The organism is Acinetobacter sp. TYF_19 (assembly GCF_043105125.1).
Taxonomy (GTDB): Bacteria; Pseudomonadota; Gammaproteobacteria; order Pseudomonadales; family Moraxellaceae; genus Acinetobacter; species Acinetobacter johnsonii.
Genome location: NZ_JBICLH010000019.1, coordinates 115,097 through 172,767 on the forward strand (window position 1 = coordinate 115,097; position 57,671 = coordinate 172,767).

The 57,671-nt window shown below is 41.5% G+C and carries 49 protein-coding genes and 1 pseudogene (2 of these 50 running past the window's edge); 36 read left to right on the forward strand and 14 right to left on the reverse strand.

Features of this window, described 5'->3' with window-relative positions; translation table 11 throughout:
• On the reverse strand, positions 1-426 hold the start of the coding sequence (locus tag ACF8FD_RS02515) for a TonB-dependent receptor domain-containing protein (RefSeq protein ID WP_392453083.1). It extends 1,851 nt beyond the left edge of the window; only the first 426 of its 2,277 coding nucleotides appear in the window; it begins with the start codon at positions 424-426; its stop codon lies off the left edge, out of view.
• Positions 427-698: 272 nt separating this feature from the next.
• Here ACF8FD_RS02515 and tig point away from each other — a divergent pair, with 272 nt between their 5' ends.
• From tig to ACF8FD_RS02535, 4 genes are all read left to right on the forward strand, one after another.
• Positions 699-2,030, forward strand: coding sequence for a trigger factor (tig, locus tag ACF8FD_RS02520; RefSeq protein WP_004979052.1), 1,332 nt, complete (start codon positions 699-701; stop codon positions 2,028-2,030).
• A gap of 192 nt (positions 2,031-2,222) precedes the next feature.
• The gene (clpP, locus tag ACF8FD_RS02525) at positions 2,223-2,828 is read left to right on the forward strand and encodes an ATP-dependent Clp endopeptidase proteolytic subunit ClpP (RefSeq protein WP_004692427.1); all 606 of its coding nucleotides are present in this window, start codon (positions 2,223-2,225) and stop codon (positions 2,826-2,828) included.
• A gap of 28 nt (positions 2,829-2,856) precedes the next feature.
• Complete coding sequence (clpX, locus tag ACF8FD_RS02530; RefSeq protein WP_279743389.1) at positions 2,857-4,167, forward strand: ATP-dependent protease ATP-binding subunit ClpX; 1,311 nt, start codon at positions 2,857-2,859, stop codon at positions 4,165-4,167.
• Between the two features lie 158 nt (positions 4,168-4,325).
• Positions 4,326-5,042 carry a DUF2846 domain-containing protein gene (locus tag ACF8FD_RS02535; RefSeq protein ID WP_104222100.1) on the forward strand — a complete coding sequence of 239 codons (717 nt, stop codon included), beginning with the start codon at positions 4,326-4,328 and terminating at the stop codon, positions 5,040-5,042.
• Positions 5,043-5,047: 5 nt separating this feature from the next.
• Here the strand turns inward: ACF8FD_RS02535 and ACF8FD_RS02540 are convergent, their stop codons facing one another.
• Together ACF8FD_RS02540 and ACF8FD_RS02545 are read right to left on the reverse strand one after the other, a co-directional pair.
• Positions 5,048-5,596 carry a DUF2059 domain-containing protein gene (locus ACF8FD_RS02540; protein WP_125273927.1) on the reverse strand — a complete coding sequence of 183 codons (549 nt, stop codon included), beginning with the start codon at positions 5,594-5,596 and terminating at the stop codon, positions 5,048-5,050.
• A 102-nt stretch (positions 5,597-5,698) separates the two neighbouring features.
• Positions 5,699-7,225 (reverse strand): fumarate hydratase, encoded by a 1,527-nt coding sequence (locus ACF8FD_RS02545; protein WP_201702438.1) that lies wholly within the window; start codon positions 7,223-7,225, stop codon positions 5,699-5,701.
• A gap of 617 nt (positions 7,226-7,842) precedes the next feature.
• Here ACF8FD_RS02545 and ACF8FD_RS02550 point away from each other — a divergent pair.
• Positions 7,843-8,148 carry a hypothetical protein gene (locus ACF8FD_RS02550; protein WP_227518499.1) on the forward strand — a complete coding sequence of 102 codons (306 nt, stop codon included), beginning with the start codon at positions 7,843-7,845 and terminating at the stop codon, positions 8,146-8,148.
• Between the two features lie 22 nt (positions 8,149-8,170).
• On the opposite strand, the gene ACF8FD_RS02555 is transcribed toward ACF8FD_RS02550, so the two are convergent.
• On the reverse strand, positions 8,171-9,040 hold the full coding sequence (locus ACF8FD_RS02555) for an AraC family transcriptional regulator (protein ID WP_078425281.1): 870 nt from the start codon (positions 9,038-9,040) through the stop codon (positions 8,171-8,173).
• A 179-nt stretch (positions 9,041-9,219) separates the two neighbouring features.
• On the opposite strand from ACF8FD_RS02555, the gene ACF8FD_RS02560 reads away from it, so the two are divergent.
• Positions 9,220-10,125, forward strand: coding sequence for a DMT family transporter (locus tag ACF8FD_RS02560; protein ID WP_279665010.1), 906 nt, complete (start codon positions 9,220-9,222; stop codon positions 10,123-10,125).
• A gap of 109 nt (positions 10,126-10,234) precedes the next feature.
• Positions 10,235-10,744: a DinB family protein gene (locus tag ACF8FD_RS02565; protein WP_058868915.1), complete on the forward strand. Its 510-nt coding sequence runs from the start codon at positions 10,235-10,237 to the stop codon at positions 10,742-10,744.
• A 55-nt stretch (positions 10,745-10,799) separates the two neighbouring features.
• Here the strand turns inward: ACF8FD_RS02565 and ACF8FD_RS02570 are convergent, their stop codons facing one another.
• Positions 10,800-11,810 carry a hypothetical protein gene (locus tag ACF8FD_RS02570; protein ID WP_392453087.1) on the reverse strand — a complete coding sequence of 337 codons (1,011 nt, stop codon included), beginning with the start codon at positions 11,808-11,810 and terminating at the stop codon, positions 10,800-10,802.
• Positions 11,811-12,286: 476 nt separating this feature from the next.
• Between ACF8FD_RS02570 and ACF8FD_RS02575 the strand changes: the two genes are divergently transcribed.
• A complete protein-coding gene (locus tag ACF8FD_RS02575) occupies positions 12,287-12,784 on the forward strand; it encodes a hypothetical protein (RefSeq protein ID WP_171455640.1) in 498 nt (165 codons plus the stop codon).
• A gap of 100 nt (positions 12,785-12,884) precedes the next feature.
• Complete coding sequence (locus ACF8FD_RS02580) at positions 12,885-13,127, forward strand: hypothetical protein (RefSeq protein ID WP_228199318.1); 243 nt, start codon at positions 12,885-12,887, stop codon at positions 13,125-13,127.
• 151 nt (positions 13,128-13,278) lie between these two features.
• Here ACF8FD_RS02580 and pta read toward each other — a convergent pair whose 3' ends face one another.
• From pta to ACF8FD_RS02595, 3 genes are all read right to left on the reverse strand, one after another.
• Positions 13,279-15,420 (reverse strand): phosphate acetyltransferase, encoded by a 2,142-nt coding sequence (gene pta / locus ACF8FD_RS02585; RefSeq protein ID WP_125273924.1) that lies wholly within the window; start codon positions 15,418-15,420, stop codon positions 13,279-13,281.
• A 55-nt stretch (positions 15,421-15,475) separates the two neighbouring features.
• Positions 15,476-16,693: an acetate/propionate family kinase gene (locus tag ACF8FD_RS02590; RefSeq protein WP_004692411.1), complete on the reverse strand. Its 1,218-nt coding sequence runs from the start codon at positions 16,691-16,693 to the stop codon at positions 15,476-15,478.
• Between the two features lie 606 nt (positions 16,694-17,299).
• Entirely contained in the window at positions 17,300-18,565 is a 1,266-nt protein-coding gene (locus tag ACF8FD_RS02595) for a glutamate-5-semialdehyde dehydrogenase (RefSeq protein ID WP_125273954.1), read from the reverse strand.
• Between the two features lie 306 nt (positions 18,566-18,871).
• On the opposite strand from ACF8FD_RS02595, the gene ACF8FD_RS02600 reads away from it, so the two are divergent.
• A complete protein-coding gene (locus ACF8FD_RS02600; protein ID WP_125273923.1) occupies positions 18,872-20,203 on the forward strand; it encodes an alpha/beta fold hydrolase in 1,332 nt (443 codons plus the stop codon).
• A gap of 58 nt (positions 20,204-20,261) precedes the next feature.
• Here the strand turns inward: ACF8FD_RS02600 and ACF8FD_RS02605 are convergent, their stop codons facing one another.
• Both ACF8FD_RS02605 and nagZ read right to left on the reverse strand, forming a co-directional pair.
• A complete protein-coding gene (locus tag ACF8FD_RS02605) occupies positions 20,262-21,137 on the reverse strand; it encodes a class I SAM-dependent methyltransferase (protein ID WP_125273922.1) in 876 nt (291 codons plus the stop codon).
• A gap of 158 nt (positions 21,138-21,295) precedes the next feature.
• Positions 21,296-22,312 (reverse strand): beta-N-acetylhexosaminidase, encoded by a 1,017-nt coding sequence (gene nagZ, locus ACF8FD_RS02610; RefSeq protein WP_392453089.1) that lies wholly within the window; start codon positions 22,310-22,312, stop codon positions 21,296-21,298.
• Between the two features lie 241 nt (positions 22,313-22,553).
• Between nagZ and ACF8FD_RS02615 the strand changes: the two genes are divergently transcribed.
• The 10 genes from ACF8FD_RS02615 to ACF8FD_RS02660 all read left to right on the forward strand — a co-directional run bounded on the left by ACF8FD_RS02615 (position 22,554) and on the right by ACF8FD_RS02660 (position 37,130).
• Positions 22,554-24,749, forward strand: a complete 2,196-nt coding sequence (locus ACF8FD_RS02615) for a carboxy terminal-processing peptidase (protein WP_333655138.1) — start codon at positions 22,554-22,556, stop codon at positions 24,747-24,749.
• A gap of 263 nt (positions 24,750-25,012) precedes the next feature.
• Positions 25,013-27,091, forward strand: coding sequence for an EAL domain-containing protein (locus tag ACF8FD_RS02620; RefSeq protein WP_333655139.1), 2,079 nt, complete (start codon positions 25,013-25,015; stop codon positions 27,089-27,091).
• A gap of 168 nt (positions 27,092-27,259) precedes the next feature.
• Entirely contained in the window at positions 27,260-28,849 is a 1,590-nt protein-coding gene (locus ACF8FD_RS02625; RefSeq protein WP_125273919.1) for a peptide chain release factor 3, read from the forward strand.
• Positions 28,850-28,939: 90 nt separating this feature from the next.
• Entirely contained in the window at positions 28,940-29,758 is an 819-nt protein-coding gene (locus ACF8FD_RS02630; protein WP_392453090.1) for a hypothetical protein, read from the forward strand.
• A gap of 47 nt (positions 29,759-29,805) precedes the next feature.
• Complete coding sequence (locus tag ACF8FD_RS02635) at positions 29,806-30,756, forward strand: RsiV family protein (RefSeq protein ID WP_262470983.1); 951 nt, start codon at positions 29,806-29,808, stop codon at positions 30,754-30,756.
• A gap of 12 nt (positions 30,757-30,768) precedes the next feature.
• Entirely contained in the window at positions 30,769-31,584 is an 816-nt protein-coding gene (locus ACF8FD_RS02640) for a TatD family hydrolase (protein WP_392453102.1), read from the forward strand.
• A 127-nt stretch (positions 31,585-31,711) separates the two neighbouring features.
• Positions 31,712-34,465, forward strand: coding sequence for an aconitate hydratase AcnA (gene acnA / locus ACF8FD_RS02645; RefSeq protein ID WP_392453092.1), 2,754 nt, complete (start codon positions 31,712-31,714; stop codon positions 34,463-34,465).
• Positions 34,466-34,579: 114 nt separating this feature from the next.
• Complete coding sequence (locus ACF8FD_RS02650; RefSeq protein WP_010325913.1) at positions 34,580-35,347, forward strand: ThiF family adenylyltransferase; 768 nt, start codon at positions 34,580-34,582, stop codon at positions 35,345-35,347.
• Between the two features lie 99 nt (positions 35,348-35,446).
• On the forward strand, positions 35,447-36,556 hold the full coding sequence (locus ACF8FD_RS02655) for a DUF695 domain-containing protein (protein WP_392453094.1): 1,110 nt from the start codon (positions 35,447-35,449) through the stop codon (positions 36,554-36,556).
• A gap of 64 nt (positions 36,557-36,620) precedes the next feature.
• Positions 36,621-37,130 (forward strand): hypothetical protein, encoded by a 510-nt coding sequence (locus ACF8FD_RS02660; protein WP_392453095.1) that lies wholly within the window; start codon positions 36,621-36,623, stop codon positions 37,128-37,130.
• 62 nt (positions 37,131-37,192) lie between these two features.
• On the opposite strand, the gene dusA is transcribed toward ACF8FD_RS02660, so the two are convergent.
• Positions 37,193-38,215, reverse strand: coding sequence for a tRNA dihydrouridine(20/20a) synthase DusA (dusA, locus tag ACF8FD_RS02665; protein WP_058952347.1), 1,023 nt, complete (start codon positions 38,213-38,215; stop codon positions 37,193-37,195).
• 133 nt (positions 38,216-38,348) lie between these two features.
• Between dusA and xerC the strand changes: the two genes are divergently transcribed.
• Positions 38,349-39,497, forward strand: coding sequence for a tyrosine recombinase XerC (gene xerC / locus ACF8FD_RS02670; RefSeq protein WP_004692382.1), 1,149 nt, complete (start codon positions 38,349-38,351; stop codon positions 39,495-39,497).
• Here xerC and ACF8FD_RS02675 read toward each other — a convergent pair.
• Positions 39,481-39,753: a pyocin activator PrtN family protein gene (locus tag ACF8FD_RS02675; RefSeq protein WP_004777872.1), complete on the reverse strand. Its 273-nt coding sequence runs from the start codon at positions 39,751-39,753 to the stop codon at positions 39,481-39,483. The two genes, xerC and ACF8FD_RS02675, sit on opposite strands and share 17 nt — an antisense overlap.
• A gap of 185 nt (positions 39,754-39,938) precedes the next feature.
• Here ACF8FD_RS02675 and ACF8FD_RS02680 point away from each other — a divergent pair, with 185 nt between their 5' ends.
• Complete coding sequence (locus ACF8FD_RS02680) at positions 39,939-40,820, forward strand: hypothetical protein (protein WP_004777874.1); 882 nt, start codon at positions 39,939-39,941, stop codon at positions 40,818-40,820.
• A 94-nt stretch (positions 40,821-40,914) separates the two neighbouring features.
• Here the strand turns inward: ACF8FD_RS02680 and ACF8FD_RS02685 are convergent, their stop codons facing one another.
• Positions 40,915-41,859: a hypothetical protein gene (locus ACF8FD_RS02685; protein WP_005403685.1), complete on the reverse strand. Its 945-nt coding sequence runs from the start codon at positions 41,857-41,859 to the stop codon at positions 40,915-40,917.
• Between the two features lie 175 nt (positions 41,860-42,034).
• Here ACF8FD_RS02685 and ACF8FD_RS02690 point away from each other — a divergent pair, with 175 nt between their 5' ends.
• The 10 genes from ACF8FD_RS02690 (at position 42,035) to ACF8FD_RS02735 (ending at position 51,951) form a co-directional block, all read left to right on the forward strand.
• Positions 42,035-43,840, forward strand: a complete 1,806-nt coding sequence (locus ACF8FD_RS02690; RefSeq protein ID WP_039908906.1) for a hypothetical protein — start codon at positions 42,035-42,037, stop codon at positions 43,838-43,840.
• 463 nt (positions 43,841-44,303) lie between these two features.
• The gene (locus ACF8FD_RS02695; RefSeq protein ID WP_039908907.1) at positions 44,304-45,305 is read left to right on the forward strand and encodes an inovirus-type Gp2 protein; all 1,002 of its coding nucleotides are present in this window, start codon (positions 44,304-44,306) and stop codon (positions 45,303-45,305) included.
• Positions 45,306-45,347: 42 nt separating this feature from the next.
• Positions 45,348-46,310 carry a hypothetical protein gene (locus ACF8FD_RS02700; protein WP_005403688.1) on the forward strand — a complete coding sequence of 321 codons (963 nt, stop codon included), beginning with the start codon at positions 45,348-45,350 and terminating at the stop codon, positions 46,308-46,310.
• 614 nt (positions 46,311-46,924) lie between these two features.
• A complete protein-coding gene (locus ACF8FD_RS02705; protein ID WP_002126044.1) occupies positions 46,925-47,185 on the forward strand; it encodes a hypothetical protein in 261 nt (86 codons plus the stop codon).
• Between the two features lie 17 nt (positions 47,186-47,202).
• The gene (locus ACF8FD_RS02710) at positions 47,203-47,784 is read left to right on the forward strand and encodes a hypothetical protein (RefSeq protein WP_004692370.1); all 582 of its coding nucleotides are present in this window, start codon (positions 47,203-47,205) and stop codon (positions 47,782-47,784) included.
• A gap of 11 nt (positions 47,785-47,795) precedes the next feature.
• Positions 47,796-48,176: a hypothetical protein gene (locus ACF8FD_RS02715; protein WP_004692368.1), complete on the forward strand. Its 381-nt coding sequence runs from the start codon at positions 47,796-47,798 to the stop codon at positions 48,174-48,176.
• 114 nt (positions 48,177-48,290) lie between these two features.
• Positions 48,291-48,590 (forward strand): hypothetical protein, encoded by a 300-nt coding sequence (locus ACF8FD_RS02720; RefSeq protein WP_004692366.1) that lies wholly within the window; start codon positions 48,291-48,293, stop codon positions 48,588-48,590.
• Between the two features lie 88 nt (positions 48,591-48,678).
• The gene (locus ACF8FD_RS02725; RefSeq protein WP_004692365.1) at positions 48,679-49,716 is read left to right on the forward strand and encodes a DUF932 domain-containing protein; all 1,038 of its coding nucleotides are present in this window, start codon (positions 48,679-48,681) and stop codon (positions 49,714-49,716) included.
• An 84-nt stretch (positions 49,717-49,800) separates the two neighbouring features.
• Positions 49,801-50,874, forward strand: a complete 1,074-nt coding sequence (locus ACF8FD_RS02730; protein ID WP_005403691.1) for a YqaJ viral recombinase family protein — start codon at positions 49,801-49,803, stop codon at positions 50,872-50,874.
• Between the two features lie 141 nt (positions 50,875-51,015).
• A complete protein-coding gene (locus ACF8FD_RS02735) occupies positions 51,016-51,951 on the forward strand; it encodes a hypothetical protein (RefSeq protein WP_004692362.1) in 936 nt (311 codons plus the stop codon).
• A gap of 47 nt (positions 51,952-51,998) precedes the next feature.
• Here the strand turns inward: ACF8FD_RS02735 and ACF8FD_RS02740 are convergent.
• Positions 51,999-52,721 (reverse strand): annotated as a pseudogene (locus ACF8FD_RS02740) (undecaprenyl-diphosphate phosphatase).
• A 313-nt stretch (positions 52,722-53,034) separates the two neighbouring features.
• On the opposite strand from ACF8FD_RS02740, the gene kdpA reads away from it, so the two are divergent.
• From kdpA to ACF8FD_RS02760, 4 genes are all read left to right on the forward strand, one after another.
• Positions 53,035-54,759, forward strand: coding sequence for a potassium-transporting ATPase subunit KdpA (kdpA, locus tag ACF8FD_RS02745; protein WP_039908909.1), 1,725 nt, complete (start codon positions 53,035-53,037; stop codon positions 54,757-54,759).
• Between the two features lie 11 nt (positions 54,760-54,770).
• Positions 54,771-56,813, forward strand: a complete 2,043-nt coding sequence (gene kdpB, locus ACF8FD_RS02750) for a potassium-transporting ATPase subunit KdpB (RefSeq protein ID WP_005403695.1) — start codon at positions 54,771-54,773, stop codon at positions 56,811-56,813.
• 19 nt (positions 56,814-56,832) lie between these two features.
• The gene (kdpC, locus tag ACF8FD_RS02755) at positions 56,833-57,435 is read left to right on the forward strand and encodes a potassium-transporting ATPase subunit KdpC (RefSeq protein WP_392453097.1); all 603 of its coding nucleotides are present in this window, start codon (positions 56,833-56,835) and stop codon (positions 57,433-57,435) included.
• A 205-nt stretch (positions 57,436-57,640) separates the two neighbouring features.
• Positions 57,641-57,671, forward strand: the beginning of a protein-coding gene (locus ACF8FD_RS02760) for a sensor histidine kinase KdpD (protein WP_005403696.1). The gene runs 2,618 nt beyond the window's last position; only the first 31 of its 2,649 coding nucleotides appear in the window; it begins with the start codon at positions 57,641-57,643; its stop codon lies off the right edge, out of view.

Sequence of the window (57,671 nt, forward strand, 5' to 3'; positions counted from 1 at the left end):
TCGCTCAATAGCTGAAATTGGTGGAATAAAATTATTATTAGATTCGCTAAAACCATTCGGTGTAATGTTTCCTACACTATTTTGGCGCTTACCATCGATTAAAATTAAAGTGTATTCAGGTGGCATACCACGCATACGAATATTGAGTGTTCCTGTCTTACCTGCAGTAGGGCTAACATCTACACCTTCTACACCACGTAAAGCATCTGCTAATGAGTTCACGCGTTTGGATTTGAGATCTTCTTGATTTAATACAGTAATAGACGCAGGTGCATTTTTAATATCTTGTTCAAAACCCGCAGCTGAAACCACAATGGTGGAAAGCTGATGGGTAGATGAATCTTCAGTTGTTGTTTCTGCGAAAACAGGAGTGGTGATTGCCCCAAGCAATGCCAATGAAAGAGGGGCTAGATTAAACTTACTCATAACTAGAGTTTCAATGATGGACGAGAAAAAAATTGAAAAAAACGATCAAAGTTGACGCAAATATTAATGGTAATATTTATCATTTGCAACAAAAGCCATAAAAAATATAATACTTTGCACTTAATCAGTAGCGATTTAAAAATATTCAAAATAAAAAACGATAAATGAAGAAAAAAATATGTGGTTTCAATCGGGTATTTTGTATATCGTTCAATGTTGTCATATAATGTGGCACTTTTTAAAATTGTTCTTACCAAAAGATTGAGGAAGCCATGCAAGTAACTTCTGAAGCGGTTTCGGGTGTTACCCGTCGTTTAAATGTATCTGTACCGACGAGCCGTGTTAACGAGCAGTTCGAAGCTCGCTTAAAACGCACTGCTAAAACTGTGAAGATCAACGGCTTCCGTCCAGGTAAAGTGCCAGTAAATGTTGTTCGTCGTGAATATGGCGCGGGTATCTACCAAGAAGTCGTAAGCGACATTATTCGTGACACAGTATTTGAAGCGATCCAACAAGAAAAAATCAATGCTGTTGGCATGCCAAACATTGAAAAATCTGAATTAAAAGACGACGCGCTTGTATACGAAGCGACTGTTGAAGTTTATCCAGAAGTTAACGTCAAATTTGATGGTTTAGAAGTTGAACGTAAAGCATCTGAAGTAAACGACAAAGATGTTGATCAAATGATCGAAAACCTTCAGAAGCAACGTGCTTCTTGGGCTGAAACAAAAGGCATGGCTAAAAAAGACATGCAAGTCACTTTCGACTTTGAAGGTTCAGTAGACGGTGAAAAGTTTGAAGGCGGTTCTGCAGAAGACTTTAAACTTGTTTTAGGTTCAGGTCGTATGATCCCTGGCTTCGAAGACGGTATCGTTGGTATGAAGAAAGGCGAAGAGAAAGTTATCGATGTAACTTTCCCTGAAGACTACCAAGCTGAAAACCTTGCTGGTAAATCAGCTCAATTCAAAATCACTGTGAAGCTTGTTGAAAAACAAAAACTTCCAGAAGTTGACGCTGAATTCCTTAAAATCTTCGGTCTAACTGAAGAAGAAGGCATTGAGAAGTTAAAAGCTGACGTTCGTAAAAACATGGAACGTGAAGTGAAAAATGGTTTGCGTAATCAAGTGAAAGGTGCAGCTTTTGATGCGCTTGTAGCTGCAAACGAAGTTGAACTTCCTGCGTCTATGGTTGCTCAAGAAGTTGACCGTCAACGTCAACAAATGATCCAACAGTTCACTCAGCAGTTTGGTGCTCAAGGTGCGAAAGCATTTGACTCAAGCATGCTTCCAGATGAATTGTTCAAAGAACAAGCTGAAAAATCTGTAAAATTAGGCGTACTGGTAAGCAAAGTTTTAGCTGATGCTAAAATTGAGGTAGATCAAGCACGTGTTGATGCTTACATCGAAGACATGGCTTCTTCTTATGAAGATCCAGCTGAAGTGATCGAATACTTCAAAAATGACAAACAACAACGTTCGCAAATCGAAGCTGTTGTGTTAGAAGACCAAGTGGTTGATCACATCTTAGCGTCTGCTAAAGTAACGGATACTGCTGTAAGCTACGAAGACTTATTGAAAGAGCAACAAGCTCGTCAACAAGGCTAAGTTTAGCTAAAGTAAAAAAGGCGCTTTGAGCGCCTTTTTTATTGTGATCTAGGTTTGTAAAAGGCCTTGCGTTCACAAAGCTTATGCAAAAAATATCTGTTATTTACTTGGGAATATTTTGCATTTTCAGCAATTATCCCTCATATTGTGACTATGAGTTGAGTAACAAAAAATTTAGGAATAAGTAAACGTATGTATATTCCAACTATCGATAATGCCTTAGTTCCAATGGTTGTAGAACAGTCATCTCGCGGTGAACGTTCATTTGACATTTATTCACGTCTTTTGCGTGAACGCGTCATTTTTATGACTGGTGAAGTTGAAGATAACATGGCGAATTTGATTGTCGCGCAAATGTTGTTTTTAGAAGCGGAAAATCCAGATAAAGATATTCATCTTTACATTAACTCACCAGGTGGTTCGGTGACTGCGGGTATGGCGATTTACGATACCATGCAATTTATTAAACCAGATGTTGTGACTTACTGTATGGGGCAAGCAGCATCAATGGGTGCTTTCTTGTTGAATGCAGGTGCGAAAGGTAAACGTTATTGCCTTGAAAATGCACGTGTCATGATCCACCAACCGTTAGGTGGTTTCCGTGGTCAGGCATCTGATATTGAAATTCATGCACGTGAAATTCTGTTTATTAAAGAACGTTTAAACCGTTTAATGGCAGAGCACAGTGGTCAAGACTATGAAACTGTGGCACGTGATACTGACCGTGATAACTTTATGACAGCGCAAGCTGCAAAAGAATATGGTCTCGTGGACGAAGTGTTATCTAAACGTCCATAAGTTTTAAAAGTTTAGAATTGGAGTGAATATGTCCGAACATCCTCAAGGACAAAAGCATTGTTCATTTTGCGGTAAAACGCAGTCTGAAGTTGGGAAACTGATAGCAGGCGAGGACGCGTACATCTGTAATGAATGTGTGGACGTATGCTTAGACTTGGTGCAAACCAGTCAACAAGTTGAGTCGGGTGACTGGGCTGCAAAACCCTTGCCTAAACCGCACGAGATTCGTGCGGCACTAGATCAATATGTCATTGGTCAAGATGTGGCAAAGAAAACCTTGTCAGTTGCTGTCTATAACCACTATAAACGTCTTAAAGCGACACATGGTGGACATAAACACGATGATGCTGTTGAAATTGCGAAAAGTAATATCTTATTAGTAGGACCAACAGGTTCGGGTAAAACCTTGCTTGCGCAAACCATGGCACGTCTTCTCGATGTTCCTTTTGCTATGGCTGATGCAACGACACTTACCGAAGCCGGCTATGTCGGTGAAGATGTTGAAAACATTGTACAAAAGCTTTTACAAAAAGCAGACTACGATGTAGAAAAAGCGCAAAAAGGTATTATCTATATCGATGAAATCGACAAGATTACCCGTAAGTCTGAAAACCCATCGATCACGCGTGATGTGTCGGGTGAAGGTGTACAACAAGCGTTACTGAAAATGATCGAAGGCACGGTTGCATCTATTCCACCTCAAGGTGGTCGTAAGCATCCGCAGCAAGAATTCATTCAAATTGATACTTCAAATATCTTGTTCATCTGTGGTGGGGCATTCTCGGGTCTTGAGAAAATCGTACAACAGCGCCAAGAAAAAGGTGGAATTGGCTTCACGGCTGAAGTGAAGAAGAAAGATGAAGGCAAGAAATTGTCTGATTTGTTCCGTCAAGTTGAAGCGACAGATTTGGTGAAATTTGGTCTGATTCCAGAGTTTATTGGTCGTTTACCTGTAATTGCGACTTTGGAAGAGTTAGATGAAGAAGCTTTGATGCAAATTCTGACTGAACCGAAGAATGCATTGACCCGTCAATATCAACATTTGTTTGATATGGAAAACGTTGATCTGGTTTTTGAAGACTCAGCATTACGTGCAGTGGCGAAAAAAGCCTTAGACCGCAATACGGGTGCACGTGGCTTACGTTCTATTTTGGAAAATACGCTGCTTGAAACCATGTACGATTTACCAAGTCGTACCGATGTTGGCACAGTTGTGGTGAATGAAGACGTGATTAACGGTGCGGCTGCACCATTATTTAAGCCAGAGCGTTTACCTAGAATCGAACAGAAAGATGCAGCTAAAGTTGATTTAAAAGTGATTAATTCAAAGTCCGCTTAAGTTGTTATTCATCTGAAACGTGTGAAAATCGAGTGTTTTCACACGTTTTTTTATATTCAAAAAAAAGAGGGAATGCTACTCTGCATCATAGGCTGGGATGCCTAGATTAAAACTAAAAATTCAGTATCAAAATAAAAAATACGTCGTGAGGAATAGTCATGCGTGCAATGACGATTACGCTTTTAAGCAGTTTAATTTTATTGGGTTGTCATGGAAAAGCGACAGTTGAACAACCTGAATTAACATCAACTCTCAGCCATGAGGTCGATTTTGAACATGACCCAGGCATGATTGAGCAGTATCGCATCGGGGTGTTTAGCGTAGGTGGGTGGGTCAATCAAAAATTAGGACAGCGTTTTCAGCGTGTCCAACCCCAGCATGAACAAGCGGCGATGGTTTATCTGTATCGTCCAGACTCAAAATGGAATCGACAAGAAATTGTGGCCTCGAGTTTATTTATCAATAAAGAACGCATTCCAAGCTTGCTGAACAATCATTATTATTGGGTCGAATTGCCCGCAGGGACTTATCGTTTATCCAGTAGTCGGCCTTTGGGCATTAACCATTTTCAAAAGCCGAAATATATCGATTTTAGCGTAGAAGCAGGGCAGTCTTATTTCATCAAGTATGATGAAGAGAACTTATCCACACGCCATGATGTTTCGGGGCCTTTGGCGGTCATACCTGAAAAAATTGCGATTCAAGAGATTGCATTTACCCAGTTAAAGTCCAACAGCTACAACTTTGTCGCGGAAGATCAACACACGGGTGAGTTACGAAAGAAAGCGCAAAAACTTAAACCTGCCAAATATGACCCAAGTGAAGAGGTTCAGCTGATGAAACCCTTTAAGCTGTGGAATCCTTTAACCTGGTAAGTGAGCTATTGTGCTTTTTTGGCTTGTTCAAATAAGGGTATCAGGGTCTTTTCAATTTGACGATTCATTTCCAGCTGAATAGCTGGATCTTGCATCATTTCAGCAGACATGGCGATGCTATTGCGCATGATTTCACTCATCATTTTGCTGCTTTTTTTATTGATAGACTGGCCTAGAGGTGTTTCAAGAAACTGAATGTTGGCCAACACTTCCTCTTCGGTAAAGGTCTGCATATATACATTTTTAAGCATTTGCATAAATTTCGGATCAGAAATCAATTTACTGCTAAACGATGCCGTGATTTCAGCGATTTGCTTGGCTGCTTTTTGTTGTTCATTATTGAGTGTAGATGTTTTAAAAATATTCTTAATGATTTCTTCGGCTTGCTGGTCATAAATGGGGCGCATTTCTTGCTGAGACTGTGCTAATGTGCCTTTAATATCGCCCAGTTTGAGCGCCTTCTCTACCGATGCTTCGGTCGCGGGTTTGGCAAAAGAAGCTGTGCTGAGGACACATAAGGTAATACTGCAAAGGATGTGATTTAATTTTTTCATTGTTGGTCTATATTTTTTGATTAAGTCTATAAAAGTAGGTAAAAAATACCCTTAACATGACCTTAGCATGTTAAGGGTATCCAAAAAAGTAAAACTTAAGTTTTAGCCCGCTGCTGCATCGACTACTGGAATTTTACCAATTTTCGCTTGCCAGATTTTTGGTGCTGTCGCGTGAATAGATGTGCCATTTACATCAACTGCGACCGATACAGGCATATCTTTCACTACAAATTTGTAAATCGCTTCCATACCTAAGTCAGCAAAAGCAACCACTTCAGCTTCACGAATTGCTTTAGACACAAGGTAAGCTGCGCCGCCCACTGCCATCAAGTAAGTCGCTTTATTGTCTTTGATTGCTTCAACCGCTGCAGGACCACGGTCCGCTTTACCGATCATGCCGAACATACCTGTTGCTTCAAGCACTTGACGTGTGAACTTGTCCATACGTGTTGCTGTTGTTGGGCCAGCAGGACCAACCACTTCATCACCGACTGGATCTACAGGCCCCACGTAGTAAATGAATTTACCTTTTAAGTCGACAGGAAGCTCTTCACCATTGTTTAACATGTCTACCATGCGTTTGTGTGCAGCATCACGACCCGTATAAATTGTACCGTTTAGAAGCAAAGTGTCGCCTGGTTGCCAAGCGTTCATTTCTTCTTGGGTAATGGTGTCGAGGTCAACGCGCTTAGAGGTTGATGAATCCCAAGTGACTGATGGATAGTCTTCAAGTTTTGGTGCTTGAATGTGTGCAACACCTGTACCATCAAGTTGGAAGTGTGCGTGACGAGTCGCTGCACAGTTTGGAATCATACCCACTGGTTTGCCCGCAGCGTGACATGGGTAATCTTTAATTTTAATATCTAGAACTGTGGTTAAGCCACCTAGGCCTTGCGCGCCAATACCCAGTGCGTTTACTTTTTCGAAGATTTCCATACGAAGTTCTTCGATTTTATTTTCAGGGCCACGACGAAGTAATTCGTCCATGTTGATTTCTTCCATGAGCGATTCTTTCGCAAGCATCATGGCTTTTTCAGCAGTACCACCAATACCAATACCCAACATACCTGGTGGACACCAGCCAGCACCCATAGTTGGAACAGTTTTAAGTACCCAATCCACGATTGAGTCAGATGGGTTTAACATAGCCAGTTTAGATTTGTTTTCTGAACCGCCACCTTTTGCCGCAACGGTAATATCCACTTTGTTGCCTGGAACAAGTTTGTGATAGATCACAGCAGGGGTGTTGTCTTTGGTGTTTTTACGACCAAATGCAGGATCAGCCAGAACTGATGCGCGCAGCACGTTTGAGTTTTCTAAGTAACCTTGACGTACGCCTTCGTTGATTGCATCGTCTAAGCTCATAGTTAAATCAAATTTAACATCCATGCCCACTTCAACGAATACGTTGACGATACCTGTATCTTGACAGATTGGGCGGTGACCCTCTGCGCACATACGCGAGTTAATTAAGATTTGTGCAATCGCATCTTTCGCCGCTTGGTTTTCCTCACGATCATAAGCACGGCTCATCGCTTGGATGAAGTCTTGTGGGTGATAGTAAGAAATGAACTGAAGCGCGTCTTTGACCGATGTGATCAAATCATCTTGCTTGATAATAGTGGTCATACAAATATCTCTTGAGCGGGCTGATAGCTAGCGGGCTAAATTATAAGACAAAATGCCGAGGTTGTGGATGTTTTGCGAAGCCTTTGGGCGAAAGTTTAATAGTTGAACAATATTGACGAGAAAATGAGGTTATAAACGGTGGTAAATATGACAAAAAAGCCTGAATTTAATGAAATATTTCATGTCTAAATTGGGATTATGAATATGATTTATTGTTTAAGATATTGAATATAATGTAAAAATAATAATATTTGAAATATGACAGCACTGTCATAAAGTTGTCATAAAACTTTCGCATAATGCATTCATCAAACAATAGGACATCGAACATGTTGACAGGTTTAGTGATGGCTGCGGGCTTTTGTGTATATATCGCAGCGACTTGGATGTACGGTCAAAAAGAAGATCAGGCTTAAGCTTTATCTTCTTTTTTTTGTTTTAAGCTATCTTCAAATCTTCAAATCTTCAAATCTTCAAATCTTCAAATCTTCAAATCTTCAAATCTTCAACTAGCTAAAAATTGTTTAACGCCTTAAGATTCCAGTTTCAAATCTTAAAAAAATACAATGAAATACTATTCCTCGACTTCAGCCTTGCTATTTATAGGATGCTTTTTCTTGTGGTCTATTTTCCTGTTTTATTTAATGGCTCAAAAGCATGCAGGCAATGTCATTGTCGAAGATATATTTAAATTTAATTTTTACTGCATGATGCTTGCAATGTCACCTTTGCTTTTGAAAAAAGCTCCGCCTAAAAACGATGTCGAGATGACGATTTTTGAAGAAAAGCAACATATGGAAATGCGCCATCAAGTCCTGAGCCAATCTGCTCAAAAGCGTCGGAAAGCTTATTTGATGAGTGCTTTTTTCGGTTTTTTAATGTCGAGTTTAATGATGAGCTTTATTTTGATGTTAGATAAATAAGCTGAATGTGAGTTTATCCGATCTAATTTTTCTCACTTTTTCGCATTTGGGATGGAGAGTAGCCAAAGTACTTTTTAAAGCGATGACTAAAATGGCTGCTGGAGCTAAATCCATACTGTTCCGAAATGTCCGTCATATTGGCAGATGTGTGCTGTAGAGCTTGGTGTGCCAGTTCAAGTCGACGTTGCATCACATATTGGTGTGGTGGCATGTGCATAGATTGCTTAAACATATGAGCAAAATGATATTCACTGAGCTGAGTTTGCTCGGCCAAATCCGACAGGGTCAAACTTTGCTGAATATGCTGATCAATCCATTCTAATAACTGTTTCAAAGTATACGGGGACAGCCCGCCTTTGACTTCAGGGACTTGCCACTCGGTATGGCTATAATTTTTAATTAGATGGTTGAGCAGAAGTGTCGTGGCAGTACTCATCTGCAAGTGATTTTCCCTGTTCTGCCAAGCCTCATTGAGTAAAAAGTGCCGATAGATCATGGCAATCTGTGGGTCGGCCACGAAACTTTGCGGATTTAAAATAATTTGGCTTGGCTCACGATCCCACACCTGTTCGGCGACACGTTGTAAATGTTGCTCGGTGTAGTACAGATGCACAAAAGTCAGTGGGTCGCGCAGATCCCATGTTGACTCAAAGTCCTGTGGCATCAAGCACATATGATCTGGCCCACCGCCATTATGCCAACCTTGAGCTGTCTTTTGATAACTGTGATATCCCCCTTGAATGTACATACTAAGGGTATGGTGGTTACTACAAACACTGACGCGGTCTTGGTTGTTTTGCCACATGGCCAACTGCATGCCCGAACCCAGTTCGACCGAGTCGAGGAGTTGAGCTTTATGTTGTTGTAATTGATCTAGAATCTGATATTTCATCATCTATACGCAGTGCCAAATGGAAGATTTAGTGTAGGACTTTGATTTCATTTTGTCATCTATATCCGAAAATCAGTAAAAAATCACAAGTTTATGATAGTGACCACAAGAAGGTGCAAGAAATGAGAAACCTAAACCAAGCACAATAGCGTGAGTGGTTTGAGTTTGGTTTAAAGAGTATGAATGCGCTGTTATATGCTTTGGTTGTGGTGATTTGGGGAACGACATGGATTGCGATAAGTCTGCAACAACAAAGTGGAATATCGACCAATGTAGCCGTGTTTTGGCGCTTCTTTATTTCGGCTCTGGTGTTGTTTACTTTTGTTGTGTTGTGCCGAAAACTGCAAAAGCTGGCTGTAAAAGACCATCTATTTTGTATGTTGCAAGCGTGCTGTATTTTTGGTTTTAACTTTGTTTGTTTCTATTATGCGGTTCAATATATCAGCAGCGGTTTGGAGGCTGTTATTTTTTCGATGGCGGTCATTTTTAATACCCTCAACGCTAAACTGTTCTTTGGACAACAGGTTTCTACCCGTTTTTATCCTGCGGCTTTGTTGGGTGGACTGGGGATCATCGCCTTGTTTTGGCATGATGTGATAGGGAGTACCTTAAATAATCATACGCTGATGGGGATTGGTCTTTGTGTGTTGGGAACCTATGGTTTTTCATTGGGCAATATGATCAGTGCGCGTCATCAGAAAAACGGATTGGATATTTTTACCACCAATGCTTATGGCATGTTGTATGGTTCAATCCTGATGGCGTTGATTGCTGGATTTAAACAAGACGAGTTTTTCCCCGCTATGGAATTCAGTGCGGTGAGTGCTTTATTGTATTTGGCTATTTTGGGTTCAGTGATTGGCTTTACCGCCTACTTCTATTTGGTTGGACGGATTGGGGCAGGCAAGGCTGCTTATAGTACCTTATTATTTCCGTTGGTGGCTTTGGTGATTTCGACTATCTGGGAAGGCTATCAATGGCATATCAATGCGGTCATTGGGGTGATTTTGATTTTATGTGGTAATGCAATTTTCTTTATTCAAGCGCCCAAGTTGAAATTCAGTCAAATGTTGAAGCGAAGCTGAGTGTGCGCAAGAAAATCAAAAGCGATTCTGCCTTAGAAATGAAAGATTTAGGTGTTTTTCATCCTTTGTATTATGCTCATTTTAGAGAGCTTCATGCAGGGCTTTATAAATGGATTTAAAAATGTTTAAATTATTCGCTCGTTACAACGTGTGGTCTACTCAAAAATTAAACCAAGTTTTAAAAAATGTCTCTGATGAAGATTTCAATGCTGAATGTGGACTTTTCTTCAAAAGTATTTCTGGAACGTTGAATCACTTGCTTGTTGGTGAGCATTATCTATGGTTTCCTCGGTTTTCATCGAAACCATCTCCTACATTGAAGTTAAATACCATCGTAGAAAGGGATAAAGATAAACTCATGTTTGAGTTAGAGAGCAGGGCTTACAACTGGATAGATTTTTTAAAACATGTTGATGTGGAAAAATTTGGACATGATTTACAGTACAAAACATCAGCCGGACAAGAAATGAGTCTGCCCTATGCTGCTACATTATTGCATGTGTTTAATCATGGAACGCATCACAGGGGGCAAGTGACAGCGGCTTTAACTTCAATGGGTTATCCATGCCCAGAGATTGACATGGTATATATGTTGATAGAAGAAAATCTGCCCGTTTAAGAGAGCTGCGGTTGGTTTTGTAAAATAATGGAATCGAGCTGATACGATGCCCCAATCATGATGCTGTATTGGCTTTAACCCGAAGCGCTTCCATCTCAATCTCAACCATTTTTTGAGAATTGGATCGTTTCTTTTGCAACTCCTCAAACTTTTGTTTATCTGGCGAGGTGGATAAGATAATTTCACCCATTTCAATTTGAAGATTATTGTCTTTTTTGAGCTTCTCACGGGCTGCGGCTACTTCTGAGCTTTTGAGAGACACCATATCGTAATTTTGATTCAGACTTTGAATGCGCTTGTTTGATTTTTCAATTGCAGTTTTTAGAGCACGCAGATCTTTTTTTTCCATCGCATGTTTTATCTCCCATATTGTGTTTTCTGCTTCTTGTTTAGCTGCACTTGATTGTGCCCCGAGCGCAATGAGGTCATGTTTGATGTCTGCTGCATTATCTTGACTCAGATGTGAGGTGGTCTGCGGTGCAGTACGAGCCGCGACATGGGGTTCGGTATTTGGTTTTGGTTGTTGTCGTGTGTTGTCTAATGCCCCTGAATTCAGTTGAGGGTACACCATCTGTTGTAAGGCTCTCATTTCACTGACAGAACTTTGTTGTATGACGCTGATTTGCGCTTCTAATCCGGTGATGCGATCCATCTGTGGTGGATTTTTAGTATCTTCTTGTGCAAGCTCAACACCAAGTAAATGGACTTGCTTAAATTTTTCACGTAACGCAGCGCCTTCTTGGCTTTTGAAGTTTGTTGCATCTAGTGCAGTATTAAACGCAAGAGAATGGGTTTTCAGTTGTTCTAGCAGGGCGGGGATGGTATCGACTTCTTTATTTTGACGAGCCGCTTTAAGTGCATCTTGTACGTTCAAAATGGCTTGAGAGTTTTTATTCGAAATCTGATCTAGGGCATCAAGATCCGCTTTAATGTCAGCTGGATTAGCTGTACTTAAGTTTTTATATGCTGTGGTTGAGTCTGACGGTGTTTGGTGCTGCTTAGATTCATTACATGCTGTCAGTGAAAATGTTGTCACTATTAGAATTGGAAGCAATTTTTTATTCATTATGAGACCAATGATTTATAATTTAATTATATCTCTTGAGGGCTTTGTTGCACAAAGATTTCATAACTATATGATTTTAAAAGTTTTGATTATTTTTTGATCCAAAATTAAATTTATTTAAATCAGATGCTTACATATTTATGCAACAAAGCCTCTCTTGAGTATATTGTTTAAGTGTCTGAAAAGTAAAATCTTACTGTTTTATCTGTGTTTGGGATATGCGTAAGTATGCATTAGTTGAGCATTAGGCAGACCACTCAATTAGCTTAAGTTTCTAGTATAACTGTGAGTATGATGTCATTGACCAAAGAGGCATGCGTGGTCATTTACAGGTCTATTTGCAACTTGTAGAATCACCCTAAAATCTGAAATAGGTCTCTAACGAAGATCTTAATTTAAAAAGAAAATTAATTTATTTTAGAAAAATTAATAAGTAAAAATGCAAGATCATTTTGCACCATTTGGGAGTGGGGAAAGTGAAATCAAATATCAATAAATTGTTCAGGTTTATTTTATGTCTATCCATTTCGATTTCAGTATCAATAGCTTTTATGTTTGTTATGCTGATCCCAGGGCTTGTTGGCTCTTATTTTAATTCAGAGTCACTTGAGCTTTTTCTAGGACTTCTGGTTGGTTTGGCTTTTTTTTGTTACCTAGCTCTCAATTTATATTGGATATTTAATGAAGAAGTCAGAGGCATGTTTCTGGTACATATCTCCAAAATCATATTTGCGTTATTGGTTGTTATAGGCACTATATTTACCGCAGGTATTGGATTACTTTTTACTTTTCCTGCGCTTGTATTCATTGGTTATCTTTTATATTGGCACTCCCAAAAATATAAGGAATATCAAGATAAAATTAAGAAAAATGAAGAAGATCAGGAAAAAATCAGAAAATATAATGAATATGAAAAACAAATTGAAGAATACGAAAGATATCAAGCGAGGCTTAAAGAAAAACTGGACCGATAGCAGGATAAAAGATGAGAAGGTCTCAAATCCTGTATTGATTGAGGTGATTACTGTAGCGATCGCAAAATTATAATTTAAGACAGTTCAAGAGAAGAAAATAATGGAGCTTTCATTTCTTTCAATAGTTGGTTGTTTATTGATAGTTGGTGGGTTATTACTTCCAATTTACACAGCAAATTTATTTCCTTTATCAAAAAAATCAAATGAGCAGTATCAAGAGATGATGAGGAAAGGTGACCGTGGATGGATTATTGATTTTAAGATCAGTCAATGGATAAGAAAAAACTGGATTTACATTCCAATTTTAGGTGTATTCCTCTTTTTTATTGGGTTGTTATTTTAAGTGAGGAAGTAGATTTTTAGCCTAATAGATTGATAAATAATTGTGAAGGTGTTTGGCTTTTTCTAAACGTTTATTTCGTTGAATAGAGCGCTATAGAATAAAAAAACCACCCAACTTTTCCGTTGGATGGTTTGGATCACATCAAGTTACTTTAAGCTGTTGCTTGTTGTTCTGCTTGAATTGCAGTGAGTGCAATCGTAAACACAATATCATCGACCAAAGCCCCGCGAGACAAGTCATTTACAGGTTTATTCAAACCTTGCAACATTGGTCCGACACTTACGACATTAGCAGAGCGTTGCACGGCTTTATAAGTGGTATTACCTGTGTTTAGGTCTGGGAAAATAAACACATTGGCACGACCTGCAACTTTAGAATCAGGTGCTTTCGAGCGTCCGACACTTTCAACCGATGCTGCATCGTACTGAAGCGGCCCATCAATCAACAGATCAGGACGGCGTTCTTTCGCTATACGTGTTGCCTCAGCGACTTTTTCAACTTCAGCTCCAGCACCAGAGGTACCCGTAGAGTATGAAATCATTGCAATACGTGGGTCTAAACCGAAGGCCTTTGCCGAGTCAGCCGATTGAATCGCAATTTCAGCGAGCTCTTCGGCATTTGGGTCTGGGTTAATCGCACAGTCGCCATAAACATAGACTTCATCGGGTAATAGCATAAAGAACACGGAAGAGACCAGTGAGTACTCAGGCGCTGTTTTAATCAGTTGGAAGGCTGGGCGTACAGTATTGGCTGTGGTGTGTACTGCGCCTGAAACCAAACCGTCGACTTGATCGAGTGCCAACATCATGGTGCCTAGAACGACAGTGTCTTGCAGCTGTTCACGCGCTTGCAGCTCGTTCAGTTTCCCTTTACGCAGTTCCACCATTTTTTCGACATAGTTTTCACGAATTAAATCTGGATCGATAATTTCTAAGTCATGTGGAAGCTCAATACCACGTGCTTTTGCCACTTCTACTACAGCTTCAGGTTTCGCCAATAAAATACAGTGTGCAATGCCACGAGATTGGCAAATAGCCGCCGCTTGAACTGTGCGTGGCTCATCGCCTTCAGGGAGGACAATGCGCTTCTTCGCAGCAATCGACTTTTGGACCAATTCATGGCGAAAAGCCGAAGGTGAGAGACGAGGTTGGTACGAGCCATTCAACATTGCCGTTAACCATTCTTCATTGATATGGCTCGACACAAAACGAGTGACTTGCTCAGCGCGTTCCGTATCATCGACAGGAATTTCATTGCTGAGATTGGCTAAGCTCTGTGCCGTGTCGAACGTGCTGAGCGCTGTATGTAAAATTGGTAAGCCTTGCTTAATCGCTGTTTGGCAGAACGCAAGCACTTGCTCGTTTGGCGTATGGTGTTCAGTCAGTACCAAACCTGCCAATGGAATACCGTTACTGCTGGCTAAGCTGGATGCCAAAAGCACATCGATACGATCTGATGCACTAATGATTAGCTCGCCTGCGACAAATTTATGCAGTTCATGTTCAATGTTCGATGCAATCAAACTGCTATGTAACACACGACGTTGGTTAGCATCGCCTTGATTGATCCATTCCGCCTGAATGTGTGAAGCCAAGTCCGACATACGCGGTACGCTGAGCGTGTTACTAAACGGAACCAAGCCAATCACAGGGAGTTTATCTGAACCGAGTTTTGGATGGGTCTTTTGGAGCTCAATAATAAATTTATTGGTATCGCTGATTAAACGCAGACTTGGGTCAAACGTCACTGGAATGTGTGCTGAGTCATCGGGCAAGCCTTTGGTGCGCATCAATAACACGCCCGCAGTTCGCTCTGAGCTGGCACCGCCAAAGTAGCGTAGCTGGCTATCGACTTTTTCAGCCGTCGCACTTGGTTTATTAATGTCTGCATTGCTGACAATAATAACTTTGGCATCGAGTGCTTGCGCAAGTTGTGCATTTAGCTCAGAGGCAAAAGAATCTCGGCTATTCGGGACTAAGCCTTCAACAATAATCAGGTCATGCTTACGCGCAATAGCGCGGTGCAAACGAACCGCATCCTCAAGCAACTCATCATTTTCACCTGCACTGAGTTGTTGCAAAATGGTGTGATAGCTAATTGGTTCAACGGTTTCATTTTTTGAAACATGGTGATAGAGCGCTGTGGTACGGTCTGCACCTGTGGTCAGTTCTTGAGAAAAAGGTTTTAAAAATCCAGCCTTAACCCCTTGGCATTCCAGCGCATAAACCAAACCCAGACAAGCGGATGTTAAGCCGACGCCTTCCCCAGTGGGCACAAGTAAAATCGTTTTCATATATTTATTCGTCATACAAGAATTTAAAACAGACTTGAGTGAATGTAACGACCGCTTAAGCGATCACTACATTGTCTTCAGACTTTTTTGCAGCAGTTTGAATCACCTCATCGGCCACGGATGCAGTTTCTTTGGCAATACGGCCTTCTTCATCGGTCGGCACAACCCAAATTTGTGGGCCTGTACCTGCATCAATACGACCTTCGGTACCACGTTTTAAACTGTCATTGGCTTCTTTATTCAAGTTAAAACCAAAGTGCGGTAGGAAAGCGACTGTTTTTTCACGAATATATGCCGAGTTCTCACCAATACCACCCGTGAAGAATAAGCCATCAAGACGTGGTAGACCACAGCTTAGTGCGGCCAATGATTTTGCGAGGCGATAGCAGAACACTTCAATGGCTAAAGTTGCATCTTCATTGCCTTGTTCTGAGGCTTCAATCAAAGTACGCATGTCATTCGAAAGATCAGACAACCCGAGTAAGCCCGATTGGCTATTCAACATTTTATCAATTTTATAAATGTCCCAGCCTAGGTTATTGGCAAGGAAACTATGTAAGCTTGGATCGACATCACCACTGCGTGTGCCCATTACGACACCTTCTAGTGGAGTTAAACCCATTGATGTATCTACACTTTGTCCATTCCAAATCGCACAAGTAGAGCTACCATTACCCAAGTGTGCGGTTAACCAACCTCCTTGTTTGAAGCTACCTGCCAGTTCTGAACCGCGTTCAGACACATAAGCATGGCTCGTACCGTGGAAGCCATAGCGACGTACATTATGCTCAGTGTATAAAAATTTTGGCACAGCATAGCGATAAGCATGTGCAGGCATAGTCTGGTGGAATGCTGTATCAAATACAGCCACTTGTGGTAGCTCTGGGAATAAACGCATCGTGGCGTCAATCCCAACCAAGTGCGCAGGGTTGTGTAATGGTGCAAGTGGTGTTGCTGCACGAATGCGTTCGACAATTTCTTCAGTTAAAAGCTCAGCTTTGGTCAATGTACCGCCGTGTACTACACGGTGACCAATGGCTTGAGGGTTATAATGTGAAAGGCGTTCTAAGATGGTTTCCAATGCTTTTTCATGATCGGCATGTGGAATAGACAATTCAAGGGGTTGACCACCCGCTGTAATGCCTTTGATACGAGCGTCAGCAGAACCTAAGTTCTCAGCTAAACCGAAAATACGATCTTCACGACGTTCAGAAACGAGCGCATATTTAATTGATGAAGATCCGCAGTTAATTACTAATACTGATGTAGACACGTTTTAATACCTGATTCTAATTGAATTATCCGTCCTAGAACTGATCTTCATGCAGTACGTTCTTATGCAATCTTGATCATTTTTTATGTTGTATCATGTGTATATTTTTAGTCCAAGATAGACTTTAGGTGATTAGACTTAAGCACTATCGACCATCTGATGAATAATAATTAAAATTTATCGGTTCATGATTTTCATTTATTCATGAAATGATGATGAATTATTCATCAACTTCAACGCTATAAAAATAACACGCTATCTGCTGAAAGCAGCTGAATATATTGTGGCGTTCCTGTTTATTTTTGATATGTCATTTTAGATCCACACACAATCACATACGCAATCAACGTGACCATCAAAAAAGCATGATTTCCTCTAGATTTTAAGGATTCGCATTGAAATGGTAATGATTGAGTTGGCAAACGCCTTTATGTGAAAAAAGGGATATCAAGTCAAAACAACAACCGATAGTGGATCAGAAAAATACGCGTGCATCTTATGATGATCATGCTTTTGTTTTGAGTGCTTGCAGAGGGGGTTCGGATATAAAAAATGTTCAGCCCTTTGGAAAGAGCTGAACATAGATATGCTAAATGTGTCTATTAATTATTGGCGAATTTGACCATCACCAAACACAATCCATTTTTGTGAAGTCAGGCCTTCTAAACCGACTGGACCACGAGCATGGATTTTATCCGTTGAGATGCCAATTTCTGCACCTAAGCCATATTCAAAACCATCGGCAAAACGGGTCGAGGCATTGATCATGACAGAACTCGAATCAACAGCAGCCAAGAACTCGCGAGCTAGAGAGTAGTTTTCTGTAATGATTGAATCGGTATGGTGTGAGCCGTATTTATTGATATGCTCAATCGCTTCTTCCATACCAGACACCACTTTCACTGCTAAAATTGGACCGAGGTATTCCGTGTACCAATCTTCTTCTGTCGCCGTTTTGACTGCTGTACCTAAAATGCGCTGAGTTTCAGCACAGCCGCGCAACTCCACTTGCTTTTCAGTGTAGAGCTCAGCGACACGCGGTAAAAACTCATCTGCGACTTTTTCATCGACCAGCAAAGTTTCCATTGCATTACATACGCCGTAACGATGAGTTTTTGCATTGAGCGCAATCGGTAGGGCTTTTTGTAGGTCAGCTTGTGCTTCAACATAAATGTGACAGTTCCCATCCAAGTGTTTAATCACAGGGACACGGGCTTCATTGCTGATACGTTCAATCAGGCCTTTGCCTCCACGTGGAACAATTACATCGACAAATTCGGTGAGTGTAATCAGTTGCCCCACGGCTGCGCGGTCTGCGGTGTTAATGACTTGAACCGCATGTTCAGGTAAACCCGCCAGTTTTAAACCGCGTTGGATGGCTTCAGCAATGGCTTTATTGGATTCGAGCGCTTCAGAACCACCACGTAAAATAATGGCATTACCCGATTTAAGTGCTAAAGATGCAGCTTCTAAGGTCACATTTGGGCGAGACTCATAAATCATGCCAACCACGCCTAAAGGAACGCGCATCTTACCGAGCTGGATTCCTGACGGACGATAGGCCATATCGGTGATTTCACCGACAGGATCTTTGAGGCTAATTACATCTTTTAAGCCTTGCAACATGCCTTTAAAGCGTGCGGGAGACAGTTCTAAGCGATCAAGTAAAGCACTGTCTAAGTTGTTGCTGTGCGCTTTGTTCATATCTGCTTGGTTCGCCGCTAAAATAGTGGGCTCACTGTTGACTAAAGCAGTATAAATAGCTGACAACGCATTGTTTTTAGTTTCGGTAGAGGCACGCGCCAAAATACGAGAAGCTTGACGTGCTTGCTGTCCTACCGTTTGCATATATTGTTCAATCGACTCTTGCATAGCGGTTTGATCACTTAGAAATTTCACAGAAGATAGTAACAGCCTAACACTCGACCGCATAGTCTCTACATAAAAAATCCAGCGTATAGGCAGACTTATACATATTTTGAAATTGTTTTTTATCTAAAACATGATGAGCGGTTACACAATCTGTTGCGTGTAAAACAGTGCTCTGTATAGAATGAATTTTAGGACATGAAGTCCTTGCATAATTATTACAACACTGAGCACCCTGTTGTCGTTGACAGGCGTGATCGTGCATTTCTTGCAAAACAAAAAGTACAGGCAAGAGTAGAGGGAAGGAACATGAATTCTATGATTCAAAGGGATGCCGAGCTAGATGACGCGAATTTACGCGTAGGTTTTTTTGATGTTTACCATCGTAACAGCTTTAAAGAACCTGCACGAACCACATGGATTGAGGGCTGGAAAGTCGAATACATGGCGATTGCTCGGCCAGAGTCATTCCATCGCACGCCTATCGTGATTATTGGTGGGGCATTTCAAAACTTTAATTCCTACAAATACTGCGTTGAGCAACTGCTCGATGCTGGTCCGATTGTCCTGATTGATCTGCCTTCAATGGGTGCCAATCAACAAATTCGTAATATCGATACGGGCTTGTCTGCAGGAACATTGGAACTGAGTGATCTTGCAAAAATGCTCGGTGTTTGGTTAGACATTGAAGGATTAGACAAAGTTTCAGTGATGGGCATGTCACTGGGCTCAGTGGTGGCGTCTTGTCTGGCCGATCAACGACCAGAACTGATTGACCGTATGATTTTAATGGGCGTGATGCAAAAGACCCGTAAAAGTTGGCGGATGTTGCTGGAAGAGTCGTTACATTTAATGCGTGAACAACGCATGGATGAATTTGGTCAGGCCGTGATTTTGTATTTGGTCAATCATGCCAAAATGGATAAAACCAGAATGTCACCCACAGCCAAGCGTTTGTTCTTCAGACAGATGGCGGAGTTTACCGCAACAGAACAAGAGCGCTATGAAATCAACTGTAATCGTTTGCTTCGCCTCACCGATGTGCCGATTCCACAGTGCAGAGTCTTGGTGGCCTGTGGCCAATATGACAGTTTTACCTTGCCACATGAAAATGCCAACTTTGCGTTGCAATGTCCTGACATGGAATATGCGCAAATTGCCAATGCAGACCATGTGCCACAGCTACAACGCCGTAAAGAAACCATGCACTTGTTTGCGACGTTTCTGAAGGACGAGTCCATTCAACACTTAGACGGGATTATCCCCTTTAGTCGAGCACAAATGTTGGAAATGGAGCGTCGTGGTGAAGAGCGAGTTCAGATTCAACAGCCCGAAACTTTCTTAAGCTATCGACATTCAGACTTGGTGATTGCGACAGAAGTGGTGGACTTGAACTACTTTGGGGTGCTTTTACGCTTTGAGTCAGACTTAGCTGCTGTGGCGGCTAAATATCCGCGTGATTTGGCTTTGCACTTGAGCGATGAAGAAGGCGAGTTTCAGATTGAATGTTTAATTTTTGCCGAAGATGGGCCTTATATTCGTGCCTTATTTAAACATGGCAGTTTTGAACTCGCGGAGCGACTGCTCCTCTTTGTGGGGCATCAGAAACAAGAACAGACGTTGCTCGAAGCCGTAAGTTAAGTGAAATTCAAAAATAAAAAAACAGCATTTCATCGCTGTTTTTTTATGGGGACTAAGTTTATTGCTCGGGTTGATTGGGCTTTTGCCATTGGCTATGTATCAACCAGACCAAGTCACCTAAGTGATCCTGCTGATCTAAGTTTGAAGTATCGGCCTGAGTACTATTGAAAGCTAAAGTGGGTTGGTGAACGGTAATAGTATGAAAGCCCGCTTGTTTGAAAAACTGAGTGGCTTCAGGCGGACTGACAAAGTGAAAGCCAAAGGCGCTACGAGACATCCATTTTAAAAGCTTGCTACTGCTCCAGATAAAGTTAGCCAGCTTATTTTTCACAGGTTCAGGGTAGAGGTCAGTCAGATAATATAACTGATCAAACTGCTGTCCGTATTGGATAATGCCTTGTAGCAGTTGAGCGAGCATGTCTTTGCTAAAGTAGTTGATCAAACCTTCACTCACCACCACCAAAGGGCGGTTTGGGTCAAACACCTCAAAGGCACGGGCAAAATCCGCGCTAAATAAGTCGGCGGAGAGAACCGCTGGGCTGGTCTGATCGATCTGTTTTAAGGCCTGAGTTTTCATTTTTGCCATGTCAGGTAAGTCGAGTTCACGATAGTCAATCTCAGGATACTGTTGGCGAAAGCTCCAGCCGCGTGGGGACAGGCCACTGGCAATTTCTAAAACTTGTAAGTTTGGATGCTGCTGGATTAGTGTGCTGAGGTGATTATCAATCATTTGATGACGCTGTTTTAAGGTCGTGCGCATACTGCCACCGACATATTTCTCAGCCCAGCTTTCGAGTGGATGCACCAGTTTGGCCAGTAACTTCCCTTTGCGGGTGGTAAACACAGGATGTGAGATGCCCATGCTATACCAAATATAGCCTGTATAGTGTGCAGTAAAAGAGATGTGGCGATGAGCCGATAAAGTATCTGTCATGGTATCCGTACCTGATATTTTGTTGTTTTAGCGTTGTTGTTTGGGCAATACAGAGCAAGCCTGTTGATTTATTTTGAGTTTATCATAATGAAAAAAGGACATTTTGTGATGTCCCTTTGTCCGAAATGTCGCGGTTGAAATGGTCAAAGATGAAGTGCTTAACTTAATCTAAATAGTTCCACTTGGTCGCGTACTTTGGCCCAATCTTCACCTAAATACAGCTTCGACTGAACGCTGATATTTGGAATCTGACCACGCATGCGTTCTAAGCGAGCTTGGTTTGGCAGCGCCAGTTGGCTGATCCCCTCCAAGGCTCCACATGCGGCTGCTCGGTCATTACATACCAGTCCCATGTCACAGCCTGCATGGAGTGCGGCTTGAATGCGTGCATCTGCACCGCCTGCAACACATGCGGCTTGCATGCTTAAATCATCTGAGAATAAGACCCCATCAAAGCCCAGTTGTTGACGTAGAACGGTTTGAATCCAATACGGTGAAAAACCTGCTGGGTTTGGATCGACTTGGTTATAAATTACATGGGCAGGCATGAGTGCATCCAACTGTGGCATCAGTTTGATAAAGGTCTGCATATCTTTGGCATAAATTTCATCATATGTGCGTGAGTCGATGGCTGCTGCGACATGCGAGTCTGCTTTGACTGAACCATGGCCGGGGAAATGTTTGCCTGTCGATGCCATGCCTGCGGCTTTCATCCCTTTTAGGAACGCACTGGCCAGCGGTACGATGTCTTGAATATTTTTGGCAAAGCCACGGTCACCAATCACATCACTGATGTCATTTAAATCGAGTACAGGGGCAAAGCTAAAGTCGATACCGACTGCAAGCACTTCTGTCGCCATCAACCAGCCAGATTGTTCTGCCAAGCTTAAGGCTTTTTCAGGTTCGCTTAAGAATAGCTCGCCAAACTTACCCATGGCTGGAAGTAGGCTAAAGCCCTGTTTTAAGCGTTGCACACGTCCACCTTCTTGATCGACAGCAATCAAAATATCAGGACGAATTCGGCGCATGTGGTCGGTTAGGGCGCGAACTTGTGCAGGAGACTCAATATTTCGTCCAAATAAAATCATGCCACCGACTTGCGGTGCTTGTAATAGTGCAATATCTTCTTGAGTAAGTTCTGTGCCTGCGATGTCGAGCATCAATGCGCCAATCATATTGGGTGTCCGTATTTGATTTTTTGGTCAGTGACTGTTTTGGCTCTGAAAGGTGAGCGAAACAGGTCGTCGAAAACAATACCCGAATTTTGCAATGATTTGCTACATTTTGTCAGCACAGATTATGATAAAACTACACGACATAAACAGATTAAGTTGTTTAAGATTTTGAATATTCTCAATTCATGTCGAAAAATGACATTGTAATTTTGGTCAAAAACCAAGGAACTAAGAATTATTTATGAAACTTCAAACCATTGCTTGTGCGGTTGCAATTGCAACGGGTGGATTCTTTTTCACCCATGCCATTAATGAAGCCATTGCAGCGACTGAAACTACCGCTGTAACCAAACAAGCTATTGTTCCGTCGCAGGAGCAGGCTTTGGTGTCTCGTCAACTGGCGACCTTGGTTGATCGTCAACATTATCTCAATCAACGTTTAGATGCGAAAACATCGGCGCGTATTCTCGATTTCTATCTGGATAGTTTAGATCCAGACCATTCGCTGTTTCTTGCCTCTGAAGTAGAGAGTTATAAGCGTAAATATGGCTCCAACTTAGGTGCGGCTTTAAAAGCAGGTGACTTAAGTGGGCCGTATGCGATTCATGCACAGTATCGTGATCGTTTGACCCAGTTTTATACCTATATGTTGGATGAGCTGAAAAAGCCGCAGAATTTAAAACAAGCCAATGTTTATATCGAAACGGATCGTGAAAAGGCACCGTATTTTGCCAATGAAGCGGCGCAGCGTCAGCATTGGAACAAAATGTTGGTTTCGCAGCTGATTAATTTGACTATCAGTAAAGAAGAAGAGTTGGCGAAGCAAAAAGCGCTTAAAGCCAATCCAGAATTGGCCAATGGACAAGATCTCACTAGCTCGGAAGATTTAACCCCAGTACAAACCTTAACCAAGCGTTATATGCGCCAGTTAGAACGTATTTCACGGGTGAAAAGTGATGATGTGTTAGACAAAACACTCAATGCAATGACGCTTACCTATGATCCGCACAGTAACTATTTCCCACCTGTCGATGCAATGGAATTGAACCGTCAGACGACTTTGCAGCTTGAAGGGATTGGGGTGTCGATTCGACCTGAACGGGGCAATGAAGACTACACCAAAATCGAAACCATTGTGGAAGGTGGTCCTGCGAGCAAGTCTGGACAGGTGAAGTCGGGTGACCGCATCATTGGTGTGGCGCAAGATGGCGAAAAAATGGTGGATGTGATCGGTTGGCCGAGCAATGAAATTGTGGGCTTAATCCGTGGTAAACGTGGTACCAAAGTTACCATACGGTTACTCGGTTCAGGTGCGCCGATGAGCCAAGCACGTAATGTGACCATTACCCGTGACGTCATTCAAGAAGAAGATGCTGGGGTACGTTCACGTACCGTGAATGTAGCGCGTGATGGACAACAATACACCTTTGGTGTGATTGAAATTCCGTCTTTCTATTTGAACTATCGTGCACGTCGTGCGGGCACAGAATATCGCTCTGTATCTGAAGATACCAACAATGCGCTGAAAACTTTAGCGGCCAAGAATGTCTCAGGGATTATTATCGACTTACGTAATAACCCAGGGGGTTCGCTTGAAGAAGTGGCTCGCATGCTTGGACAGGTGATTAAGTCAGGTCCTGTGGTGCAAATTCGAGATGGTAATGGCAATGTGAGCGTTTTCGAAGACGATGACAATGGTGCGCAAACCTATGCGGGTCCATTGGCAGTGATGGTGAATTTAGCATCTGCATCTGCAAGCGAAATTTATTCTGCTGCGATTCAAGACTATGAACGTGGCATTGTGATTGGTAGCACCACCACAGGTAAAGGAACCGCACAAGTTCAGCTCGACAACTTGGCGCATGGTCAAGCGACACTAACGCAACGTAAGTTTTACCGTGTAACGGGTGGCAGTACGCAGAACAAAGGCGTGATTCCAGACGTGAAGCTGGTAGATATTTACAATGAAGAGTTTGGTGAGCGTAAAGCGAAAAATGCGCTTGAGTGGGACACCATTCCAACTGCACCGTTTAAACGTGAAGGCAGTATTGCACCGTATGTGAAACGTTTAGGTGAGTTGTCGCAAGCACGCGTTAAAGTCGACCCGCAGTTTAACTATCTTGAACAGCGTAAAGAAATCTCGAAAAAGACCGAAGATCAAAAACGTGTGGTTTTAGATATTGATCAACGTAAAGCTGAATTGTTGGCACTGGAAAAACAGACTTTAGACTCGGAAAACAAGCGCCGTCAGATTGCAGGGCAAAAGCCTTATGCAAACTGGGAAAGCTATCAAGCTTCTATGGAAGCTTTGGTTGAAGCACGCGCTAAAATGAAAGCGAATCAACGTCCTGCATTGCCTGAAGAGGAAGCATTTGTGACTGAATCTGCAAATGTCTTGTTGGATTATGTCAAGTTGCAAAAAGGCACTGCAAAATAGTTTAATCTCTGACGCAATGTATTAAAAAGCCAGTTTCGACTGGCTTTTTATTTAAATTGTGATTCAAAACACAAATGTGGGATTGGCAGGCTGCCAAAGCAATCTGCTAGGTAAAATAAATCTATAAATTCTAATGATATCTCTGTGATTTTTTCTTGACCTGAACCTGTTTGTATAAGATTCTTAATCGGGTAGTAATGCTTTTCGCCTTTGATAAAAAGGATATAAATGAAGAAAAAGAGAAATTAATACGGACATTTTATATGATGCATGTGCATTACGATTTTAGTTTGGTATTAGGTTCAATTGTTGTGGCATTGTTGGCGTGTTTTTTTGCAGTGTCGACCGAACGCTTATTATTTCGTACTTGGCGTAAAAAATTTCAAACAGTGCTCATTTTACTCAGTAGTTTTTTCTTAGGCTGTGCCATTTGGGCCATGCATTTTGTGGGTATGTTGGCTTGTGATTTGCCGACGCATAGTTATTTTGACCCTGCACTGACAATTCTTTCTTTTTTTATTGCTTTTATTGCATCTGTTTTTTCAATTTGGTTGACCACGCGTCAGACCTTACCTTTTTTAAGATTGGTTTTGGGGTCGGTATTGATGGGGCTTGGTATTTCGGGCATGCATTATACTGGCATGATGGGGCTGATTATTGAGGGCTATCTGAGTGTTTACGATCCTTTATTAACAGTTTTTTCTATTTTACTTGCCATTAGTGGCTCGGGTTTAACCTTTTGGCTGATCTTTAAATATAAAAGTGCAGTCAGTAAGAAACTGTTGTACCAATGGTATGTTGCAGGGATGATGGCCTTGACCATCGTGAGTATGCATTATACCGGTATGCTAGCAGTCTCGTTCTATCCAACCCATAGTGACAAGCTGGTGATGCCCCTTGAAGCAGGTCAAAGCATTGTTTTATTTGTTGTTATCTTTATTACCTCTTTGATTTTGGTGGCGGCATTTGTTGTTGCTGTACTGGAACAACGTTTAGAAGAGCGTAATATTCAACTTTCTCTGGCCAATAAAGAGTTGGCAAATCAGGCGGTACAGGACAATTTAACCAAGCTCCCCAATCGATTGTATTTGGCAGAATACGCCCATTTCTTGTTTACAGATCACCGCCTCCGAAATGAAAGTATCGCCTTTTTGTATATCGATTTAGATCGCTTTAAAGCTGTGAATGATGTCTTTGGGCACCATGTTGGGGATCAATTATTGGTTCAACTGACCACTCGGATTCATCGTAACTTAAGTAAAAATGAAAAAATTCTCAGAATTGGTGGGGACGAGTTTCTAATGGTGCTGGAGCAGGCGACTGCTGAGCAAGCGTGCCAAATGGCCGAGCAAGTACTGGAGTTGATTCAAGATAGCTTTTTGATTGCGGGTAAAGAAATCAATGTGTCGGCCAGTATTGGTATTGCGATGTATCCTGAGCATGGTAGTAATTTGCAAGATTTATTGATTAATGCCGATGCAGCGATGCTGACCTCAAAATATCAGGGACGAAATACCTATTCTATTTTTAATTACAGTTTTGACCAACAAGAAGCGAAAAGCCAAACTAAGCTGATCAATGACTTGTATAAAGCCGTAGAAGAACAACAGTTTGTTTTGTATTATCAGCCTAAATTTACCATCCAAGATCAACGGATTTGTGGGGTCGAGGCATTGATTCGCTGGAAACATCCGACTTTAGGTTTGTTGACCCCCAATATGTTTATTAAAGGTGCGGAGAAAACAGGGTTGATCATCCAAATGGGCTATTGGGCTTTGGAGCAAGCCTGTAAACAACTGCAAATCTGGGAGCGAGAGAAAATTGAACTCTATCCAATTGCCGTGAATTTATCGGCGGTGCAGTTTGAGCATAAGCATTTATTTAATAATCTTGAGCATCTTTTTGATAAATATAAAGTCAATCCAAATCATTTAATTATTGAAATCACTGAAAGTACCGCCATGCACCATATCGAAGCCAGCATTCGTACCTTACAGCGTTTACGTGAAATGGGGATTCGTTTGGCGATTGATGACTTTGGGACAGGACATTCCAGCTTTTTATATTTAAAGAACCTACCTGTAGATGAGTTGAAGATTGATCGCGGTTTTATTCATGAGCTGACTGTTGGCTCAAAAGATGAAATGATCTTAGAAAGTATTGTTCATTTAGCGATTCGCTTAGGTTTAGTCGTGACGGCAGAAGGTGTAGAAAGTCCTTTGCAAATGGAAATCTTGTCGCGTTTAGGCTGTCAGCAGTTACAAGGCTATTTGTTGGGTATGCCTATGGATGTTAAGCGCTTAGAAGAGTTTGAGTACACATCGTCAACTTATTTCAATTAAGCCACTCATTGAAACGCTTTGGCGTGAGGCGCTTTCTCGCTTCGCTTGATAAAAGACAATAGAAGCTCAAGCGGTATTCGGATACAATTAGCCCAATTTAGAATTTCTTTTATAGGACTTTATGATCGTATTGATCATAAGGGCTATGATCAATTGCAGATTTAATTTATGTTTAAAAATGAATTAGCCGCGCAAGTTGCGCAGCGTCGCACCTTTGCGATTATTTCCCACCCCGATGCGGGTAAAACCACCATGACCGAAAAACTATTGTTATGGGGACAAGCGATTCAGGTTGCGGGGATGGTAAAAAGCCGTAAATCTGACCGTGCTGCGACATCGGACTGGATGGAAATGGAAAAAGAGCGTGGAATCTCGATTACCACCTCTGTAATGCAGTTTCCATTTAAAGACAAAATGATCAACCTACTGGACACCCCAGGACACGAAGACTTCTCAGAAGATACGTATCGTACCTTAACGGCGGTCGATTCAGCTTTGATGGTGATCGATGGTGCAAAAGGGGTCGAAGACCGTACCATCAAATTGATGGAAGTGTGTCGTATGCGTGACACCCCAATTATTTCATTCGTCAACAAAATGGACCGTGAAATCCGTGAGCCTTTAGAGCTGTTGGATGAAATTGAAAGTGTTCTCAAAATCAAATGTGTGCCGATCACTTGGCCGCTCGGTACAGGTCGTGACTTCGCTGGTGTATTTAACCTGATCGAAGAGAAGTTTTATGTTTATAAAGCTGGTTTTGGTTCAACCATTACCGAAATTGAAGTTCGTGATGGTTATGACTATCCAGACTTACGTGAAAAAGTCGGTGAGCTGGCTTGGGCGGCATTTGAAGAGTCTCTAGAGTTGGTGCAAATGGCCAATGAGCCTTTAGACCGCACAGAGTTCCTTGCGGGTCGTCAAACGCCTGTATTGTTTGGTACAGCGCTGGGTAACTTTGGTGTAGACCATGTGTTAGATGCATTTAGCAACTATGCACCTGAACCTAAAGCGCACCCAACAGAAAATCGTTTGGTTGAAGCAACTGAAGAGGGTTTTACTGGCTTTGTCTTTAAAATTCAAGCCAATATGGACCCGAAACACCGTGACCGTATTGCCTTTATGCGTATTTGTTCAGGCAAATATGAAAAAGGTTTGAAAATGAAGCATGTGCGTCTAGATAAAGATGTGCGTATTAGTGATGCTTTGACTTTCTTAGCTGGTGATCGTCAGCATTTAGAAGAAGCATGGCCGGGGGACATTATTGGTTTACATAACCACGGTACGATTCAAATTGGCGATACTTTTACCTCAGGTGAAAAATTGCAATTTACAGGTATTCCGCACTTCGCCCCTGAAATGTTCCGCCGTGTACGTTTGAAAGATCCATTGAAGTCGAAGCAGTTACAAAAAGGCTTAAAAGAACTTTCAGAAGAAGGTGCAACACAGGTCTTTATGCCGCAAAATAGCAATGACTTGATTGTTGGTGCGGTAGGTGTGCTTCAGTTTGAAGTGGTGGCATACCGTTTGAAAGAAGAATACAAAGTCGACTGCGTCTACGAGCCTGTGAGCATTAACACTGTGCGCTGGGTGTCATGTGATGATGACAAAAAATTCAATGAATTTAAGAAAAAAGCACATGACCAACTATCGGTAGATGGCGGTGGTCACTTGACCTACTTGGCACCGAGTCGTGTGAACTTACAATTGATGCAAGAGCGTTATCCAGACATCGTGTTCCGCAATACCCGCGAACACTAATCGGGATGTTAAAAAATAAAACAGCTTCTTCGTGAAGCTGTTTTATTATGCAAGATACTTTATTTTAATCATGAATTTCATGGAAGACGCATGTTGCAGAAACAGGCTATTTATACAATATTGGTGAGTTTGACTGTCTTATTGACGGCATGTGACTCCTCTAAACAATCTGAAACAGACACAGATGCCAAAAGCTCGGTATTTAAAACAGAGCAGGCTGAAGTGTTACCGTATTTGAATATTCAGCAACAAGCGGCTGATATTGCACAGCCATTTTGTGAAACCAAGAACTGTATTGAATTAGATCTGCAAAGCTTAACAACGGCAGATCCGTGGTTAAACCAATGGATTGCCAAAAGTCAGGCTCGCGTAATTCAAGATCAAATTGGCTTAAAACAAGACATGAGCTTACAGCAAGCCATTAATGCCTATGTGAAAAAGTCGGATACATGGCAAGCCGAATTCAAGGGTAATAAGGCTTATAGCTTGGCAATGTATACGCGTATACCGTATCAGCGCAATCAGTTTGTGCTCATGCAAATTGGGGTTGATACCAATCAAGAGAATGTAAATGTTAAGGAACGTTATTATTTCTTTGTTGCAGATCGTAAAAATCAAAAAGCGGTGGCATTATTAGATTTAATTCACCCGAAACAGCAACTGGCGATGAATGTGTTGGTGCAAAAAGCGTATCAAGACTGGTTGAAGAAACAAGAACCTGAAGTGAGAAAATCTGCACCAGTGAAGTTGTACTGGGGGCAAGCAGATTGGTTTTTTGACCAAGAGGGCATTGGTTTACATTATCGGACTCATGAGATTGTAAAAGATGGGACCCAGCTTGATATTTATTTGACGAAAGCACAAACTCAACAGGTATTAAAAGCCGATGTCTATACCCAGTTGTTTTAGTGCATTGGCCAAAGCAAGAGCTGGCTTCACAAGGTAATAGGTTATTTATGTTAAAAAGCAAAACAATATTTACAATCAGCGTACTTGCAGCTGCCATCAGTTTGACAGCCTGCCAACCAAAAGATAAAGAGCCTCAAACTCCTGCAACGCAAACCACAGCGGCTTCAGAGGCAGAAACAGCCTTAAAGCTGGTCGGTGACACAGAAAAATTACAATTCGAATTACCTGAGTGTGATGGCAATGCTTGCCCTGAATTAAACATTGATCGTTTGCAAAGTAATCAAGCATTTATTGATGATTTTATTGATCAACAAATTGTGAAAGATCTCTCGCAGATTATTGATATTTCGCCGATGCATAGCAGTTCTGATACCACGGCATCAAGTGCGGTGGCGGCAAGTTCTGAACCTGCAGTAGTGGGCCAAGTCATCACCCCTAAACTGAAACTAGAGAAACAAGTTCAACCTTATTTGGCTGCTTTTCTGGGTTTAGACCAAGAGTTGAAAGCTTTAAGTTCGAACCATCAAATTAGTTTGATGATTAAGCCTAAAATTCTAAATGCCAAAGACCCTTTGGCTACGGTGGTGTTGAACACCAGCAGCTACTTAGGCGGTGCACATGGTTCATCGTCACAACATTATTACAATTTTGACTTGAAGCAGCAAAAGCTGGTGAGTTTGGATGATCTATTGTTGCCGAATCAGAAGGCGGCGTTAAATAGAGTAGCGCATGAAGCCTTTCGTGCTTGGGTTGTGGACTCTAAGTTAGCGACCAATGTCGATGAATATGAGCAAGCGTGGAAGTTTAGCTTGAGTAACAATTATTACTTGGGCACTGAAGGTCTGATTTTGCAATATGGCGAGTATGAAATTGGCCCTTATGTGGTGGGTTTACCGCGCTTAACTCTTGGCTATGATCAACTCCAGAAAATTTTAAAGCCTGAATACTTACCCAAAGCCAAACAGAGCGCACAGGCTGCTTCAGAAGCCAAGAGCTAATCAAGTATGAGTTTGCCTCTGTTCGACACCCATACTCATTTTGATGTTGCCGATTTTGATACTGATCGGCAGCATTTGGCTGAGCAAGCAAAACGTGTTGGGGTAGAGGCACTGGTCCTTATTGGTTTTCTTGAATCACGATTTGATGCGCTGATTCAGACCCATCAGCAACTCAAAAGCTGGGAGAATGTTCCATGCTCTTATCTTGCCCCAGGTTTACATCCGTTTTATATCGAACAGCATCAGACTGAACACTTACAGCGTTTAGAGCAGGTTTTGCAGCAGCAGGACTGTGTGGCTGTGGGTGAAATTGGTTTAGACACCTTTTTAAAAGAGCATAAACAGCCTGCACTTTTCGCCAAGCAGCAATCTTATTTTTCTGAACAACTGGAACTTGCTCAGCAATATCAAAAGCCAGTGTTATTACATATTCGCAAAGCACATGCAGAAAGCATTGCCATTTTAAAAGCCCAAAAATTCAAATTTGGTGGTATCGCTCATGCCTTTAGTGGTGGGGTGGAAGAAGCCAAGGCCTTGGTCAAACTCGGTTTTAAAATTGGGGTGACAGGGCAAATCACTAATCCAAACGCCAAAAAATTGCATCAAGTGGTGCAAGCACTTGGTAGTGAACATTTGGTGATTGAAACGGACTGTCCTGATATGACGCCGTTGTGTTGTCAAACATCGACTGAGCACCGTACCCGCAATACGCCAGTGAATTTACCTTATGTTTTGGAGAGTCTCGCACAGACACTGGATCAGTCTGAGCGCTCGCTAGCAGCTCAACTCTGGCAAAACTCATTGGCTGCATTGTATTTAAAATTTTAGAAGAATAAGACAATAATCTCGATAAAAATAAGATAACCAAAAGGGAACACATTCTTTTCTAAACAGGCTTACATTAAAGAAAGAACATCATAATAAATAAATTCGCCAATACTGGGAGGGCAACCGAATGGCCAGATATAGCAAAATCAATAGTTTCAATGCATTACAAACACTCACGGTGGGTGAAAAATCCTATCAAATTTTTAACCTCCCTCAAGCCGTCCAAACATTGGGTAATATTGATCAATTACCCAAGTCTTTAAAGGTCTTACTCGAAAATTTACTCCGTTTTGAAGATCAAAAAAGTGTAAAAGTAGAGCATATTCAAGCCCTAGTCGATTGGCAAAAAAACAGAAGCTCTGATCAAGAAATTCAATATCGGCCTGCACGTGTACTGATGCAGGATTTCACTGGGGTTCCCGCCGTGGTTGACTTGGCAGCCATGCGTGCTGCAATGGCACAAGCGGGTGGCGATCCGAATTTGATTAATCCTTTGTCCCCTGTCGATTTGGTGATTGATCATTCCGTGATGGTCGATCATTTTGCGGATAAAGATGCCTTTGCTGAAAATGTCGAAATTGAAATGCAACGCAATGGTGAGCGTTATCAATTCCTACGCTGGGGACAATCGGCCTTTAATAATTTCAGTGTTGTCCCGCCCGGTACAGGAATTTGCCACCAAGTCAATTTAGAGTATCTGGCCCAAGCGGTGTGGCTGGGGGAGGATGAGGGACAAACTTTTGCGTTCCCTGATACCTTGGTGGGAACAGATTCACATACCACCATGATCAATGGCTTAGGCGTGCTCGGTTGGGGTGTTGGCGGGATTGAAGCTGAAGCGGCGATGCTTGGGCAGCCTGTATCTATGTTGATTCCTGAAGTCATCGGTTTCAAACTCACAGGAAAACTCAATGAAGGCATTACCGCAACGGATTTGGTTTTAACCATCACACAAATGCTACGCCAAAAAGGCGTGGTTGGTAAATTTGTTGAATTCTATGGCGATGGTTTGGCCGACTTGCCTTTGGCTGACCGCGCGACTATTGCCAATATGGCCCCTGAATATGGTGCAACCTGTGGTTTCTTCCCGATTGATGACGTGACCTTGGCCTATCTAGCGTTGACAGGTCGTGAGCAACAACGGATTGATTTGGTTGAAGCGTATAGCAAAGCGCAAGGCTTATGGCGAAATGCAGGTGATGAACCCGTTTTTACCGATACTTTGAGCTTGGACATGAGCACCGTGCAGGCCAGTTTGGCAGGCCCTAAACGTCCGCAAGATCGTGTTTTGCTGTCAGATGTACCTAAAACTTTTCATGATTTGATGGAACTAAATCTCAAGCCAGCCAAAGAAGCCAAAGAGCGTTTAGAAAATGAAGGTGGTGGCACGGCTGTTGAAGCTAAAAAAGCCAATCTACCGCATGAGGAGCCATCTTGCACCATTGATGGAAAATCTTACCCCTTGAATCATGGTGATGTGGTCATTTCAGCCATCACCTCATGCACCAATACGTCCAATCCCAGCGTGATGTTAGCCGCGGGACTCCTCGCTAAAAAAGCCATTGAAAAAGGCCTACAGCGTAAACCGTGGGTGAAAAGTTCGCTTGCGCCTGGTTCTAAAGTGGTGACTGATTATTTGGTTGCGGCAGGTTTAACACCGTATTTGGATGAGTTGGGTTATAACCTTGTCGGCTATGGCTGTACAACGTGTATCGGTAACTCTGGACCGCTGCCTGAACCGATTGAAGAAGCGATTCAGTGCCATGATCTTAATGTTGCTTCAGTGCTTTCAGGCAACCGTAACTTTGAAGGGCGTGTGCATCCTCTGGTGAAAACCAACTGGTTGGCTTCGCCGCCTTTGGTGGTGGCTTATGGTTTGACGGGCAATATCCGTACAGACCTGACCACGCAACCGATTGGTCTAGGCAAAGATGGGCAAGCGGTTTACTTGAAAGATATTTGGCCGAGTCAGGCTGAAATTGATCATGCGCTACAGAGCGTAAATACCGCGATGTTCCATAAAGAGTATGCCGCAGTATTTGATGGTGATGCAGCATGGCAGGCGATTCAGATTCCTCAAAGTCAGACCTATGCTTGGCAAGAGAATTCAACCTATATTCGCCATCCGCCATTTTTTGAAGAGATTGGTCAGCCACCGAAACCGATTACCAATATTGAACAGGCACGTATTTTGGCTGTGCTTGGAGACTCGGTCACCACCGATCATATTTCCCCAGCGGGTAATATCAAGAAGGACAGCCCCGCTGGACGCTATTTGCAACAACAAGGGGTTGAACCCAAAGACTTCAACTCTTATGGGTCTCGACGTGGGAACCATGAAGTGATGATGCGAGGCACTTTTGCCAATATCCGTATTAAGAATGAAATGCTCGGTGGAGAAGAAGGTGGAAACACGATCTATATTCCAACCGGAGAAAACTTGCCCATTTATGATGCTTCTATGCTTTATCAGCAGCAACATACGCCATTAATTATTATTGCTGGGAAAGAGTATGGTACAGGCTCATCGCGCGACTGGGCTGCCAAAGGTACGAACTTATTGGGCGTTAAAGCGGTGATTGCCGAAAGTTTTGAACGAATTCACCGTTCGAATTTGGTTGGTATGGGAGTATTGCCATTGCAATTTGTCGATGGACAAACGCGCCAATCCTTAAATTTGACAGGTCGTGAAATACTTTCGATTCATAGACTGTCGGATGATATTCAGCCGCATCAAACTTTGGATATTCAGGTACTTCGAGAAGATGGCAGCCAAGACCAATTTACAGTGTTGTGCCGTATTGATACCTTGAATGAGGTGGAATACTTTAAAGCTGGCGGCATTTTGCATTATGTACTGCGTAATTTAATTGCAGCCTAATCTCAATGAAATAAAGCCCTGTCAGTAGCAGGGCTTTATTGTTTGTAGCGATACATTCAATCCAAGGTCGTATTCAGGTAAAATGAACACGATTTTACCGATATAGATGTACGCATGACTGATCTGCAACATGATGAATATGACCGCCGTTTTGCGGGTGTAGCCAAAATTTATGGAGACGAGGCCTTTTCATATTATGAAAAAAGTCATGTGATGGTGATCGGAATTGGTGGGGTAGGTTCGTGGGCAGTCGAGGCTTTAGCGCGTACAGGCGTTGGCGAATTAACACTGGTTGATATGGACTCGATTGCGGCTTCGAATATTAACCGCCAATTGCCTGCTATGAGTTCGACCTTAGGTCATGAAAAAATTGAAGTGATGGCCGAGCGTTGCCGATCCATCAATCCACGGATCAAAATCAATTTGATCGATGACTATTTGACCCCAGAAAACGTCAAAGAAATTTTAGAACATCGACCAGACTTAATTTTAGATTGTATTGATGACGTCAAAGCTAAATTAGCACTGATGTTGCACTGTCGTTTTAATAAGATCCCATTGATTGTTTCAGGGGGAGCGGGTGGTAAGCTCGACCCATTGAAAATCCGAGTGGCTGATTTGTCTAAAACCGAACAAGATCCCATGTTGGCAAAGCTTCGAACCCAGTTGCGTGGAATGGGGATTTGTAAAAAACCAAAAGAAAAGTTTGGCATTAGCTGTGTCTATTCGATTGATAATCCATTTTCCAGTGCAGATGTGTGTCCAAGTGCAGGCCTACGCTGTGGTGGCTATGGTTCTGCGGTGGTGGTGACTTCAAGCTTTGCGATGGTGGCAGTGGCGGAAGTGCTGAAAAAATTAGATGGAATGAAAGCGAAACAATAAGACTGTTTTAGGTTTAATTGGACTGTATCCATCGATATATTGATACAGTCCATAGACCACAAAAAAGATTGAAACCAATAGAAAAAAGAGAAAAGAAAAATGAGCTTTTTAAAAAAATTATGGGGTTCTCAAAAACAAAAAATGCCTGCGAATGAAAATGCATATACTGCATTTTGGCAATGGTTTCAGCAGCATCAACAGCATTTTCATCACATTGTGGATCAAGGCAGTAAAACTGAAATCGAGCGAGATTTCTTTGATCGACTGACGCCTGAATTGGAAAAAGTTCATAGCGGCATCTTTTTTCTGACAGGCATGTTAACCCCACAAACAGCTGAATTAATTCTTACCCCCGATGGCATCATTCCAAATATTGTTTTTGTGGAAGAGCTGATTGCGGCTGCACCTGAGATTGCAGGGTGGAAGTTCACTGCGCTTAAACCTGAAAGCGATATTCATCAAGTCGGGATTAATATGCATGGTTATGAGTTTAGTCAGGAGACTTTATCTTTTTATTTTAACCAGCAAGCCGAATATCCCGATGAGATTGATCTGGTCGTGGTACATGATGAATATAATGCAGCTGAAAACGATGCGTTTTTACAGGCTGTGTATATTTTCCTCGACAACTATTTGGGCGAGTACGATGCGGTTACCAAATTGGACAATGTTTCTGTGCAGTCTAAGCAAGATGCCGAAAAAGAATTGCTACCGATTCACTTGCTCAAAAACATTTTAATTTTAAAAAGTAGTGAAATTTCAAGATTAGACAAAATTACCCGTTCAAATACGGATGCCGATGAATTTGTCAGTTTGGAAGGTGAAACCAATGAAGGTCTACCGTTGCTGGCGACTTTAAATCGTACACTTTTAACATGGGATCAAAAAGCCTCACATCCGTGGATGATGCTGATAGAAATCTCCTATGATGGTCAGCATTCAAATGGTATGCCTGCGTCTACAGATTATGAACTACTGGATTTGATAGAAGATGCATTATTACAAGAGCTTAAGGATGTGGATGGCTATTTAAATATAGGTCGTGAAACGGGTAATCACTTAAGAACTATATATTTTGCGTGTAAAGAGTTTAGAAAACCATCCAAGGTCATTGATCAAGTGATTGAAAAATATAAAGGCAACTTTGAAATAGAGGTCAGTTTGTTTAAAGACAAATACTGGCGTGCTCTGAGTAAATTTACCGGTTAAGCTCTTATATAAAAGAAGAGTTCGCCTGAAGCACTTTTAAAATATAAAGGGATAAAGCAGCTCCATGACTCATCTTTCAGGGCATTCCAAACTTGATGTTAAAATAGTGGCTTTAGGGATCATTTTGAGTTGTGGTGTTGTATATGCTATTTACTCAACCGTTCGTCATTTTTATGTTTTAAATCAGGTCAATGAAGCCAAAGAAATGATGAGTGATATACAGTCATTATTGGTTTGGTCAATGCATCAGCATCATGATGATGTCACGCAGGCTTGTCATTTTAAAAATATACAACAGATTGCTCAATCCGTAGAATTTCAAAATATGAATCGTATTTTAAAATTACAGGATCAAATTCATCAGCAAAGTCAATTTGTTGAACAGATTAAAGTAAATGCCACCCCTGATTTACATGGTTGTATAACTACGGCTTACTTTAGAAAAGAACCCTTTGTCAGCGAGCTTATTGCAGGAAAGTATATTTCCTATCATTATGATTTTAAGACTGAAACAATAAAATGTGTCACCAATATACACAAGCGTGCTTTAGTGAAAGTTTGTACTCGGCTATAACGGTGAAACATAAAAAAGCGAAGCAGATGCTTCGCTTTTTTCGTTTAGATCAACGTTCTAAATTACTGAGCTAGAGTGTGTTCTTTTAAATAATCTTCGGTGCGTTGCATTGCGTCTTTAATGTTAAGAATTGCATTTTCAACATCGGCAAAAGTCTTGGCATTACCACCACTTAAAGCCTGACGCCACTTGCGAGCGCCCGGAAGGTTTTGGAATAGCCCAAGAATATGGCGCGTGATAATCGACAAAGGCGCACCTTCTTGCATACGCTTTGCAATATAAGGCAGCATTTGGTCGATAATTTCAAAACGATCAGGTAGATCCAAATTCCATAATTGACCAATCTCAGCCAAAAGATAGGGATTATGATAGGCCTCACGACCAATCATCACACCATCAACATGTTTGAGATGTTCCTGTGTTTCAGCAAAGGTTTTGATCCCGCCATTAATTTCAATCAATAGATTTGGACGTTCTTGCTTTAAACGATAGACATCTTCATAACGTAGTGGGGGAATGTCACGGTTTTCTTTCGGAGAAAGCCCCTGAAGCAAGGCAATACGTGCGTGTACGATAAAATTATCGCAGCCCGTTTTCGCGACTGTATCGACAAAATGTAGCATTTCTTCATAAGAATGCATGTCATCAATCCCGATACGGTGCTTTACCGTGACTGGAATCTCCACGGCATTTTGCATTTCAGCAATACATTCAGCGACAAGGTCAGGTTCTGCCATGAGACAGGCCCCGATTTTATTATTTTGTACACGGTCGCTTGGACAACCGACATTTAAATTGACTTCATCATAACCCCAGTCTTGTGCCATTTTGGTACAAGTGGCTAAGTCTTTAGGATTTGAGCCACCGAGTTGTAGCACAATCGGGTGTTCTTCATTGTTATAGTCGAGATGACGATTTGCACCGCCAAACAGAATCGCGCCAGTGGTCACCATTTCGGTATAAAGGATGACATTCGGGTTAAATAAGCGGGCAAAGAAACGATAATCTTTGGTCGTCCAATCCATCATCGGGGCTACGCTGATTCTCGGAGATTGAGTGTTTTCAATGTTTTTGTTAATAGTCATTAAAAATCATACCTTTAATCTATATTCTGCAACCTGCGAGAATTTGTTTGAACCTGTGTTTAGGTGGGTGAATCCGTTTGCATTTACACCAAATTTTACACCATAATAGAAAAAATAGCTTTTGGTGTAAATTATGGGTTCAATTACAGCAAGGAAAGGTGCAGATGGTAAAGTTAACTATCGTGCTGCGATTCGAATCACTCGAAAGGGCTTTCCTGCTTTTTCTGAAAGTAAAACATTTCACTCAAAGAAATTAGCTGAAAACTGGATTAAGAAAAGAGAAGTCGAAATTCAAGAAAATCCTGATATTTTGCTTGGCAAAGAAAAGTTGATTGATCTGACCTTATCAGATGCCATAGATAAATATTTGGATGAAGTCGGGAGCGAGTACGGAAGGACGAAACGCTATTCTCTGCTCTTAATTAAGAAGCTACCAATTGCGCGCAATATTATCACAAAAATAAAATCAGTACATTTGGCCGAGCATGTGGCTTTAAGGAAGGGTGGAATTCCGTACCTCGATCTTGAACCTATTGCGACTAGTACACTGCAACATGAGCTTTTACATATCAGAGGTGTTCTTTCTCATGCTGCTGTTATGTGGGAAATGGATATTGATTTAAATAGCTTTGATAAGGCTACTGCTCAGTTAAGAAAAACACGTCAAATATCCTCCAGTCAAAAAAGAGACCGACTGCCTTCGAGAGATGAATTGATTGCATTGACGAAGTATTTTGCAGAACGATGGAAGCTAAATCGTTATGGCTCTAAATACCCAATGCATTTGATTATGTGGTTTGCAATTTTCTCATGCAGACGTGAAGCTGAATTAACACGATTGTATCTTCGAGATTATGACCCACATCATTCAACGTGGAAAGTGCATGATTTAAAGAATCCTAATGGTTCTAAAGGTAATCATAAGTCATTTGATGTACTTGATCCTTGTAAGGTGCTGATCAAAAGACTGAAACATTCAGAAGTTCGAGAACGGATGCTAAAGCTTGGACATAATGAAAATTTGTTATTGCCTTTGAATCCCAAAAGTTTGGGTAAAGAGTTTAGAGAAGCTTGTAAAATTTTGGGGATTGAAGATTTACGATTTCATGACTTGAGACATGAAGGCTGTACTCGATTAGCTGAACAGAGTTTTACTATTCCTGAAATTCAGAAAGTAAGTTTGCACGATTCTTGGGGGAGTTTACAGCGTTATGTATCAGTGAAAGCGAGAAGAAATATATTACAGTTGGAGGAGGTGCTACGCCTCATCGATGAAACGTAGCAAAATCTTCGGATGCCTCTGAATATTGCTTATCCAAGACAGCAGCAAGATCCTTAATGTGTACCAAAAATGGAGCACGTTTACTTTTATCTATTTTGAATACTGAGAAAGGGAATTGTTGATTATTCGCTTTTCTCAGTGCTTCGGCTTTGCTGAGGTGGGGATAATAGTCAGAAACTACTGTCATTAGTTCAACGGTCATAGAACGATACTTTATAAAAAGTAGTTCGGTAGTATTAATTTGAAAGCAATTCATGAAGTGGGTATTCCATACATAAAACTTTTTTAATTTGAATGGGTCACCTTTGAAGTAAGGCTGACCATCCCTATGTCTTAATCTTATTTTTTTGATGTAGGTCTTTATGTAATACTAATAATTAGAAATAATATTTTACTAGAGTTGTGGTATAACATATTGAAAACTATTATTTAGATTCATAAATGAAAAATTGCACACTTCTTGATTTTGAGCAATTGCAGGATGAAATTCTGAATTGCTTTTTGGATCATGCTGGACGTTTTTTAAGAGAACATAAAATAATAAGTGATCCTGACCCAAAGACTGAGTTTGAAGCGTCAGAACGCGAATTTTTGGTTGAACTGATGGTAGAGCATAGCCAAATGCAGTTCTTTGGTGAAACGTATTCGGTACAGGACTTGCTGAATTTGCTTGGTCAAATTAATACGGTAATAGAGGGGATTCGTGATTATAGACAGCAGCAGATTAATGAGAAATATTCTGAAATATTAAATAAATATATTGAGTTGGTTGTTGATGAAGGCGGTAGAGTCTACACCTATAACCCGAGTTTGAAGCGTAGAATCAATGGAATTTTGAATATAAGAAAACGATATGCGCCGCTGTTGCATAAAAAGCTTGAAATATTCTATTCAGAATTAACTGGTTATGCTCAAAAAAATGGCAGATTTAAAAATGCTTCGCAGGCAGTACAACTGATTTTACCCACGCTGCAAATCAAGTTTAGAGAGTTTGATTTGCAATGGGTTCAAAGCAGATTAGAGACAAATAAACAGAAAATTTTAGATTTAACAGAAGCCAGAAAAAATAACGAAAATAAAGACACCTGTGAAGATGATGATTTTGGTGTGTCATTTAAAATTCAGGATAGAACCTATCTAAACCAGATCAGGGAATTACAGAATGAAAATAAAAAATGGGAACAGTTTCTACAGCATCCAGAGCGGTATTTTCCACAGCAAAAGCAACTCCCATTTAATACAGCATATTGCGATGAAGTGCTGGTCAATCACTTAAGGCGTCGTCCTGATTTATTGAAAGAGATTATCCAAGTTCAATTATGAATATCATTGAGGTGATGAGGGGGGCTCGTTCTTAGGCAGCAAGTGGATGAGGTGTGCTATTGCTGCTTGCTCCTAGAAATGAGTAACTGTTAGCTCAGGTTTGAGCTGGTACAACTTCATCGTCATTTTGTACGGTACTGCCATATTGATGATGCTGATCAAATCCTAAAGCATAATTGGTATTTGGTTGATTTTTGATTGTTAAAAATTGCTTTTGTTTTGCGCATTCATTTCTCAATTGAGTTTCAATTTCGCTAAGTGCTTCGGGTGCAAGAGTTTGGTTAATGCTTTGTTGATCTGCTTCGTTAATCTCGCCTAAAAAAGCTTTAATTTTCTCTAATTCAATGGTTTGATTTATAGCCAATTGAATTAGGTATTCCTCAAATTCTTTTGCAGATTTGCTCATGTTTTCGTGGATGATATTTTTTTGGTGCACGAGTTCTTTTTCGAGTTCTGTAATTTTTTCATCCTTAAATTTCAATTCTTGCTTTAAATTATAATCATGATTTAAATTTTGCTCTTTTTTGAGTCTTGATATTATTTTATCTTTTTCACTTAATTTAAAATTATGTGCATCAATTAAAAATTCTAAGCAGTTATCTAGACTTTTAAATTTACAATTTTTTTTAATTTTCTCAAGTTGTTTTAATATATTTTCGTCCATTGTTATTTGTTTGGTGATACGGTTGGCTTTCTTTTTCTCAGAGTGGTATTTAAATAAAAGGAATTTCTTTTTTAAAATTGAAAAATGTTCATCATTAGTTTTAATAATAAAATTTGTTGTCTCACATATGAGGGGGTTTGTAAATCTTTCGTTTGTGTGGGATGTCCTAGCCGGGTTTTGTAGAGAATCTGATATTAAATTCTCATGTGATCTAGGTTGGGGGTGATTTGTAGATATGTAAACAATCTTTTGGCTAGGTTCATCAAGCTCAGTTAATAGACTTTCCTTCATGTAGCTCTCTTGATCCAAGAAATCTTTTTTTAAGTCCGTGTCAGTCGATAACCATTTATCTAAGGTTAAATGTGGTCGTGCCATTTTACAATTCATAAATATTTACTTAACATTTATATATCAGTAATTAAATATTAAGTAAATATTAATTATGCATTAACTGTTAAAAAAACAAATTTCAATTATCATTTCATGCCTATCATTATTGCTGTAAAATACATATACCCAAAGGAGAACTTGGTGTGTGGGAATTTTTAGCATGAGTATTCAGGATTCTGAACAGCGCTTTTTGGCGCTATTTATGGCTTTCTATCAAAGGGTGGAGGGGCAAATTTCAGCCTATGCTTTTTGGGCATTAATCACGTTTATCAGAAATTTTGGAGTCGGAAGTACATCATTGCCACTCGGTGAATTATCAAAAGTGATCGGCATACAGGTTAAAAAATTACGGGGTGTATTGAATGAGTTGGAACAACAGGGAATATTAAAAATAGATTTTCCTGAAACTGGAAAAAGGTCTAGAGTTCGTCATTTACAACTTAATCTTACTTATATAAGGCTTGATTCAGCCACGTCTATTGAATGGTTAGAAAATAGTAATAAGCGTATGGTTAGGCAGATCCCTTTATTAAAATTAATTCAGACTTTATTTATAAAGAGTGATGGCATAAGTATTAGCAATTCACCTAAAAAAATAGAGATCGACTGCTATCTTGATTATCGAAGTTATCTTGTTTTATTACGGTTGCTTTACGGTGCAGACTCGTTTGGGATTGTTATAGGGTGTGGAATTGGTGAAATTGAGCGAGCCACGGGTTTAAGCAAACAATCTATTTATCGCGCTATACAGCAGCTTAAAAAAAACGGATTTATCCGCTGCCAAGCGGATGGCGCAATTCGAAATAGTTTTATTCAAACAGAGTCTCCAATATACGCTTTAAACCTTTCGCATAGGTTTTGGGGGGGTGCTGCGATCTACGGCAAATTTTATATTTTGAAGTACCCCCAGCCGCATGTTTTTGAAGTTCAGAAAGTGGCCTCTATTTTTACTATGCTGAATCCAAAGAGCGACTTGTTGTCAAACACTAAAAGTGAAGATTCAGGTGTTGGCTTGAAGGTGTTGAATTGCAAAAACTATTATTTGTTACATGATCCTTTGTGCTGGATGAAACCGTTTATTCTTCGGTCTCGTGATGCTGTAGGTTATGCAAATTATGTTTTGTTACAACAGCAGGAAATAATGAAGTTATATGATCATTATGTCGAGCTAAAGCGGTTACATCCAGAGAACCCATTATCAGCGACGTTTTATTTAAAGCCGCATGAAAATATTTTGAAGGATGAGGCGGTTTTGGGTCATTTAGCATCTATCCAGCATACTAAACTCAGCGGGATGAACAACCGCTTAGGTCTTTTTCAAAGCTTGCTTGAACAGTGGTGCTGCCAGATATACAGTCAGAATAAATCGCTTTTTAAAATGCTGAAAGAAGCTAACCCAGTAGTAATCGATGATGAAAGCTTTGAGCGTTTAGGGTGCACAGACTTTCTCTATCCGTATTCATTGCAAGCGACTCAAATCAAAACAATCAAAGAGGATATGACGCTAAAAAATGAGTCTGATAAAATTGAATCAATGATCACCTTCAAGTTAAATGCTGAGCAGTCCAGAATTCATCAGTTTTTAATGGCCCTTATGGATCTAATTGCATATAACCAAATTTATTTTTTTCAGCAATGTATGCGGAAACATTCTGATATTGACCAAAAGCTCAGTGCAACTAAAAGTAGTTTGGAAAGGGTGTTGGTAAATGCAACTGAAATAGTGACGCCTTTTAGGATTTTACCTCGGTCATTTATACAGAATACATACAGCTGTTGCTTTGTCCCTGATCAGCATGCGGAAACTAACAGGTATTTCTTAAGTGAATTGGCGTTTCAAGAACCCTTTCAGGATGGAACTCGCTTTGATTTTCCTACACAGCAAATAACAGACATTTCACCAACACTGGCAGAACTTAAAGATTACGGACTGCTGCATCATCACTGTTTGTCATTATTCGAATAGTTTTTTGCGCTAAGTTTTTTTTGAAAAAACCATTTTTCTGACCTAACTATCGTAACGCTAAAATATATAAAAAGCCTAGCTTAGCCGAAGGTCTGGAAATTCTGCTGGTCAGCTAGGCTATGGTTATTGCTTTTACGCTAAGACGGTTTTATATATTATTAATATATAGAGATTAATACTAATAATAGATTAATGACTGTAGCGTATAGAACTATAAATACTAGATATATCAATACAATCACTGTTACTCATACAGATAACAAGAACAGTTAGACATGTCATGCAGATATGAATATATACCCAATATGCATGATGATAGGGACCAATAGTCCATGTAGAATGAGAGCACTATTCGATAAATGCGGATAGTGGATGACTTGTCCTTACTTGAGATAAAAACACTTTTTAAAAAAATAAGTCGATTGCTTAACTATGACGTGAATCATAGTTAAGGAAGTTCAACGTGTTCCCATTGGATTTAGATGATCAGGCAGGGGTGATGTATACCATTCATCGCTTTGTAGATGTATGTCTTAATTTTGATATTTCAGACGAAGCATTCATTTTCAACCTAGAACGCTTGTATTGCGCATTTGAAGCGTTTAAACAAGAAGGGCTTGAGTATGCAGCATCGCTTAGGGCGTTTATTGCAGTTACTGAATACGTCAATAGCCAACGTGGCATGCTTAGCTTTGCTGAATATCTGACAGGGCTTTCAATAGGGGAAATTAAGGCATTAAGACGAATCCTGCATGCGCATCGAGGGCTGATACGTGATGAGATCAAAAGCTTTGCGAGACAGAAAGAGTTGAATCGAGTGGCATTACTTGAGGAGTTCGAAGGCGCAATTAAGGGGTATTATTCGGTTCTAGTGATCAGAGTGGATTTGAGCTATAGCAAGGACAGCATGAGTGAAATTACTGTAAATGACTTCTATCAGCATATCGGAAAACTACGTGATTTGATCACTGATAAGAATGGATATTTTGATGCACTTTTGACCTATGCGATCGCACTGGAGCAGGGTATAACCAAAGGCTTTCATGCTCATTTAACATTGGTGATTAATAGATCGAAGCATCAGAGTGATTATAAAATTGCTGAGGGAGTGATCGATAAGTGGAAGGAAATCACATTCGATAAGGGTTTTGGGCGGAACATCAACACGACAGCGAATAAAGACAACTACGAGAAGCAAGGTCGTTTAGGTATTGGAGATATTCGTCGAACGACACCCGAACAAGGCAACAATGCTTTGGGTGCAGTTGCTTATCTCAGTGACCCTGATAAATACGAGCAGTCGTTATTGGTTAAACCACGAGGGCGTAAAACGTTTTATAAGGGGGATTATCAGCATCATGGTCGCCCAATACCTGATACAGAAGAAAATAGAAGAATCAAAGAATGGGATGCGCAGACCGCTTTAGCAAAGCTGGAAGAGGAGATTTGGTTTAAAAAATTATGAACATGCCAGTTCTATGAAATCAATTCATTCATAGGACAACACATGAGCCATTCAGAGTTAGAGTTTGTTACAGCACCCCGATTAGAACAAGACGTTTTAGAGCATTACCAAATGATTCGCTTTGCTCCAATTCCAGAAGGTACTGATTACGATGCTCATCAAAAAAATATAGATCAGGAGTTCAAGCGGAAACTGTCTGGTTATTTTTCAGCATGGCGCAGAATGATGGCTGTTGGCATTCATGAGTATTTGTCTTTTTCCTTTTGGGCAGACAAGTTCTTTCAGGCTTACTGCAGTGTATTACAGGAAGAGCAGATTCGGTTCTTTGAGGTCACGGCGCAAAGAAGTGCTGGTTTTTATATCGATAAGATCGTAAAGCGGCTGAGAGTGCTGTTTGAAAGCACCAGCTTAACTGAAGAAATGCATAAGCTGAATGAGCGCTACGAGAAGCGGATTGAAAAGTTGAGAGAATCCTACCGTAATACAAGCCAGATCTATCCCGAAGCAGCGGATTTAAAACTGGAACTAAGTCTAAATGAGGGGGGAAGTGAAATTATCGATTTGCGACAGTTAGAGCGATTTTTATCAAATTTCCAAAAAAGTCTAGCGGCTGAGTATTGGTATAGAACACAAGCCATTTACCGCTTTTATCAAATTGTACGGGATGATGTTCAGCAGCGTTATGTGATCCACTTTTATGTGAGCTTTAACCGATCACTCTATTCTGGTCCACTTGGATATTGTCAGGATATCAGAGAGCACTGGATGAGGGTTACTGGATATCTGGGCACATGCGTTTATCCAGAAATGCATCATCAGCTTTCCGATACTGATGCACAAAAAGCGCTGAGGATTGATCGGATTATGCAAGAAGAAGCGGGCTGTCCTTTGGGTGCATTAAATGAAATGCCTGAAAATCAAACGGGGCAGTTTGGGCTTCCGAATAGAATCTGCATTTACCCTAAAGGATTTAAATGGTTTGATGGAGCACCTGTACAGCGCTGAAAATTTATATCAGAGTCCTGCACTTGCTTGACGCTCTACAGCGTGCAGATTATCCTTAGACTGCTGACCTACATCGTCAGCGGGTTTTAGCAGACCCATTTACCTAAGTACACTAAAAAGTCTAACTTTTTGGTGGGTATCCCTACGTACCCCCTCTGCGGCGGAACGGGAGGGGGGACGTCTTCGGACGTGCTGATTTCTTAGGTATCAGTCTGCTAACCCGTCTTCTGTTTCGCCACCATCATTTAGCAGTGATTTGGTGAAACTTCTTTATACCTAAGGAGTACGCCATGCGCTTACATCAAGACCGTCTTTTATATTTCTCTTTTTTAATGTGTGTGCTCGATCTACACCACAGGGGTAATGTGACCTGATGCTGTGTATTTCATACATTGCTGTGTAGATCACTTTCTAAGAATAAAACTTTTTTAAGTACATATTACCGATATGAAGATGAATCTCTCATGCTGTTTTTGAGGGGCATAGATTTGTGTGCTTTATCGTCTATAACACTTCAAAAAAACATAGATATTCATTCTAACATTCATGCATGGGGAGCACTGCGTCTGATTAAGACCAAGACCAGTGATGCCTATAAAAAAGAGAAAATGATGATGTTTAAAACTTTCCTAAAAACTGCCCTTATTTCATCACTACTTGCAGGCGCATCATTGGCGCAGGCAGGCTGGTTTGCACAAGCCAGTGAATCCTACCTTGTTCAAGCACGTCATACAGGCGGTGGGGTTTATCAATGTCTTTATAAAACCAATCCTGGCAACCGTGGTTGGCGTAATTTCACGGTGAACTTTCAAGGTGGTTGTCCACGCTTTGTTCACTTTAATGCGCAGAATGGTCAAGTCACTGTGCCCAACTAAATGAGGGGAACATTCAAATGACTCAAAAAACCATATTGGGCTTGGCGGCAATCTTAGCCCTGACCTTGATCAGCATCGCAGGCTTCTACTTCTTTAGCCATAAACACACAACTGAAAAAACGGTTCCAGCCAGTACTTCTGAGGTCAGCTCTGCACAACCTTTAGAATCCGCCAGTTCAGAAGCAGTATCCACTGTGATTGCAGCGGCAGAAGTGGATGGCATCGATGTCAAAGAATTGACCACGGGAAGCAAGCGTCTGAGTCCATCAGATCATGAACCTGAATTGCTGAGTTTTGAGTTTGATCAAAACCTTAAGGCGGTGGATACCTTACTGTCGATGCTGCCTTATGATGAACTGCCTGAATTTGAGCAGGACAATATAGACAAGTATCAGCGCTATATCTTTGCCAAAGCCGCAAAAGATACAGGCAAATCAGTGCAAGACTTTAGCTTGCAAGAACATGGCGCACTGGAGTCGGAGCAAGCGGGTAATCGCTACTACGTCTATAAATTTGATAACGGCACAGACTGTGAAATCCATCTGGCCAGTATTGATTTAAATACAGGCGATTATGGCGTGAGCTATAACTACTGTTAAGGATGAACTTGATGAAGCAACTTTTAAAACCCTTACTCCTCGCAGTGACTACAACGACAGGCATCATGTTGAGTGGCTGTAATGCTGGCCTTGATCCAAACACGTTTACGGTCGAACTCGATGTAATTGATACCAGTAACTGGTATGCCCAAAATCAATCCGCTACGGTATTAACGATCCGTTCTAACAGTGCAGAGCCTATCGATGTCAGCGATGTTTCTGTCAATCATGGACAATGCCGTTATGAAGGCTATCGTCGATCATTGGAATATCCGCAGCATTTTAAGATGGGGCAACGTTTAAGACTGAAATTAACAGACTGTAGCTATAGTAATGTGGTGCAGGTTGATGTCGAAACAGATAAAGGCACTGCAAGCTATAGCTTTCAATAGCGACTCTCCTCGCCAAAGTAAAATTTAAATCAAACCGTGTCCTCAATGGGCACGGTTTTTTTTATGCCCTCAATTCAGCTTTTCGTACCCAATTCATTTAACAAGGAATATTCAATGTCCTTAATTCAATGCCCCTATTGTCAATCCACCCATGTCAGACAGACTGATTCAAGTCATGCAAACGCCAACTATTTCGAACAACTGCAACGCTGTATTTCACCGACACAGATGGCGCTGTTCGGCATGCAGCTTGCCAAAAAGGCAGGATTCCCGCCTTTTACAGGCGCAGCCATCGGTGTTGTGGTGGGTGGTGTATTGGTTATTGTCAGTCAGTACTGCTATGAAAAATATTACAGCAATGCCGAGCAGTATGTCTGCTTGGATTGCCAACAACAGTTTGCATGGGCGAGGTAATCACTTCTCAGCCATTGCACTGGTACATCGTTGAATAAATCGATTCTTTAAAACATCACATTACACATTCTTTTTAGGAATAATCAAAATGGCACATCAAATTGAACAAATGGCTTATGTCGGACAAACCCCGTGGCATGGTCTAGGCAATCAACTTAGCCCAAACCAACCGATTGAAGTCTGGGCCAAGCAAGCAGGTATGGATTGGCGTATTGAATCATCCAATGTCAGCTACATGGCTAAAAATGATCGTGGACAAAGCATCATTATGCCGTATGAAGAACAACGGGTACTGTACCGTTCAGATACCCATGCTCCTTTATCCGTAGTCAGTCAGCGTTATCAAGAAGTCCAGCCGATGGAGATTCTGGAATTCTACCGTGATCTGACTGAGCAATCAGGCTTTGAACTGGAAACCGCAGGTGTTTTAAAAGGTGGGAAGAAGTTCTGGGCCTTGGCACGTACAGGCCAAACTGCAGAATTGAAAGGTGGAGATGTCAGCAATGGCTATATTCTGCTGGCAACCGCATGTGACGGTACGTTGGCGACCACCGCACAATTCACCAATATCCGTGTGGTGTGTAACAACACTTTAGCCATTGCCTTACGAGGGCAGAGTTCCAATGCAGGTGTGGTCAAAGTACCGCACAGTACCAAGTTTGATGCCGATAAAGTCAAAGATCAACTCGGTATTTCAGTGAAAACATGGTACGACCACATGTATGAAATGAAACAACTCACCCAACGTAAAGTCACTCAGAAAGAAGCAGCAGCTTATTTTGATGCGGTATTTAACAACAATAGCCTAAGTGCGATGGAACAGGAGGATAACATTATTCAGTACTATCGTAATGTCGCGTCTCAAGCCAATCCACAGCCCAATAAAACTGAACCGAATGGACGTGCCATGACCAAAGTTATGAATATGTTTAATGGGCAGGGACGTGGAGCAGACTTATCTTCAGCCAAAGACACCGCCTATGGACTACTTTGTGCGATCACCGAGTTTGTCGACCATGAACGTCGAGCAATGAGTACTGATCACCGCCTCGATTCGGCATGGTTTGGTGCAGGGGCAGCATTGAAACAACGTGGATTGGAGCAAGCTTTATATCTTGCAGCCTAAATTTTATCTCGTATCCCTCTTTGCCACATCTTCGGATGTGGCTTTTTTATGCCGTTTTAAAATCAATGATAGAAGGTTAAATCCATGAATCAGATTATAAACCCAGCAGTAACGTCTCAATCTCAGTATTTCCCAACTGTAGCCAATGACAAGCTTAAACAAAGTCAATCAGGTTCAAAACGTAGTTTAAATGCCAAACGTCTGATCAGCACCAAACAACTGGACTATCAGGCATGGCTGGAAGTGCGTAAGCAGGGAATAGGCAGCAGTGATGCCGCAGCCGCCTGTGGCATAAATCCTTATATGTCGATGCTGGAACTGTGGATGATCAAAACAGGACGGGTACAGCAGAATATTGATGATGAAAGCTCAGGACACGCACCTTTATATTGGGGTAAACAGTTAGAACCCTTGGTCGCAGAATACTACAGCATGCACACCAATAATAAAGTCCGTCGGGTCAATGCGGTGCTGCAACACCCTGATCCTGACAAAGCCTTTATGTTGGCGAACTTGGATTATGCCGTAGTGGGCAATGAAGACGTGCAAATACTGGAATGTAAAACTGCAGGAGAATATGGCGCCAAACTATGGAAGGAGGGCGTTCCTCTGTATGTGCTATGTCAGGTACAACATCAACTGGCGGTGACAGGCAAGCAAGCGGCACATATTTGTGTGTTGCTGTGTGGACAGGAAACCAAAATCTACAAAGTCAGTCGTAATGAAGCTTTGATTGAACAGATCATTCAGGCGGAACGGTTGTTTTGGGAATGTGTTGAAAATGATGTTCCACCAGCAGTGGATGCCAGTGAATCGGCAGCCAAAGCTTTACAACAGCTCTATCCTGAACATACCCCACTGAGCTGTGTTGACCTAACGGAGGTCGAACTTGCCAATGAACTGTTTGATCAGTTGATAGAGGAAAAACAGCAGATTGAACAACACCAAAGCCAGTTTGATCTACTCAAACACCGTGTTCAGGCACTGATGCAGGAACATGAACGTGCCGTATTTCAGCAAGGTTCAGTGACATGGAAAAAGAGCAAGGACAGTATTAGCCTAGATACCAAGTCCTTACTTCAGCACCAACCTGAACTCATCCAACAATACCCATTGCAGAAAGCAGGCAGTCGTCGTTTCAACATTTATCACGATTAGCTCAAAGCTTAGAGTTAATCACTCAGCAAGAAAAAACCTGAAATCCCGTGCAGTCCTGCATGGGATTTTTATACCGATTTCATTTTTAGCAAACAGTGCAACACATCTAAACATCAACATCTATACGAGAGGAATTTCAACATGATTAAAGGTCTAGCAATCACACCACCCATCTTGGGCCGGATCAGTATTGGTCGTGTAGTCGAAAAGAATGGCAAGCGTCTGCCTGAGAAAGACGATCAGTTCACCATTACCAGTCAAATACAAGGCAAGGATGGTTGGGTCAAACACCCCTTGGATGAGCAATTGCGTAGTCAAGCACCGAATCAAAAGCTGCGTAGCATTCCTGTGCGTATGATCTTCAATGATCCTGAATTGAACTTACGTGCCGAGTACAGCTTGTTTGACCGACAGACAGGTCGCCCGATTTGTGTGGGGAATGGTCAGACCTGTCAACGTATGACATCACAAGGTGTAGAGCAACATCCTTGCCCATCCCCCGACTTATGCCCACTTGGACAAGGCGGGCACTGTAAGCCTTATGGACGCCTGCATGTCAATTTAGATGAGTCGGATGAATTTGGTACATTCATTTTTAGAACAACAGGCTTTAACAGCATACGTACGTTGGCTGCACGATTGAGCTACTACCATGCAGCATCAAATGGGTTGCTTTCATGCTTGCCACTGCAGCTGACCTTGCGAGGAAAGAGTACAACGCAAAGTTATCGTCAACCTGTGTACTACGTGGATTTAACGCTCAGGGATGGCATTCATTTACAAGAGGCGATTCAAACAGCGAAGGAAATTGACCAGAAAAGTAAGTTGTGTGGTTTTAATCAGGCTGCTTTAGATCAAATGGCACGGCAGGGTTATGGTAATGCACGATTTGAGGTGAATGCTGAGGAGGGACTAGATTTGGTTGAAGAGTTTTATAATGATAAGGGTTTTGAGTCTGAATCGGTACAAACTGAAATCAAAAATAAATCTAAATCAGAGCTTAAGTCCCATCAGGGAGAGGGTGTTGTACAAGAGATTCAGAAAAGCTTGAAGCAGAATGTAAGGATTGTAAATTAAAAAATTTAAAGAGAACAGCGAGTTCTCTTTAATTTATTTTTTTTGTATTAAAAAACAAATAAGATGATTGAATCTAATACCAAGCGATACCAAGCAAAAACTTTTAAAGTATGTTTTTCTACAAATTTAACCATGGCTTTTACCACAAGCAAAGCTGCGATGAATGCGGTTACAAAGCCTACGGAAATATTCAATAAATTTTCTGAAGTTAAAACATCAACGTTGCGAAATATGTCTAAGTAACGGCACCAATAATGGTTGCACCAGACCGTGAAGTCCCCGGAATCATCGCAAGACATTGAACCAAACCAATAACAATGGCCTGTTTGAATCCAATATTGGTTGCCTCAATGGTTTGGACTTTAAAATTTTTAGCTTCTACAGCAAAAATTAACAGTGCACCAATAATCAGTGCAGATGCCACAACCGAAGGACTGAATAAAACTTGTTTAATAAAATCAACAGCTATAACTCCGATCACTACTGCAGGAATAAATGAAATGAAGACATTTATCGCAAAACGTCTCGCATGGTAATCACCTGATATAAAACCATGTAGTAGATTAATAATTTTTTTTACGGTAGAGCCAACAAACGGCTAAGATTGCGCCCAGTTGAATGACAACTTCAAAGACACGGCCTGAGTCTGAATGAAAATCAATTAAATGGCCAAATAAAATTAAATGACCAGTACTGGAAATGGGTAAAAACTCCGTTAAACCTTCTATAAAACCTAAAAATAAGGCTTTAAGTACTGAAATTATATCCATAAATAAAGTGAGTCACAGAATAATAATAGCCATCACTTTTAAGATATTTTTCTGCATTTATAAATTCACTGAGCCAAATTTTTACGCTTTCTTTACGCGGCATCCAAAGTTATGGATAGAGACTTTACGGTTTTATTTTTCATACTAGATAGTGGAATATCCCAATGCTTAGGATGAAAAACATGAGTGCGGTCATTCACGCGCATCAGCAGGTACAGCATCAAAAAAATTGCGTTGTACAAAACAATCAAAATATATCTTATTTCAACTTCTTTAAGCAGATTTCAGCTCTGAAACATAGGAGTGAAATGCCATGTTAGAGTTTGCTTTGCTTTTAGCCATCGTCTTTGTTCTGGCTTATCCCTTGGGTAAATACCTCGCAGCGATAATGCACAACCGCGAGATGAAAATTGATCCTCTATTCAATTGGATTGAAAAGCCCATTTACGCGGTTTTAGGAACCAATCCCAAACGGGGAATGAATGTCAAAACCTATTCATTCAATTTTGTCATGAGCTGTGCGGTGATCGGTTTGGTGACTTGGATTCTATTTATGGTTCAAGCCAGCCTGCCGCTGAATCCAAACCATGCACCGAATATGTCATGGGATTTGGCGCTGCATACCATGATTTCATTTTTGACCAATACCAATCAGCAGCACTATTCAGGACAGGCGCAACTGTCATATTTATCGCAAATGGTTGGCATTGTCGGCTTGCAGATCATCACGCCGATGATGGGGCTCGCAATGGTGGTGGCAACAGTACGAGCACTATTTTATAAACAATCCAATGTGCTTTCTGAAACCGATAAGCAAACCAGCTTTAAGCATAAAGTGCAGCAAATTGATGTCGGCAACTATTGGGCTGATGTGATTCGTCCGACATTCCGCTTTTTGATTCCTTTATGCATGGTTTGGTCATTGCTGCTCACTAGCCAAGGTGTGCCATCGACTTTTCAAGGCGGACCAGAAGTTCAAGTCATCGATCAAAGCAGCGAATTAACAGCGCAAAAAATACCTTTAGGCCCAGTTGCACCAATGGTGGCGATAAAGCAATTAGGTAGCAATGGTGGTGGCTGGTATGGTCCGAACAGCAGTGTACCTTTGGAAAATCCGACACCATTGTCAAACTTTCTAGAAATGCTTGCGATTTTACTGATCCCTGTTTCGGTGATTTTCATGCTGGGCTTTTTCACCAAACGTGCCAAATTCGCTGGCTTTGTCTTTGCTTCGATGCTGCTGATGTCGATCATTTCCGCAGTCAGCGCTATCTGGTCAGAAAGCCTTTCATCGACGTCAACATTGCTTTCAGTCATGGAAGGTAAGGAAGTGCGTTTTGGCGAAGCATCTTCTGCCTTGTGGTCAGCGGTCACCACCCAAGTCAATAACGGGTCTGTGGATATGATGCACGATTCATCTGCTCCGCTCACAGGCATGGTGCAATTGTCCAATATGCTGATCAATGCCATTTGGGGCGGAATTGGCTGTGGTTTGCAGCAATTCATTATTTATCTGTTTTTAGCGGTCTTTATTGCTGGCTTAATGACAGGGCGTACTCCAGAGCTGTTTGGACGGAAAATTGAAGCCGGTGAAATCAAGTTGCTCGCTGTGGTGATTCTGATTCAACCCATTGTCATTCTTGGTTTAACGGCAATAACCGTATTTTTCCCTGAATTGACGGGCAACAGCAATCAACAATACCACGGCATTTCCCAAGTGTTGTACGAATATGTCTCTGCATTTGCCAACAACGGCTCAGGCTTTGAGGGGCTGGCAGACAATACCGTATGGTGGAATGTCACTTGCGGTATCGCTTTATTGCTCGGCCGTTTCCCGACCTTGATTATTCCTTTAATCATCGCTGCACGTTTAGCTGCTAAACGCCAAGCGCCTGAAAGCAGTGGCAGTTTAAAAGTTGAAACGCCAACATTCGCACTAACGTTAATCGCAATTGTGGTGATGTTGACCTTATTGCAATTTATGCCAGTCCTGGTCTTGGGACCAATCGCTGATCATCTGTTATTGGTTCAAGGTTAAGGGTGAGTACAATGAATCATTCAAAACACGCTGTTCAAACACAGCAAAACACCATAGCTTCAACCTTATTTCAAGCTGAAGCGTGGAAAAATGCTTTTATTAAACTGCTGCCGCAGCATGTGATTAAAAATCCAGTGATGGCCATCGTTTGGCTTGGCACGCTGATTACACTGATCAGTACAATTCTAGGTCAATCTAGTTTGGTTTTTGGTTTCTTGGTGACGTTGATTTTATTTGTGACGGTTCTCTTTGCCAATTATGCCGAAGCGGTTGCTGAAGCCAAAGGCCGCGGACAGGCGTCATCACTGCGTCAAGCTCGTCAGAATTTGACGGCGCGCCGTATCCATTCTAAAGATGATATGGATGGGGTGCAGATTTCAGCGGCTGAATTGAACATGCATGACTTCATTGAAGTGCGTGCAGGGGAATTGATTCCCGCAGATGGTGAAATAATTCAGGGCTTTGCCACGATCAATGAAGCTGCAGTAACAGGTGAATCTGCGCCGGTACTCCGTGAAGCGGGCACAGATAAATCTGGGGTGATTGGCGGAACCAAAGTCTTAACAGACCGGATCATCGTGCAAGTGACCGCAGAGGCGGGGAATAGCTTTCTCGACCGAATGATTGCTTTAGTCGAAGGCTCAAACCGTCAAAAAACACCGAATGAAATTGCCTTAGGTATTTTACTGACCGTGATGACTGTGACTTTTATAATCGTCGTGGTCAGCCTGCCGTTGATTGGACATTTCCTGAATATGGAAATCAGCCCGATTTTATTGGTGGCGCTATTGGTCTGCTTGATTCCAACCACCATTGGCGGCTTATTGCCAGCTATTGGGATTGCAGGGATGAACAGAGCGCTCAAAGCCAATGTGATTGCCAAATCAGGCAAGGCGGTTGAAGTTGCAGGTGATATAGATGTTTTACTACTCGATAAAACAGGAACTATTACTTACGGTGACCGTCAGGCGACCGCTTTTTATCCATTAACAGGAGTGACGGAGTCTGAGCTTCGCCAAGCGGCGGTACTGACTTCTTTGGCCGATCCAACACCAGAAGGTAAATCGGTGGTGGCTTTGGCCAAAGAGCAAGGTGAAAGAGTGGCCGAGCCTGAACAGGCTGAATTTATCGCTTTTAATGCTTCAACACGCATTTCAGGTCTTAACTTGGCGGATGGTCATCAAGTGCGTAAAGGCGCTATGGATGCCATTCTTAAATTCGCTTCGCAAAACCTTGAAAATCATGCCGAACTGAAAGCGCGCGTAGAACAAGTAGCTTCAAAAGGGGCAACGCCGCTGGTGGTGGCCAAAGACCATCATTTGCTGGGGGTGATTGAACTATCGGATGTGATTAAGCAAGGCATTAAAGAAAAATTTGCGCGCTTACGTGAAATGGGCATTAAAACTGTGATGGTGACCGGAGATAATCCGCTCACAGCAGCGGCCATCGCTGCCGAAGCTGGTGTGGATGATTATATTGCTGAGGCCAAACCTGAAGATAAACTCACTTGTATTCGAACCGAGCAAAACAAAGGGCACTTGGTCGCGATGGTCGGCGATGGCACTAATGATGCACCAGCGTTGGCTCAAGCAGATATTGGCTTAGCCATGAACTCGGGAACGCAAGCAGCCAAAGAAGCAGGCAATATGGTGGACTTAGATTCTGATCCAACCAAATTGCTATCTGTGGTTGAAATAGGCAAACAGCAGCTGATTACTCGCGGTGCATTAACCACCTTTTCCTTGGCAAATGATGTATCAAAGTATTTTGCAATTTTGCCGGCATTATTCGTCGCGGCAATTCCGCAAATGCATGTGTTAAATGTCATGCAACTAGGCAGTTCTGAAAGTGCCATCCTGTCTGCGCTGATCTTTAATGCGATCATTATTCCTATGCTGATTCCAATTGCACTGCGCGGTGTGAAATTCAAACCTTCGACATCTACCCAATTATTGCGCCGCAACATGCTGATTTATGGTGTGGGCGGGGTGCTGCTACCGTTTATTGCCATTAAAGCGATTGATCTGCTGATCAGTCCAATCTTGGCCCTATAAATTTTTTGAGGATGACAAAGTGAATATGCAAAATCATCAATTGGCAGACTCATCATGGAGTGAGAAACTGCGCGCTTCGTTTGGAATGACCATCATTGCTCTAGGCTTATGCGGCTTTGTATATAGTGCTGCTGCAACCAGCTTAGGACAAATGCTCTTTCCAAAACAAGCCAACGGCAGCTTGATTGTCGAAAATAATCAAGTGATCGGTTCACGCTTAGTGGCACAGCCTTTTGCCCAAGTTCAATATTTCCATCCGCGTCCATCTGCCGCAAATTATGATCCTATGGCGATGGCCGGAAGCAACATGGCGAGAACCAATCCTGAACTGCAGAAAGCCATAGAGGAACGGCTGAATCGAATCGCAGCGAAGGAACAGATTGAAAAATCTAAAATTCCTGCGGATCTGGTCACCGCTTCAGGCAGCGGCATCGACCCTGAAATTAGCGTGCAATCAGCCATGATTCAAGTGAAGCGGATTGCCCATGCACGGCATATGCCTGAACAGAATATCGAAAAACTGATTCAGTCGCATACGGTTCAGCCGATTTTTGGGATTTTAGGGCAGGCACGTGTCAATGTGCTTGAATTGAATTTGGCTTTGGATCGGGGCGGGAAGTGATATGAATGGCTTGATGATTAAAATATAGTGATTGAAAGCTATTGAATAATCTGAATTAAGTTATATACGATTGTTGGGCGAGGGGATGTTCTATACCTCCGCCCAACGGTGGCATCCATATTGCCCAGCAATAGCCAAGCTGACTTTAGACGCATTTAAATGAATTTAAAAACATCTTTTAAAGCAATAAATAAAGATTACTTCTATGACTGATCCACGAACCAATAAAGCCGATG

What these genes read in the sequence shown, in the direction of transcription:
- tig (WP_004979052.1), top strand. Translation starts at nt 699, where the DNA reads ATGCAAGTAACTTCTGAAGCGGTTTCGGGTGTTACCCGTCGTTTAAAT.
- clpP (WP_004692427.1), top strand. Translation starts at nt 2,223, where the DNA reads ATGTATATTCCAACTATCGATAATGCCTTAGTTCCAATGGTTGTAGAA.
- clpX (WP_279743389.1), top strand. Translation starts at nt 2,857, where the DNA reads ATGTCCGAACATCCTCAAGGACAAAAGCATTGTTCATTTTGCGGTAAA.
- ACF8FD_RS02535 (WP_104222100.1), top strand. Translation starts at nt 4,326, where the DNA reads ATGCGTGCAATGACGATTACGCTTTTAAGCAGTTTAATTTTATTGGGT.
- ACF8FD_RS02540 (WP_125273927.1), bottom strand. Translation starts at nt 5,596, where the DNA reads ATGAAAAAATTAAATCACATCCTTTGCAGTATTACCTTATGTGTCCTC.
- ACF8FD_RS02545 (WP_201702438.1), bottom strand. Translation starts at nt 7,225, where the DNA reads ATGACCACTATTATCAAGCAAGATGATTTGATCACATCGGTCAAAGAC.
- ACF8FD_RS02555 (WP_078425281.1), bottom strand. Translation starts at nt 9,040, where the DNA reads ATGAAATATCAGATTCTAGATCAATTACAACAACATAAAGCTCAACTC.
- ACF8FD_RS02560 (WP_279665010.1), top strand. Translation starts at nt 9,220, where the DNA reads ATGAATGCGCTGTTATATGCTTTGGTTGTGGTGATTTGGGGAACGACA.
- ACF8FD_RS02565 (WP_058868915.1), top strand. Translation starts at nt 10,235, where the DNA reads ATGGATTTAAAAATGTTTAAATTATTCGCTCGTTACAACGTGTGGTCT.
- ACF8FD_RS02570 (WP_392453087.1), bottom strand. Translation starts at nt 11,810, where the DNA reads ATGAATAAAAAATTGCTTCCAATTCTAATAGTGACAACATTTTCACTG.
- ACF8FD_RS02580 (WP_228199318.1), top strand. Translation starts at nt 12,885, where the DNA reads ATGGAGCTTTCATTTCTTTCAATAGTTGGTTGTTTATTGATAGTTGGT.
- pta (WP_125273924.1), bottom strand. Translation starts at nt 15,420, where the DNA reads ATGAAAACGATTTTACTTGTGCCCACTGGGGAAGGCGTCGGCTTAACA.
- ACF8FD_RS02595 (WP_125273954.1), bottom strand. Translation starts at nt 18,565, where the DNA reads ATGCAAGAGTCGATTGAACAATATATGCAAACGGTAGGACAGCAAGCA.
- ACF8FD_RS02600 (WP_125273923.1), top strand. Translation starts at nt 18,872, where the DNA reads ATGAATTCTATGATTCAAAGGGATGCCGAGCTAGATGACGCGAATTTA.
- ACF8FD_RS02605 (WP_125273922.1), bottom strand. Translation starts at nt 21,137, where the DNA reads ATGACAGATACTTTATCGGCTCATCGCCACATCTCTTTTACTGCACAC.
- nagZ (WP_392453089.1), bottom strand. Translation starts at nt 22,312, where the DNA reads ATGATTGGCGCATTGATGCTCGACATCGCAGGCACAGAACTTACTCAA.
- ACF8FD_RS02615 (WP_333655138.1), top strand. Translation starts at nt 22,554, where the DNA reads ATGAAACTTCAAACCATTGCTTGTGCGGTTGCAATTGCAACGGGTGGA.
- ACF8FD_RS02620 (WP_333655139.1), top strand. Translation starts at nt 25,013, where the DNA reads ATGATGCATGTGCATTACGATTTTAGTTTGGTATTAGGTTCAATTGTT.
- ACF8FD_RS02625 (WP_125273919.1), top strand. Translation starts at nt 27,260, where the DNA reads ATGTTTAAAAATGAATTAGCCGCGCAAGTTGCGCAGCGTCGCACCTTT.
- ACF8FD_RS02630 (WP_392453090.1), top strand. Translation starts at nt 28,940, where the DNA reads ATGTTGCAGAAACAGGCTATTTATACAATATTGGTGAGTTTGACTGTC.
- ACF8FD_RS02635 (WP_262470983.1), top strand. Translation starts at nt 29,806, where the DNA reads ATGTTAAAAAGCAAAACAATATTTACAATCAGCGTACTTGCAGCTGCC.
- acnA (WP_392453092.1), top strand. Translation starts at nt 31,712, where the DNA reads ATGGCCAGATATAGCAAAATCAATAGTTTCAATGCATTACAAACACTC.
- ACF8FD_RS02650 (WP_010325913.1), top strand. Translation starts at nt 34,580, where the DNA reads ATGACTGATCTGCAACATGATGAATATGACCGCCGTTTTGCGGGTGTA.
- ACF8FD_RS02655 (WP_392453094.1), top strand. Translation starts at nt 35,447, where the DNA reads ATGAGCTTTTTAAAAAAATTATGGGGTTCTCAAAAACAAAAAATGCCT.
- ACF8FD_RS02660 (WP_392453095.1), top strand. Translation starts at nt 36,621, where the DNA reads ATGACTCATCTTTCAGGGCATTCCAAACTTGATGTTAAAATAGTGGCT.
- dusA (WP_058952347.1), bottom strand. Translation starts at nt 38,215, where the DNA reads ATGACTATTAACAAAAACATTGAAAACACTCAATCTCCGAGAATCAGC.
- xerC (WP_004692382.1), top strand. Translation starts at nt 38,349, where the DNA reads ATGGGTTCAATTACAGCAAGGAAAGGTGCAGATGGTAAAGTTAACTAT.
- ACF8FD_RS02675 (WP_004777872.1), bottom strand. Translation starts at nt 39,753, where the DNA reads ATGAATTGCTTTCAAATTAATACTACCGAACTACTTTTTATAAAGTAT.
- ACF8FD_RS02680 (WP_004777874.1), top strand. Translation starts at nt 39,939, where the DNA reads ATGAAAAATTGCACACTTCTTGATTTTGAGCAATTGCAGGATGAAATT.
- ACF8FD_RS02685 (WP_005403685.1), bottom strand. Translation starts at nt 41,859, where the DNA reads ATGGCACGACCACATTTAACCTTAGATAAATGGTTATCGACTGACACG.
- ACF8FD_RS02690 (WP_039908906.1), top strand. Translation starts at nt 42,035, where the DNA reads ATGAGTATTCAGGATTCTGAACAGCGCTTTTTGGCGCTATTTATGGCT.
- ACF8FD_RS02700 (WP_005403688.1), top strand. Translation starts at nt 45,348, where the DNA reads ATGAGCCATTCAGAGTTAGAGTTTGTTACAGCACCCCGATTAGAACAA.
- ACF8FD_RS02705 (WP_002126044.1), top strand. Translation starts at nt 46,925, where the DNA reads ATGTTTAAAACTTTCCTAAAAACTGCCCTTATTTCATCACTACTTGCA.
- ACF8FD_RS02710 (WP_004692370.1), top strand. Translation starts at nt 47,203, where the DNA reads ATGACTCAAAAAACCATATTGGGCTTGGCGGCAATCTTAGCCCTGACC.
- ACF8FD_RS02715 (WP_004692368.1), top strand. Translation starts at nt 47,796, where the DNA reads ATGAAGCAACTTTTAAAACCCTTACTCCTCGCAGTGACTACAACGACA.
- ACF8FD_RS02720 (WP_004692366.1), top strand. Translation starts at nt 48,291, where the DNA reads ATGTCCTTAATTCAATGCCCCTATTGTCAATCCACCCATGTCAGACAG.
- ACF8FD_RS02725 (WP_004692365.1), top strand. Translation starts at nt 48,679, where the DNA reads ATGGCACATCAAATTGAACAAATGGCTTATGTCGGACAAACCCCGTGG.
- ACF8FD_RS02730 (WP_005403691.1), top strand. Translation starts at nt 49,801, where the DNA reads ATGAATCAGATTATAAACCCAGCAGTAACGTCTCAATCTCAGTATTTC.
- ACF8FD_RS02735 (WP_004692362.1), top strand. Translation starts at nt 51,016, where the DNA reads ATGATTAAAGGTCTAGCAATCACACCACCCATCTTGGGCCGGATCAGT.
- kdpA (WP_039908909.1), top strand. Translation starts at nt 53,035, where the DNA reads ATGTTAGAGTTTGCTTTGCTTTTAGCCATCGTCTTTGTTCTGGCTTAT.
- kdpB (WP_005403695.1), top strand. Translation starts at nt 54,771, where the DNA reads ATGAATCATTCAAAACACGCTGTTCAAACACAGCAAAACACCATAGCT.